The following is a 57,671-nucleotide window of genomic DNA, read 5'->3' as shown; positions in this document are numbered from 1 at the left end:
TACACGTGAGGCTGGTGTAAGAGGTCTTAGAAGACAATTGGCAACTATTGCTAGAGTTTCTACTGAGAAAATAGTTTCAAATAAAGTTGAAGTTCCATACAATATTTCTTCAGATATGTTAGAGGATATGTTGGGAAGAAAAATTTCTAGACATGATATGACACAAGAAAGTAATCCACCAGGGGTAGTTACTGGTTTAGCTTGGACACCTGTAGGAGGAGAAATATTATTTGTAGAAGGAACTTTTATGACTGGAAGTGGTCAGTTATTGCTAACTGGTAAATTGGGTGAAGTTATGAAAGAATCCGCTAGAATTTCTTTGAGTTTGATTAAATCAAGATTAGCTTTAAATGCAGCTATGTTTAATTTTAAAGAAAAAGACCTACACATTCATGTACCTTCTGGGGCAGTACCGAAAGATGGACCTTCAGCGGGAATAACTTTACTAACTGCTATAGCTTCATTAGTTACTGGTATAAAAGTAGATCCTAAACTTGCAATGACAGGTGAGGTAACCTTAAGAGGTGCAGTATTACCTATTGGAGGATTGAAAGAGAAACTTTTAGCTGCTCATAGAGCCGGAGTTAAGAAAGTTCTTATACCAAAAGATAATGTAGAAGATTTAAAAGATTTACCTGATGAAGTAAAAAATGACTTAACTATTATTCCAGTGGAATTTATTGAAGAGGTATTTAACGAAGCTTTAGGAGTTAAATTACCAAAATCTGAGTTGGTTCTGGGAGACAATAAATTTTTCCTCAATGAAGGAAATCCTCAACTTTAATAATGTAATAGACTTTAAATAAAGAATAAAACAAAAAAACTAGAAAAATTTTTCTGGTTTTTTTGTTTTTAAAGAAGTGAATGGTATAATAATTAGTATAAAGCATAAATTAAGAATATCGATTTTAATACATTACACAAGGAGATTATTTCATGAGAAATGCACCAAACAAGGAGTGTCAATTGAGTGATGATTTAAAAGAATACAATGAATGTGTTGCACATATTATTAATAGTGTTCAAGTACAAAAGATGCGTGATTTTAAACATCATAGCGTTATTAGTTGTTATGAGCATAGTATAAATGTATCTATGAAAAGCTATAAAATATGCAAATTACTAGGATTTAATTATAAATCAGCGGCTATAGGTGGATTATTGCATGATTTGTTTTTATACGATTGGCATACCACAAAACTTGATGATGGAATGCATGGATTTTTACACCCTAAAATAGCTTTAGGAAATGCAGCTAAATTGCTGGAATTAAATAAAATTGAAAAAGATATAATAGTTAAACATATGTTTCCATTAACAATGGTTCCACCCTTTTACAGAGAATCAATAGTAGTTTGCTTAGTAGATAAATATTGCGCAATTACAGAAACATTAAGTATTTATTTTAAACTCAAAAATAGAATTTTATCTTGAATTTAGTATGTTAAATAAAATTTACTATTAAAAAGCTATTAAATAATATATAATTATACAGCCTTGTTGTTTTAATAAGAGAAAATTCAGTTATTTTTTAATGGAGGTATGATGGAGTATATTATTGAGGATATGAAATATAATCACTGGGAAAGTGTTTCAAAAATATATTTGGATGGTATAAAAACAGGAATTTCAACTTTTCAAAGTGAATTGCCTAATTGGGAAGAATGGGATTCTGCCAATTTAAAGAGTTGTAGGCTAGTTGCTGTTTACAATGATCAGGTTATAGGCTGGGTAGCATTGAGATCAACTTCTAATAGAATAGTATATAGTGGTGTAGCGGAAATAAGTATATATGTATGTAGTAAATATAGAGGTTTGGGAGTTGGAAAGAAATTATTGGAAAGTGTTATTAAAGCTTCTGAGCAAGTAGGAATTTGGACTCTTCAATCAACTATTATTAAAGAAAATATAGGAAGCTTATCTTTGCATAGAAGTGTGGGTTTTAGAGAAGTTGGTTATAGAGAAAAATTAGGTAGAATGAAAGATGGAAGATGGCATGATGTATATTTGATGGAAAAAAGAAGTGAAAAAATAATTTAAAACCCAGCTTAGCTGGGTTTTAAATTTTATGAATTAACTTTATTAATAAATGTTTTATGCAGTTCATCTTCTAGCGGTATGTTATTTTTTATAAAGATTGTATTTAAAGCTTTAAATACAAGATAAAGCTTATCTTCCCTACAATTTTCACCCATGTGACCAATTCTAAAAACTTTATCTTTTAAAAAATCCAATCCCCCTGCTATCATTATGCTATGATCGGTAATCATTTCATTAAAAAGTGTATCATAAGTGATACCTTCTGGAATATTAACTGTGGTAACAGTATTTGAAAACCCATTTAATGCATAAAGTTCAAGGCCGCAATGATGAAAGCTTTCTCTAACCGCTTTACCCAGTGATTCATGTCTTGTTAGTAAAATATCATCTTTTAAAGCTAATTCCACCGCTTTATTTAAGGCGTAAATATCACTTATTGGTTGGGTATAGGGGAACCATTTTTCTTTGTACCAATTTTTCCAAATAGATAAATTAGCATAAAAAGAAAGAATAGGACTGTTTCTATTAAGAATTTTATGCCAAGCAAGTTGACTAATACTTAAAAAAGTAAGACCGGGAGGGGCAGAAAGACATTTTTGAGTACCACCAATTACAATGTCCATTTCCCAGTTATCCACTTCAATATTTTCTCCAGCAATTGCGGAAACTGAATCTACTATACTTATAATGCCATATTTTTTTAGAAGAGGACAAATAAGATTTACTGGATTAGTGATTCCGGATGGAGTTTCACAATGAACTATAGTTGCTATTTTAAAGTCATGGTTGGTTTTAAGAAATTCCTCTAATTTTTCAACGTCAATAGATTTTCGGTAATCTCCTTTGTAATAAGTAACATCACCATTATATATTTTTGCAAAATCACCAAAGCCTTTGCCAAAAATACCATTATCTATGCATAATACTTTGTCCCTTGGTTCGATTAAAGAAGCACAGGCAGCTTCTAGTCCAAGAATAGCTTCTCCTGATAGAATAAGAACGTCTTCCTTTGTTTTCATCAATTCTTTTAATTTTCCACAGGTATCTTTGTAGAATTCGTAAAAATTCATGTCTAAATCAGGATTTGTTATTGGTTGTGCCATAGCTAATCTAACTTCCTCATTTACGTAGGTAGGTCCCGGTGTCATTATTAATGTTTTGTTCAATATATTCAACTCCTATTTATATAAAATTTTTAATTTTAATTTTTATTAAAGCGGAAGATAAAGGCAATCCAAATATAATACCGAAAACACTTTGAATTATATTACCTGGTACAGAAGTTAATGGAGCTACCCAGTTTCCGTATAAAAGACCTTCTGTAATATAGTATCCTGGAATCATAAATAACCCTGCTAAAAGCATACTTACTATATTCCAAAATAAACTGTTTCCATTTCTATTTTTATCATTAGCTAAGTGGCCAATAATATAGCCCATAGTACCTCTAATTATAAAAGTAAAGGGTGCCCAAGGTCCCCACCCAGAAAACACATCAAACATTGCCATACCAAAAGCTCCTGAAATAGCTCCTCTTTTCTTACCAAATACAATTGCAATGGTAAATAACATAGTATTTCCTAAATGAATTAAACCTCCGTTAACTGAAATAGGTAGCCTTATATTAATAAAAGTAGTAGCTACAAAAACTAAAGCAATGGATAAAGCTGATATTGTTAACTCTTTTACTTTGCTGTTATGTTTTATATTTATTGAATTTTGTTCCAAGATTAACGCCCCCTTGTTTGTATTAATGATTATAATAATACCTTTCTATTCTAAATGCAAATGTATCGATACAAAATAGAATTTATTAGTATCCATAAAAAATAAAAAATATAACCAATATACATTTTGTATACTGGTTATATATTAAAAGTTAAGTTTAGTACTTGATATAGCTATCCCTATAATAATAAATCAAAAGCTAAAATTCAGGGAGATTTTCTAATCTATCCTCACGAGCACTTCTAAATGTTGAGTCTAATACTTCCACTCCATTACGGTTCTTTGTAACAGTAACACAACAAATTTCTCCAGCTTTAGCCAAAGCAACTGCTTTGGTTAAAGGTAAAACTTCACCTTGCTCATTCATAACATTAGTTATATCACCGTCATTATTTTTTCTGATTTTAACAATTTTCAATTTTAGTTCTCCTTTCATATTTGAGATAAACAAATTTATTTTTATATTATTCCCATTTTAACAAGGGATATTTAAATTTATGGGAAAAAAATTATAATATTGATTATTAAAACCATTTATTGCTAATACTTATTAATATAGGGTATAATAAATTGTTAGAATTGTTTCACAATTTAAAAACTAAATTTAAGAAAGAAGGGATAATAATGAAAGAAAGAACTTTGGTATTGATTAAGCCAGATGGAGTAAAAAGAAGATTAATTGGAAAGATACTATCTATGTATGAAGAAAAAGATTTAGAAATTATTCAGCTAAAGATAGTAGACCCGGATTTAAATTTAATAGATTTTCATTATAAAGAACATATTACAAAACCTTACTTTAAAGATTTAGAAAGATATTTCCTGGAAGGACCTATTTGTTCCATTATCATAGAGGGGGAAGATGCAATTCAGCAAGTTAGAAATATAAATGGGAAAACAGACCCTAAAGAAGCGGCAATGGGAACTATAAGATATATGTACGGAGAAAGTAAAACAAGAAATCTAGTTCATGCTTCTGATTGTAAAGAAAGTGCGGAAAGAGAAATAAAAATTTGGTTTTAAATGCAAAAAAACGGTAACTCTTCTTTTATGAGGATATACCGTTTTTGTTAAATTATCTTTTAGGTTTTGGCCCTTCATACTGATAATAGTAGCATCTTAACCTACCATTATATAACTTTCTATTTTTTGATGATCTTCTTCCAAATTTGATTTGGAAATCTTCATAAGAAGTAATTATATTATATGACCAAGTATCTAATTTCTTAAAAATACTACCCATTTCACTATATAATTCTTCAACTTCAAATTCATCATTTAATCTTTCGCCATAAGGTGGATTAGTAACAATTGTGCCGTATTTGCTTTGGGTGCTTAACTCACACACAGGTCTTTGTTGAAAGTGAATTGTATCATCAACACCAGCTTTTTCAGCATTTTCTCTTGCGATTTTAATACTTCTTTCATCTATATCATAACCCATTATATCGAAGTCTTTATCATAGTAAATTTTATCATAAGCATCTTTTCTAACCTTTTTCCAAATTTCTGGCGAAGTAATATGTTCCCACTTTTCACAAATGAATCGTCTGTTAATTCCAGGAGCTATGTTTCTTGCTATAAGAGCTGCTTCAATAGGAATAGTTCCAGAACCGCATAAAGGGTCGATAAAAGTGGAAGAATATCGCCAATTACTTAAAATTACTAAAGCAGCAGCTAGAGTTTCTTTTAAAGGAGCTTCATTACCTTTTTCTCTATAGCCACGTTTATGTAAACCAACTCCAGAAGTATCTAATAAAACTAGAACTTTATCTTGTAAAATTGAAATAAGAATAGGATAAGTGTCCCCGGATTCATCAAAAATTTCTTTATCATATTTCAATTTTAATTTTTCAATAATTGCTTTTTTAGATATTGATTGAATATCAGACAAAGAAAATAATTGAGATTTAACTGATTTTGCATTTACAATTATACTACTATCTTCTTTTAGAATTTTATTCCATTCTATTTTTTTTACTCCTTGGAATAATTCTTCAAATGATAAAGCTTCAAATTCAGCAAGTTTAATAAAAACTCTATCGGCACATCTTAACCAAAGATTTGAATTGCAAATTCCTTCTGCATCTGATTTATATGTTATTCTTCCATTTTCAACAAGCATATCTTTAAAACCAAGTCGTTTTAATTCTTTGGAAACCAAAGCTTCAAGTCCGAAAGCAGCGGTTGCTACTAATTCATAATTCAACATAATAATTCTCCTTTATATAAATTTCCAATAATACTATAACACTTGTTTGTTTATAATACAATAAAAGCTTTTTAATTGAGAAAGCTTTTATATATTGTGGAATTTAATTTTAAAATTTTGAATTATGTATTATAATGTGTTTAGCAAAACAAATAAAGGAGAAAAAAATGATTGATAGATTACAAAAATACATGGCTCATTGTGGGGTTTCGTCTAGGCGTAGTGCAGAAGGAATTATTTTAGAAGGAAGAGTTAAGGTTAATTCTGAAGTGATAAAAGAATTAGGTTATAAGGTAGATACTGAGGTGGATCAGGTTTATGTGGATGATAAGCTTATAAAAGTTGAAGATAGAAAAGTTTATGTTGCTTTAAATAAACCAGTAGGGTACGTTTGCACTGTTAAAGATGAAAAGAATAGAAAAACTATTTTAGATTTAGTAAATGTTGAAGAAAGAATATATCCTATTGGAAGATTGGATTATAATTCATCGGGATTAATACTTCTTACAAATGATGGAGATATTTATAATAAAATAATTCACCCTAGAAAAAAGATTGAAAAAACATATATTGCTGTAATAAAAGGCACTCCTGATATGAAAAAAATTAATCAATTTATGAATGGAGTAGATATAGGAGGATATGTGACTCAAAAATCTCAGTTTAAGATTATAAAGGTATTATCAAATGGAAATTGTAGAGTTAAAATTGTTATTACAGAAGGCAAAAACAGACAAATAAGAAAGATGTGTGAAATTATAGGCCATCCAGTGTTAGAACTTCAAAGAATTTCAGTAGGGGATATACATTTACACAATTTAGAACTTGGTAAATGGCGTAATTTAACTTTAGATGAATTAAGCTATATTAATAGCATTTAAAAATTTTAACGAAATTATAATTTTTGAATCTTGCATTTGAATATAAAAAAAACCATAAAAACAACCAAATTTTAAGGATTTTTGAAAATAAAAAAGATAAATATGAAATATTAGGTTGAATAATTATTCATTAAATGATAAAATGAAATAAAAATTTCATGTATTTTTACTAACGGAAGGAATAAATCTATGAGTGAAGATAAAGATTTAATGCTTAATATTCAAATGCGATTTCCCAAACTAAGTAAGGGACAAAAATTAATTGCAGAATATATTCTAAAACATTACGATAAAGCGGCTTTTATGACTGCTGCTAAGCTAGGTACCACAGTAGGGGTCAGTGAATCAACAGTAGTAAGATTTGCTATTGAACTTGATTTCAGTGGATATCCAAAACTTCAGAAGGCTTTGCAAGAATTAATAAAGACAAAATTGACTACTGTTCAAAGAATTGAATTATCAGATAATTTGATAAATCAAGAAAATGCTTTAAAAGGGGTTCTTAAAGCAGATATGGATAATATTCGTGCTACCCTTGAGAAGATTAATCATAAAACTTTTGAAAGTGTTATTAATAGAATTTTTTCTTCTAGGAAGATTTATATTATTGGACTTAGAAGTTCTACTGCACTAGCTGATTTCTTGGGTTTTTATTTAAATCTTATTTTAGATAACGTCCAAGTAGTTCAATTAGGTATCAGTGATATATTTGAGCAAATGATAAATATAACAGATGAAGATTTAGTTATTGGCATAGGCTTTCCAAGATATGCAGTAAGAACAATTGAGGCTTTATCTTATGCCAAAACAAAAGGAACTAAAATTGTTGCAATAACGGATAGCCTTTTATCACCACTTGCTGCAAAAGCTGATTATACATTAATTGCGCAAAGTAATATGGCTTCATTTGTAGATTCATTAGTTGCACCGCTTAGTATTATAAATGCACTAATAGTAGCTGTTGGATTAAGAGAAAAAGAGAAAATTTCAAATACATTTAAAGAACTTGAAAATATTTGGGAAGAATATCACGTATATGCTTATAAAAAAGAAGATTAGTAAATAATAAGTAAGGAGCTAAAGTTTCTTACTTATTATTTACGTTCAAACTAAATCGAGGTGTTTATATGAATAAAATAATAATTATTGGTGGTGGCCCTTCTGGTATGATGGCGGCTATTAAAGCAAGTGAAAATAAAAACAATAGCGTTACAATAATAGAAAGTAACGAAAAACTTGGTAAAAAACTATTTATTACGGGTAAAGGAAGATGTAATTTAACTAATGACAAAGATATAAGCGAATTTTTTGAGTTTATTCCAGGAAATCCTTACTTTTTGTACAGTAGTTTATATTCCTTTACGAATAAAGATTTAATGGACTTTTTTGTTTCAAAAGGAATTCCTTTGAAAGTTGAAAGAGGGGGAAGAGTTTTCCCGGAAAGTGATAAATCTTCGGATATTCTTAAGATTTTACAAAAAGAAATTAAAAATAATGATATAAATGTTATGTTGAATTCAAAAGTAGATAAGTTAATTGTTAAAAATAATAGAGTTCATAAAGTTCTTTTAACCAATGGAAATGAAGTTAAAGGGGATAAGTTTCTAATAGCAACAGGTGGAAGATCTTATTCTCAAACAGGCTCTACTGGAGATGGTTATAAATGGGCAAAACAATGCGGGCATAATCTTGAAAATATAGTTCCATCATTAATTCCTATAGAATTAGAAGATCAGTGGGTTAAAAATTTACAAGGATTGTCACTTAAAAATGTTGATTTTACCGTTGTTGATAAAAAAACAAATAAAAAAGTTTTCGCTGAGTTTGGAGAAATGCTTTTTACTCACTATGGTGTATCAGGCCCTATTGTTTTAAAGGCAAGTCGATTTATTAATGATAAATCTTCATATAAGTGCATAATAAACTTAAAACCCTATTATACTGAAAAAGAGTTAGATAATAAATTAGTTGATATATTTAGTCAATATTTAAATAAAGACTTTAAAAATTCATTAAATGATTTGTTGCCTAGCAAAATTATTAATACAATAATTGAACTTTCAAGAATTGATGCAACAAAAAAAGTTAACTCTATTACAAAAGAAGAAAGAGCAAATTTAGTGAATATTCTTCAGAATTTAGAAATGAATGTAAAAAAACTTAGACCTATTGATGAAGCTATAATTACTCGTGGAGGGGTATCAACAAAAGAAATTGACCCTTCTACTATGCAGTCAAAATTGGTGGAAAATTTATATTTTGCAGGTGAGATAATTGATGTAGATGCTTTTACAGGAGGATTTAATTTGCAAATTGCTTTCTCAACAGGTTATATAGCTGGAACAAACTTAGATTAAGTAAAATTTTATCTGTAAATTTAAAGGATTTTTGTGATTCATATAGAATAGTGTATAATTAGAGACTTATGAAAAGGACGGATTAAAAGTGAGAATAACTGTAGCAATTGATGGACCTGCTGGAGCGGGTAAAAGTACTATAGCAAAGCTTGTAGCAAAAGAATTTGATTTAATATATATAAATACAGGTTCAATGTATAGAGCGATAACTCTTTTAGCATTAACAAAAAATATTGAGCCTTTTGAAGTAGAAAAATTGCAGAAACTACTTGATGACACTGATATGTATTTTAAAAAGGATAGACTTATATTAAACGGTGAAGATGTAAATGACGAATTAACATTACCGACAATAAGCAATAACGTGTCAAATTATGCTGCTATTAAAGAAGTAAGGGATAAATTAGTTTTTCTTCAACAAAAGATGGCTCAAAAATTTAATGTAATAATGGATGGAAGAGATATTGGGACTGTTGTTTTAAAAGATTCTAATTTTAAATTCTATTTAAATGCTACCGCTGATGAAAGAGCAAAGCGTAGATATGATGAGTTGATTGAAAAAGGGATTGAAGTGGATTATCGGGAGTTATTAGAAACTATTATTAAAAGAGATTACATTGATTCTAATAGAGAGATTAATCCTCTTACAAAAGCTGCAGATGCTATTGAAATAGATTCTACAAATATGAATATTGAAGAAGTTGTTGAATTTATTGTAAAACATATAAAGAATAATATAAATTATAGAATGTAAGGTGAAGAATTATGAAAAACTTAACCTTAGCAAAAAATGCAGGATTTTGTTTTGGAGTGAAAAGAGCAGTAGATAAAGTATTGGACTTACAAAAAACATATAATAAAAGAATATATACTTTAGGCCCACTTATACATAATAACGATGTAGTGGAGTATTTAAAAGAAAATAATATTTTCCCTATAAAGATTGAAGATATAAATGAACTAAATAATAATGATGTAGTGGTGATACGTTCTCATGGAGTGTCTCCCATGGTAATAAATACTTTAAGCAAAAACAACTTAATAATAGAAGATGCAACTTGCCCTCATGTATCTAAGATTCATAAAAAAGTAAAAGAATTTAAAGATTTAGGATACACTATAATCATTGTTGGTGATAAATCTCACCCGGAAGTAGTTGGAATTAACGGATGGTCAAATGAAGAAGCTATTGTTACCAAGTGTGGTGAGGATTTAGATGAATTTAATCTTAAAGGTAAAGTATGTTTAGTATCTCAAACCACTGAAAAAAAAGAAAACTGGACTAAAGTTGTAAATAAACTTGAATCCATGAAAATAGAATTTACTTCATTTAATACAATATGCAATGCAACTTCTGTTAGGCAAGAGTCTGCAAATGAAGTGTCTGAAAGTGCAGATTTAATGGTTGTTATAGGAGGATATGATAGTTCAAATACCACTAAGTTATATGAAATATGTAAAGCGAATTGTGAAAACACTATTCATGTAGAAAATGCAGGTGAAATACCTGATGATATTTCAAATTCAAATTATATAACTAATATAGGAGTTACAGCAGGTGCTTCAACTCCTGATTGGATAATAAAGGAGGCAATTATAAAAATGAGCGAAAATAAGGTAGTGGAACAAAATGAACAATTAGCTTATATGAATGAAAATGATGTTGATTTCTCTATTGGAGATGTAGTTTCAGGTGAAATTATATCAATGAGCAATAACGAAGCATTCATAAACATAGGGTATAAAAAAGATGGGAAACTTCCTCTTAGTGAAGTTACAAAAGAAATTGGGCTAACTATGATGGATTTCTTTAAAATTAATGATGAAATAACTGCTAAGGTTATTAGATTAAGCGACTCAGATGGATATGTGGTTTTATCTAGAATTGAAATTGCTAGAGATAAAGCTTATGAAGAATTAGAAAAAGCTTATGAGGGAAAAGAAACTATTGAAATTGAATTAGTAGAAGCTGTAAAAGGTGGTATTATCGCTAGATTTAAAGGAGTTCGAGTTTTCCTTCCTGCATCACATGTAGAATTATTTCATGTAGATGATTTAAAAGAGTATATAGGAAAAGTAGTACCTGTAAAAATAATTGAATTTAAGGCTGAAAGAAAAGGCACTAAAATTGTTGCTTCAAGAAGAAGTTTACTTCAAACAGAAAAAATTAAAAATGAAGAAAAAGCTTGGGAAACACTAGAAACGGGTTTAGTAGTAGAAGGGTCAGTAAAAAGATTAACTAACTTCGGTGCTTTTGTTGAAGTTAATGGAATAGATGGACTATTACATGTTTCTGAATTATCTTGGGGTAGGATTGATAAAGCTTCTGATATTTTAAAAGTTGGAGATAAAATCAATGTATATGTTATAGAAGCTAATAAAGAAACTAAGAAATTGTCTTTGAGTATAAAAAAACTTACTTCAAATCCATGGAATAATATTGTTGAAAAATATCCTGTGGGAAATATAGTTTTAGGTAAAGTTGTAAGATTCTCTAACTTTGGTGCTTTTATAGAGCTTGAACCTGGGGTAGATGGCTTGGTTCATATTTCAGAAATAAGTCACAAAAGAATAGAAAAATCATCTGATGTTTTGACATTAAATGAGACTATAAAAGCTAAAATATTAAGCGTTGCTGAAGAAAGTAAAAAAATTGGATTAAGCATCAAGGAAGCGGAAGAAATATAAATTATTTAAAAGCTAAGAAGAGTAGATAAAATTCTACTCTTTTTTAGTGAAATGAACTTTATTAAAAGTGAATACAGTAATAATTGTCTTTTGTTTGTTATATAATTTATTAGTAAGGAAATTTTAGGAGGCAATAGAGTGGCCTTTAATGAACAATTAAACTTTAATAATAGTATTTCAGCAGAAGAAGAAAAAATATTAAGATCAATTTTAAGTAGGTATCCCTATAAAATAATTAGCATTAGTAAAGCTAGAAGTGCTTATAAAGTCGCCACGGATAAAGGCAATATTTGTTTAAAAAAATTCCAACATGGTAAGCAAAAAGCTATGAACGGGTTTATTCTAGTAAACGAATTAAAGAAGGTTGGTTTTCATAATACAGCAGAATATCTTAAAACTAAAAAAGGTTATGTATTAGTAAGATATAAAAATTATTTTTTTTATGCTACTGAATGGATTAATGGACAAGAAGTAGATATTTCTACATTAGAAGAAACCACTAATACAGTTAAGCTTCTAGCTGAGTTTCATATTTCTGTTAGTAAAATTAATTCTTCTGGTTTGAAAATAAAAGATAATATAGACAATTGGCTAGATTTGTATAATAATAAATTAAATGATTTTTTAATGTATAAACAAGCTATTGATAAAAAATTAATTAAAAGTTCCTTCGATATTGACTATTACAACTCCATAGACATTTATTACAATCGTGGAGTCAAAACACTAGCTTTATTAAGAGAATCAAATTATTTTTTATTAATTAACTCAGTCAATAGAGAAACTTCTATATGCCATAATAGTTTTTATTATCAGAACATAATAAAAAAAGACACTGATTATTATTTGATCGATTTAGATAGTATTATTATTGATCTACAAATAACAGATTTGTGTAAATATATTACTCGACTTATGAATAGGGATGAATATTTTTGGGATTTTGATAAAGCAAAAGAAATAATTGAAACTTATAGTAATATTAAACCAATATCAAAAGAAGAATTAAAGATCATGCTTTATGTTATGATGTTTCCACATAAGTTTTGGAAATTAGGAAGAAAAAGATATATTAAACATAAGAATTGGAATGAAAGAAAATTTAACAAGAAACTTATCAAATTAAACTCAAGAATAACAAAAGAAAATGAATTTATGGAAAAATTCGAAAATTATATTAACCAATAACTTTTTAAGAGGTATGATTATGTATAAAGCGGAGAGATTAAAAGAAAAAACTTTAAATAAATTTAAAGAATTATATGCATTATTGCCTAATCATAAGTATAATTTCTTTTCATATTATGAAGGTGAATCTATTTACAGAAGATTTTTAATGAAACGTTGGGTATATCTACTTACAAATGATAAAGAATATGTGGGCTATATTTGGGTGAATGAAATGAATGGAGTTTATGCTGTGTTAGAACTCTTTATTAAAGAAGAACATGATAATCAGGAAGCTTATTTTGCTTTGTTAAAAAACTTAAAGTATTACGATAAAATTAAAATCAAAATTTCCGAAAAAGGGTATAAGCTAGATATAATTGAACAACTTGGATTTGAGGTAACTTCCCTTGTATATGAAATGGAATTAATAATTCCAGAAGAGATAAATTTAAGTCCCTTGTCACATGAAAGGTTAAAGATATCTAATCTTATTAAAGGTAAGGATGAACAAATAAGATGTGATCTTCAAAATAAAATTTTCAATAAAAAAAATAGAGTACCTTTGGTAGTTAAGGATATTTTTTATGATGAAATGCAGAGTTATTATTACGATGATGGAGTATTTATAGTATATGAAGAGACTAAACCTATTGGTATAGGACAAATTATTTATGAGAATTTTGGTGCTGTTTTAGTGAATTTTGGCATTATTCAAGAGTACAGATGGAAAGGTTATGGAGAATATTTTCTCAAGTATGTTATAAAATTCATGAGTGAAAAAGGCGAAAAGAAAATTAATTTAAGGGTTCATCATGATAATCAAGCAGCTATAAGCCTTTACAAAAAAAAATGGATTTGAAAAAATTAATTATATATATACATTTAAAAGACAGGAAATATAATCCTGCCTTTTTTATTGAAAAATATTTTCGTTTGGAATATGACTACTTTTAGTGCTACTTATAAGCTCAGAATTTACAGCTGAGTAAAATGATCTATCATATATATATTTATTCTTACTTCTTGAATCATCTAAATTATCTTTATTAGATTTTTTTTCTAAGGAATTCATCTGATTCTTGATTTTAGCATCATACATAATATCCCCTCCATATAAATATTCTTTCTAAGAATTAAGGAAAATATGCAAAATCATGAAAGAAAAAAATAAACTTATTTGAAAATTAGCTAGAATTATATATAATATAAGGATAAGTTAAATTTAAAACGAAGGAGAAACACAATGGAAACAAGAATGATGAAATATTATATTGAAACTTGGGGTTGTCAAATGAATGAAGAGGACTCTGAAAAAATTTCAGGAATACTTAAAATAAATAACTATGAGCCTACTGATAATGAAAAAGATGCTGATGTAATTATCTATAATACATGTTGTGTAAGAGAAAACGCGGAACAAAAGGTTTATGGTCACTTAGGTCGATTAAAAAATCAAAAAAAAGAAAATCCTGATTTGATTATAGCTGTAACAGGCTGTATGACTCAACAAAAGGATGCAGCAGAAAAAATGATTAAAAAGTTTAGACATGTAGATATTATTACAGGAAGTTTTAATTCATATAAATTACCAGAGTATATTTCTCGGGTTAAACATTCTGGAGAAACTGTTGTTGAAGTTTGGGATAAGGAAAAGGGAATAGTAGAGGGATTGCCTGTAGATAGAAAAAATGATATGAAAGCTTTTGTAACTATTATGTATGGCTGTGATAATTTTTGTTCTTATTGCATAGTTCCCTATGTAAGAGGAAGAGAAAGAAGTAGAGAACCAGAGGATATTGTAAAAGAAATTGAAAGTTTGATAGCACAAGGGTATAAAGAAGTTACTTTATTAGGGCAGAACGTTAATTCATATGGAATAGGATTAGAAAGAAAAATGAATTTTTCAGATTTATTAAAAATAGTTAACAGTATTGAAGGAATAGAAAGAGTTAGATTTATGACATCTCATCCTAAAGATATTACTGAGGAATTAATTCAAACTATGAATGAATGCGATAAAGTATGTGAGCATATTCATATGGCACTTCAATCAGGATCAAATAGAATGTTAGATAAAATGAATAGAAAATATACAAGAGAGCATTATATAAATCTTACTAAAAGAATTAAAGAGGTTATGCCACAAGTTGCTATTAGTACAGATATAATTGTAGGATATCCAGGTGAAACAGAAGAAGATTTCAATGAAACTTTAGCCTTGGCTGAAGAAGTAAAGTTTGATGCAGCTTTTACTTTTCTTTATTCTCCAAGAGAAGGTACTCCAGCTGCTAAGTTAGAGACGGATTTTATAGATGAAGAAACTAAACATAGAAGATTTAGTAAATTACTAAACTCCATCAATCAAATCGTAGAAACGAAAAATAAAGAGTATGAAGGAAAAATAGTAGATGTACTAGTAGAAAGTGCTAGCAAAAATGATGATAGCAAAATATCAGGAAGAACAAGAACTTTTAAATTAGTGACCTTTGAAGGGTCTAAAGATTTAATCGGCCAAATAGTTAATGTTAAAATAGTAGAGGCAAAACCTTACTCACTTGTAGGTGAACTAGTATAGAAACACAAAAACAAATAATTTTATAAAGAATAGGAGTGGTTTTGTGGCATTAACTCCAATGATGCAACAATATTTACAAATTAAAGAGAACTATAAGGATTGCATTCTATTTTTTAGACTTGGTGATTTTTATGAAATGTTTTTTGAAGATGCAGAGATTGTTTCAAGAGAATTAGAATTAGTTTTAACTGGCAAGAGTTGTGGATTAGAGGAAAGAGCTCCTATGTGTGGTATTCCATATCATGCTTCTAACTCTTACTTAATTAGACTTGTGAATAAAGGGTATAAAATTGCGGTTTGTGAACAATTAGAAGATGCTTCTGCTACTAAAGGCATAGTTAAAAGAGATGTGGTAAAAGTTGTTACACCAGGAACATATACTGATTCTAGCTTTCTTGATGAGAAAAAGAATAATTTTATAATGAGTATATACTTAAAGGAAAGTAAAGGTGCTCTTTGTTTTGCAGATCTTTCAACAGGTGAGTTTTATGGTACATCAATTTTTAATGATGAGGCTGTTATATTAGATGAAATCTCGAAATTTTTGCCTAGTGAAATATTGATATATGAGGAAATAGATAAAACTTTGATATCCTCCATCAAAGAAAGATTTAATACATCTTTTACTTCAGTAAAAAGTGAAAATCTTTTGAATACTTCTTCTTTGAAAATAAAAGAACAGTTTAAGAATTATGATGAAAATAACTTTGACGAACATCTTGTGATATCTTCAAATGTTCTATTATCATACATTAATGAAACCCAAAAAAGTGTTCTTGGCCATGTAGATTATTTTACTTATTACCAAGTAGAAGATTTTTTAGGCATTGATATTAATTCAAGAAGGAATTTAGAACTTACAGAATCATTGAGAGATAAAAGAAAGAAAGGGTCGTTGTTATGGGTTCTTGATAAAACAAAAACTGCAATGGGTGCTAGAATGCTCAGGAAGTGGGTAGAACAGCCTTTAATTGTAGAAGGTAGTATCAATAACAGATTGAATGCGATAGAAGAATTAACAATGAATATGCCTCTTTTAGATGAGCTTAGAGATGAATTAAACAAAATATATGATATAGAAAGATTGATTGGTAAAATTTCAGGTAAAAATGTAAATGCTAAAGAATTGGTTTCGCTGCAGAATTCATTACTGAATTTACCATATATTAAAAAGCTTCTTTCAAATACTGAAAGCGATTTATTGAATAATACTTATAAAGAAATAGATACACTTGAAGATATACATTCATTTTTATTTTCATCTTTATTAGAAAATCCAGCTATTTCTGTGAAAGAAGGGGGAATTATTAAAGATGGTTATAACGAAGAAGTGGATGAACTTAGGAAAGCAAAAGCCCACGGCAAAGAATGGATAGCGGCTTTAGAAAGCAGAGAAAAAGATTTAACTGGAATTAAATCATTAAAAATTAGATATAATAAAGTTTTTGGTTATTATATTGAGGTTACAAAATTAAATATGGAGTTTGTTCCTAAAGATAGATATACAAGAAAACAAACTCTAGCTAATGCAGAAAGATATGTAACTGATGAATTAAAAGAAATGGAAGAGAAAATACTAGGAGCAGAGGAAAAACTCACTACCCTAGAATACGAAATATTTGTTCAAATAAGAGATGTTATAGAGTCACATATTGATAGAATGAAAAAAACTTCTAATTTTTTATCTTCTCTAGATTGTTTATGTTCTTTAGCTATGTGTGCTATAGAAAACAATTATGTTAAACCTATTATTACAAAAGATAATAAAATATCTATTAAAGAGGGAAGACATCCAGTAGTTGAAAAAGTGATTCAACGTGAAGGATTTATATCCAATGACACAATAATAGATGATAAAGACAATAATCTTTTATTAATAACTGGTCCTAATATGGCGGGTAAATCAACTTATATGAGACAGGTGGCACTTATAACTGTAATGGCTCAAATAGGAAGTTTTGTACCAGCTAAAGAAGCAAGTATATCCATTTGTGATAAAGTATTTACTAGAATTGGTGCTTCTGATGATTTAGCTGGTGGTAAAAGTACTTTTATGGTAGAAATGTGGGAAGTAGCTAATATTCTTAAAAATTCAACTAAAGAAAGCTTGATTCTTTTAGATGAAGTAGGAAGAGGAACTAGCACTTACGATGGATTAAGTATTGCTTGGGCTGTAATTGAGTTTATTTGCGAGAATAAAAGCTCTAAAGCAAAAACCTTGTTTGCAACCCATTATCATGAATTAACTTCCTTAGAAGGCAAAATAAGCGGTGTACAAAACTATTCCATAGCTGTGAAGAAACTAAAAGATGATATTGTATTCCTTAGAAAAATAATAAAGGGAAGTGCGGATGATTCCTATGGTATTGAAGTTGCTAAATTAGCAGGTATTCCTGAACAAGTAACAAATAGAGCAAAAGAAATACTGGTTATATTAGAAAAAGGTGGAGTCAATACTTCGGAAGTTAGTTATACAATAGTTGATTCAATTAATGCTAAAGAAGAAGTATCTAGCATAGAAGTAGTTAAAGAGAAAAGCAAGAAAAATATAAAGGAAGTTAGGCAAACGGAACAAATGCAATTGGGTTTCGCTGATCTAGAAAAAGAAAAGCTCATTGCTGAAATTTCGAATATTGATATAATTAATCTTACTCCTATGGATAGTCTTAATAAGCTTTATGATATAATAAAAAAAGCTAAAACTATTATATAAAAACACAATGTAAATTAGGTGATATTATGTTAAAAAGAATAAATGTACTAAATTTTGAAACAACAAACAAAATTGCTGCGGGAGAAGTGGTTGAGCGTCCTTCTTCTGTAGTTAAAGAATTAATAGAAAATAGTATAGATGCTGGTGCTAATAATATAACTATCGAGATTCTTGAAGGTGGAATGGAAAAAATCAAAATAGTTGATGACGGTGCAGGTATACATTCTGAGGATATGAAAAAAGCTTTTTTACCTCATGCAACAAGTAAAATTTCTTCTATTGATGATGTATATGCATTAAACACTTTTGGGTTTAGGGGGGAAGCGCTTGCTAGTATAGCTTCGGTTTCTATAATTAATCTTAAATCTAAAACAGTGGATCTGGAATTTGGTAAAGAATTAAAAAATATAGCTGGTAGTATAGAAAATATTGAAGAGGTAGGCTGTAATAATGGTACGTCCATCGAAGTGAATGATTTATTTTTTAATATACCTGCAAGAAAAAAGTTTTTAAAATCTCCTAGTAGAGAAGGTTCTTTGATATCAACGTTAATTAGTAAGCTAGCTCTTGCTAATCACAAAGTTTCCTTTAAATACTATAATAACAATAAAAAATCTTTAGTTACCTTTGCTTCAGAAGATGTTAAAGAAACTATTAAATATGTGTATGGAAAAACTATTTATGATAACTTAATAAAGTTCGAAAATCACACTGATATAATTTCAGTTCATGGATATGTGGGAACGCCTGAAATAAGTAGAGGAAGTAGAAATAATCAAAGTATTTTTGTGAATAAAAGATTAATTAAAAGCCCTTTAATTACTACTGCTGTAGAAAATGCTTTTAAATCTTTTACAACGGTACATAAATACCCTTTCTTTGTTTTATTTTTAGATATTTTTCCTGAATATATAGATGTTAATGTTCATCCAACAAAAGCGGAAATAAAATTTAATAATGATAAAGAAATTTTTTCGGCAGTTTTTAATACTGTTCACAAGGCTATAAGAGCTAGTTATGAAGATAATTTTGAAATAAAGGCTGAGCCTAAAACCATTGAGTTATTAAAAGAAAATAATGATTATATAAATTCAAGTCATTTTGTAGAGTATAAAGAAGGCATTGCTAATGAAGAAGAAAAACTAAAAAATCTTGTTAAGGAGAATATACAGATACCATTAGATTTAAAAAGTTTAAAAGATGAGGAAAATACTTTTAAGTCTCCTTTGATTGATATAACTAATGTAGGAAATGAGGATTTGGATTCTCTAAAAGAAGATAAGCAGGTTAATAATGAAAGTAGAGTTTATAATTACAATGACCATATGGAACAAAATGATTATGTTGATGAAGGGAAACAAGAGATAAACGAAATAAAGCAAGATATATTGGAAAGTGAACAGGAAATTAAACAAGATAGAGTCGAAGATAAAGTGGACGATATTATAAAATCTCAAGTAATGAAACCTAAATTCCCTAAGATTAGAATAATTGGTCAATTTAATAAAACCTATATTTTAGGGGAAGCAGATAATGAATTTTATATGATAGATCAACATGCAGCTCATGAAAAAATCTTATTTGAAAAGTTTTCTAAAGATATTGAAAATAGAACTATATTATCTCAAACAATTATGATTCCTGTAATAATAGAATTAAGCCCAGAGGATTTTTATTATTATACGGAAAATTCCTTTATTTTTCAAAATGCAGGATTTAATATCGAACCTTTTGGAGATAATACCTTAAGTGTAAGGGAAGTTCCTATAATTTTGGGTAAAACTGAGGTGGTTGAATTATTCTATGGTATTTTAGATAATATAAAAAACTATGGAAAAGGTAATATCACAGCGGTTAAAGCTTATATAATAAATCAATTGGCATGTAAAACGGCTATTAAAGCCAATCATAATCTTTCTACGCTAGAAATGGATAGTTTGATTGAAAATTTGAGATTTATAGATGAACCTTTTCATTGTCCTCATGGTAGGCCTATCATAATTAAAATGTCACTATATGAATTAGAAAAGAAATTTAAAAGAATTGTATAATAAGGTGGAAAAAATGAAAAAATTATTTGTATTAACAGGACCCACAGCCGTTGGGAAAACAGATATCTCCATTCAATTAGCAAAGAAATTAGGGGGAGAGATTATATCAGCTGACTCTATGCAGATATATAATTATATGGATATTGGTTCTGCTAAGGTTTCAAATGAAGAAATGGACGGAGTTCCACATCATCTTATAGATTTTCTTAGCCCGGATAAAGAATTTAGCGTTGCTGAATTTAAAGAAAAAGCAAAAAGTGCTATAGAAAGTATATACGCTAAAGATAAGCTTCCTATGGTGGTTGGTGGTACAGGGTTTTATATAAACTCCCTTGTATTTAATTATGACTTTGCAAATGCTATAAAAGACGAAAGATATAGAAAAACTTTAGAAACTATTGCAGCTACTGAGGGTAATGAATATCTTCATTTAATGCTGAAAGAAGTAGATTTAGAGTCCTATTCAAAGTTACATTATAACGATGTTAAAAGAGTGATAAGAGCGTTGGAGGTATATAAAGTCACCGGGAAGTCTATGAGTCATTTTAAGGCAGAACAAGATATATATAATATTTCTTATGACGTATCATATTTTGTGCTTGATATGAATAGAGAAAAACTTTATAATCGAATTAATATGAGAGTAGATCTTATGATGGAAAAAGGGTTACTTGAAGAGGTTATAAAATTAAAGGAAATGGGTTATAATTCTAAGATGCAAGCGATGCAAGGAATAGGGTATAAAGAGCTTCTTTATTACTTAGATAATGAGATATCCTATGAGGAAGCTATTGAAATGATTAAACAAGGAAGTAGGAATTATGCTAAACGTCAATTAACATGGTTTAGAAAAGATAAAAGAGCTATATGGATAAATAAAGATTTATACAAAAATGATGATGAAATAGTTGAAGAAATTTTGGAAAAATATTATAATCAAATAAATGGAACCAGAATTTGAGCATAATAACTTTCTATAAAAGGAGTGATTAAATGAATACCACAAATGCAAAACAAACAACAAACCTTCAAGACATGTTTTTAAATAATGCAAGAAAAAGTAATATAGGAGTAACTGTTATTTTAACAAATGGGTTTCAGTTAAAAGGCTTTGTAAAAGGCTTTGATAATTTTATAATCATGCTTGTTTCAGACGAGAAAGAAATGATGATTTATAAACATGCAGTATCAACAATTGTGCCTTTAACACCAATTTTATATGCTAAATAATAGAATTATTTAAAAATAGGCATGAATAGTGCCTATTTTTATTGGAATTAATCATAGGATAAAAAGGAGAAGTTTATGTTAGATATTACAATAAATTTTCTAAAAGAAAAGTATAGTATTAATGATAAAGTAATTGAATTATATAAAGCAACAATGAAGGATATTGAAAAAGAATTCGATAAAATTGACAAAGTGAGAGAATTTAATCAGTTGAAAGTATTAAATGCTTTCCAAGAAGAAAGAATAAGTGATGCTCATTTTACAAATTCAACTGGTTATGGGTATGATGATATAGGAAGAGATTCTTTAGATAAGGTGTATGCTAGAATATTTAATACTGAGAGTGCTATAGTTAGGCCTCATTTTGTAAATGGTACTCATGCGCTAGGAGCTGCTTTATTTGGAAATTTAAGGCCAGGAGACACAATGGCGTCTGTTTGTGGTGAACCCTATGACACTTTACATAACGTAATAGGATTAAAATCTGGAGAAGATACTGGGTCATTAAAAGATTTTGGGATAAAGTATACTCAAGTTGATTTATTAGAAAGCGGAAAACCAGATTTAATAAAAATAAAGTCAACAATTAAAGAGAATGAATCTATTAAATTAGTTCATATTCAAAGATCCACTGGTTATTCATGGAGAAATGCTTTAGATTTAAATGACATAAAAGAAATTGTAGATACTGTGAAAAGCATAAGAAACAATATTATATGTTTTGTTGATAATTGTTACGGAGAATTTATGGAAACAGAAGAACCAAGTGATTATGGAGTTGATTTATTGGCGGGTTCATTAATCAAGAATATTGGTGGAGGACTAGCTCCAGCAGGTGGTTATATTGCAGGAAAGAAAAAATATGTAGATAATGCTTCTTATAGGTTAACAGTTCCTGGAATAGGAGGGGAGTGTGGTGCAACTTTTGGGTTGATGCGATCAATGTTTCAAGGTTTATTTTTGGCACCACATATTTCATCAGAAGCTTTAAAGGGAGCTATATTTTGTTCTAGAATAATGGAACTTGCAGGTTTCGAAGTTATGCCGAAATATAATGCAAAAAGAAGTGACATAATTCAATCAATAAAGTTTAATAATGAAGAAATGGTGGTAAAATTCTGCAAAGGAATTCAAGCAGGTTCTCCTATCGATTCTTTTGTATCTTGCGAGCCTTGGGATATGCCTGGATATTCAGATAAAATAATAATGGCTGCAGGAGCTTTTATACAGGGGTCATCTATTGAACTTTCAGCAGATGCGCCTATAAGAGAGCCTTACATAGCTTATATGCAAGGTGGATTAACCTTTGACCATGCTAAAATAGGAGTTCTTATAGCTTTATCTAAAATAGTATAAAATTTTGCAAATAAAAAAGCTACCACTTTTAAAAAAAGGGTAGCTTTTTTATTTGTTAGTATTTTCTATATAACCCTACTATTTTACCTAATATAGAACAATTTTGTACGATTATAGGATCCATAGTATCATTTTCAGGTTGTAATCTTATGTGATCTTTTTCTTTGAAAAATCTTTTTATTGTTGCTTCATTTTCGATTAATGCAACAACTATATCACCATTTTCTGCACTATTGACTTTTTCGATAATTGCTAAATCTCCATCATTTATACCTGCTTTGATCATACTTTCGCCTTTAATGTTTAATATAAATAAATCATTAGATGTTTTTACATAATTTAAAGGTATTGAAAAAGTATCTTCTATATTTTCTACTGCTAATATAGGTTCACCTGCAGTTACTTTACCTATTATAGGAATATCGATCATTTCTAATTTAGATCTATGCTCATTTAAAAGTTCTATAGCTCTTGGTTTAGAAGGATCTCGTCGTATAAAGCCTTTTTTCTCTAATCTTGCCAAATGTCCATGAACAGTTGAAGTGGATCTTAAACCTACCTGGGCACAAATTTCTCTAACTGTGGGTGGGTACCCTTTGTCATTTAATTGACTTTTGATAAATTGATAGATTTCTTCTTGTTTATTTTGTTTATCCATTTTAAATACCCCCTTCTATTAAGTAGATTATAACATAAAAATTTCACAATATCAAACCTACGTTCTTATTTATATTTTGTACATTTATAGGAAATTTATACATTATTTTTAGAAAATTTTATAAAAAAACTAAAACTTTTAAAATTCATGGTTTAAAAATAAATGCTATTTGAAGTTTGTAGGCTTATTTGGTATAATACCTATATTCGCTGTAGATTTTAAAGAAAGAGGGTATTAAATTGGAAGATAACAACAAAAATATTGAAAGTGAAATTTTTCAAGAAGATGATAAAATTCTTATAGATATCGAGGAAAAGATAAAGGGTGGGGAATATTCAACCAAGTCGATTTTGATAGATAGCATAATAGAAGATGAAGAGTTAGTGGAGGATATAGAAGAATTAAACTCTGAAGATGACTACATTTCGGTTTTTGAAGAAGAATTAGACTTTGAAAACGGAGTAATAGACGGTTTTGATATGAAAAAATTCAACGAAGAATTCAACCAAGGAAAAAGTGATGAAAATATTCGATTTATTGAAGAAGTTGAAGGATTAAGTTCTATAATAGAAAATATCGATGAATATGAAGATAAGGTAGAAGAATTCTCTCCAGGTTTATTTGTATTTAAAACAAAGAAAGATGAAACTAAGAACTAAGTAATTTTAGATGAAATGCGACTTTATAGTCGCATTAATCACTTAATGGGTTGGAATTAACTGCTTTTCGTAAAGTTTCATCATCTACATGAGTATAAATTTGGGTGGTTGAAATGTTTTCATGACCAAGAATTTTTTGAAGACTTCTGATATCAACTTGCCCATATTTATACATTAAAGTGGCAGCGGTATGTCTCAGCTTATGAGGTGTATATTTTTCAGGATCCAGTCCTGCTTTTTTTATGTATTTTTTTACCATGATTTCTACAGTTCTTTTATTTATTCTTGTAAATCTATTGCTGATAAATAGTGCGTTTTTATCGATTATTCTGTGTTGCTCCTTGTTTCTCACTGGTAAATAGCTTTCTATTGATCTTATGCAAGCATTATTTAAATAAACGGTTCTTTCTTTATTTCCTTTACCTATTATGGTAAGGGTATCTGTTTTGATATTGGGTATATCTATACTACATAATTCTGACAAACGAAGTCCGCAATTAAGAAATAAAGTTATGATACAAAAATCTCTTTGAGAATCAGATTCTTTTGTTGCAGCAAGAAGGGATTTGCTTTCATTCAAAGTTAAATAAACTGGATTTCTTTTATCTAATTTTGGAGTTTCCAGCTCGATAGCTGGATTATCACTAATTATCTTTGCTTTTCCGTGTAAAAATTTAAAAAAGGATTTTAAAGCCGATACTTTTCTCGCTTTTGCATAGTTACCATTGCTGCGAAAATTCTCTGCAAAAGATATAAAGGCATATAAATCCATAAGTTTTATTTTCTTGATAAATTGTGAATCAATATCATTTATTATAATTTCATCAAAATTTGTGCTTTTAGGTACCAAACCTTTATATAATTTCATAAATTTGAAAAACATAGTTAAATCCCATTTGTAAGCATTTATGGTATTTATAGATTTTCCTTTGATAGTATTTAAATAAGTTAAGAATCCATTCAAATCTTCTGGTAATTGATCATCTGAAAGATCATATAAATCAAAATCCACGGTGTTTCCCCCTTAATTTAGGTGTAATTTCGCTAAATATACATTTAGCGAAATTATTATAAACTAATTATACAGTATTTTACTCAATTTTACTAGTATGTTCCAAGTTTTTTTACTGTATTTTCATTTGAAATCGTTAAAAACCTTTTATGGATTGATCTTTTTATGCCTAATAAATATTTAACAAATATATTAAATATTAACAATGGATTTATATGAAATTTAAAGTTTTAAAATTTATTATATCTATATATTCTACAATTGATATATTTTAAAATCTATTTTTTCAGCAGAAACGCAGTGTGATTTGTTGGGTTATATTACAAATTAACCCTTGTAACAATTTAGAATATTATTGAAAATATTTCCTAGGAAATAAATTGTATAAAATACAATTTATTGATTAGTATATTTATTGTATTTTTTATAAATTTTAACATGGAAATTTACATCAAAAAGAGGGAGCAATAAAAAGTAGGAAAATTATAAGTTGAAATGTGGAAAGTTTAAAAGGAGATTTAAAGGCGAAAAAATAGAGAATCCTGAACTGGATTCTCTGAAAAAATATTTATTAAATTTTTATTTTACGTAGTATATTGCTGCGTGTCCGATTTGGCGATTAGCTGAAAGTATTATTTCCCCTTCCTCTGTGTAACAAACTGCTGTGTTACTTGGGCCAACACCTTCATCTACAACTTCAGAAATGAATTCTTTTTTTGCTTCGTCATATGTTATAACAAACAATTGCATTCTGTTTCTTCTTGCTCCCCCTATAAATGCTGGTTTTCCTTTTAATGTGCAAGAAACTACAGTATGATAGAAATCTTGATATATTGGGTAGCTATAAACTTCTTTGTATTCTCCATCAATTTCTTTGTAGATCTTATATTCACTTCCGTGGAAAGGGGAAATTGTTGCAATTTCTTGTTTTCCATCATTATCAATATCAAGAACAGCCATATCACTTATTGGCGTATCCATAATTTGTTTAACAACCCACTCCCCGCCTTTTGCTTCAGGTGGAATAACAACAAACATTCCTTCTCTAGCGCCTATAAAACCCGCTTCTTTTCCTTCGTAAATTCCTTTGCAATATCCGTGATTAATAGTAAGTCCGTTCTTTAATTCCTCAAGTTGCAATTCTATTTTACTATCATAATCATTAGGAAACTCAGCTACAAAAAGTTTGCCTGGGTGTGACCAATCTTCTTTATTTTCTTTATGATTAGCAATAGTTGCTCCTAAGAAATATTTAGTGCCGTCTTTTCCTGTTACTAAATCAAATCTATGAAGATATGGAAGATCAACTATTTTTTCATAAGAAAATTCGCCATCTTTGTATCTGACTATAACAACATGAGATTCTTTAGCATCAACCATAGAAACAAAACCTTTTGAAGCTAAAAAGTAACCATCTTTTTCACTCAAAGGTGAAATAGACATAGTTCCGCCGCTGCCTTCCCAGATTGTTGTTTTTTCTTCGAAATCCTTACCTCTATAAACGTGCATACTTGCATCTGCACCTTCACCTGCAAAAATCAAACAAGGCTCTCCATCAATCTTAGTACTAGAAACTGCGTAACATTTAAAGATGTCATCTAAATATCTTTTTTCAAACTTCATATTAGTTACCTCACTTTATTTAAATTTTAGTATAATATTATTGTTGTTGTTGTGAATTATTATTTGTGCTATACCATAATAATGGCTAGCAATTATTTTATATGTATATATTATCACATTTGTGAAGTTTTTTGTTAAAAATTATATTTTTTGCACATATTCTCATTGATTAATCATCGATTTTTATTTAACATATTCTAGGCAACATGGATTCTTCTAATATATGAAGTAATCTCTTCCCTCCTATTCTTGTTTCTAAGCAAACATAAGGGGATGAACTATTTTCAATTATCCCAATGATTTGAGAGTTTTTACAATTATGAAGCTTTCTTAATTCATTTACAACTGCATTGCCATATCCTTTTTCAACAATGAGTATCATTCTACCTTCGCAGGCTAAGTAATAAGGATCTAACCCTAATAATTCTGTTATTCCTTTTACTTCATTTTTAATAGGAATTTTGTTTTCATGAATTGTAACTCCAACTACCATATCATTTGCAATTTCATTTAATATTGTTGCAATTCCCCCTCTAGTTGGATCTTTCATTAATTTGATTTTAGGTAAAAATTCATGAAGTTCATATAATATATTATTTAAAGCAGCACAATCACTTTTAAGATTCATATCTACACCAAAATCAAACCTTTCTATACCTATTACAGTTCCATGATCACCGATTGAGCCTGTTACTATAATTTCATCTCCAATACTAATTTGTCTAGGTTTAAAACCTTTTTTCACAAACCCAACACCAGAAGTGTTTATGAAAATTTGGTCTAAACTATTTTTCTCTACAACCTTAGTATCACCAGTAACTATTCTTACATTATTATTTTTGCATATATCACCCATAGTACTAGCAATAAGATTAAGCTTTTCAATTTCAAATCCTTCTTCTATAATAAATCCAACACTTAAAAAGTATGGGGTAGCACCTGCAGCAGTCAAATCATTTATAGTACCACAAACCGCTAGTGATCCAATATTTCCTCCAGGGAAAAAAATAGGCTTAACCACATAACTATCTGTAGTGTAAGCTAACTTATGATTATTTATTTTTGATAAATCAATAAGTGCAGAATCCCTTCCTTTCAATAGAATTTCATTATTAAAATTTCTATAAAATATATCTTTAATTAACTTATTAGTATGTAGTCCACCATCTCCATGCTTTAATTCAATTTTCTTATTCATATAACACCACCCTTATAAGCTATACGGCACACGCCCTCTCTAGATACCATGCATGGGCCTACTGGATTTTCGTAGTTACATCTTGTAGAGAATAATTCGCACTCTTTTGGAGACTTATATCCCATCATGATTTTTCCACAAATACATTTTTTATTTTCTATAACGGATTTTTCACTTTCTTTAAAAATCATATGTTCTATATTAAATACTTTCCTTGCATCCATAGATTTAAAATTATTATTTATCACTAAAGCAGAACTAGGCACTAGTCCTATATCTCTCCAGGTAACATCTTCAAGGGTATAAACTTCATTCATTAATTCCTTTGCCTTAACATTTCCACTTTTCTTAACCCAACGTTTATAAAGGTTGTATGTATCAATAGGAATGCTTTTATTAATCTGCTGAATAATTGTATAAATTCCGCTTAAAATATCTAGTTCACTAAAGCCACAAATGGCATTTGGCATGTTGAACTCATCCGGGATAAAAGAAAAATATTTAGAACCTTGTATAACAGCCACATGGCCTGGAAGTATTAACCCATTAATTTTCGACTCGCTCTGCCCTAATATTTTTTTGAGAATTGGTTCCATAATCTTTAAAGAGGTTAAAAAGAAGAGATTATTTATATTATTTGCCTTAGTTGTTTTAATGACACTTGCTATTATAGGTGAAGTGGTTTCAAACCCTACCGAAAGAAACACCACTTTTTTATCTTTATTTTCTTTTGCTATATTTATGCAGCTTTGAGGTGAATAAATTATTCTGATATCTGCCCCTTTTGACTTTGCTTCTTGTAATGTATGTTTACTCCCTCTTACTTTCATTAAATCTCCAAATGTACAGATGATTATATCTTCAATTTTAGATAGAAAAATAGCTTCATCTATGAAACTTTCATCACTTACACAAACCGGACAACCAGGACCAGATATAAGATTTACTTTATCTGATATCAAACTTTTAATTCCATACTTTACAATACATTCAGTATGAGTTCCACAAACCTCCATTATATAAATAGGTGTCGTAACCTTTTTATTAATTTCCTTTATGATCTTTTTTATTAAATTTTCTTCATTAAGAGCATTTTTCATTTATTCTTCCTCCAACATTATCTTAATGGTATCTTCTAAATAACAGAAATACTCTTCATCAATTTTCTCAATAGCAAAGCCTGCATGCACTAATACATATTCCCCTATTTGGGGGGATTCTATCAATCCAGTATGAATTTTTTCTTTTACCCCTAGAATATTTACTGTTGCTATGTTTCTATTTATATCAATTATTTTTCCTGGTATTGCTAAACAGATTTTAAACACCCCCCTTTCTCGGTTTACAATTTGCAGTTAACGCCACTGCAGCTTGGCCAATAGATATTCCGCTATCGTTTGTAGGTACAAGTTCATTGATATACACTGTAAAATCTTCATTTATCAACTTTTTGTATAAACCTCCTAACAAATATGAATTTTGAAATACTCCTCCACTTAACACAACTTCCTTTAAGCCATATTTGTGACTAATTATTTTTACAGCTTCATATGTAAATTGAATAACAGTGTTATGGAATTTTAATGAAATTATTGATGTTGGTACCGCTTCATTTATATCATGTATAATAGCTTTAAGGATTTTAGCATACATTATTATGAGTTTGTGATTTTCTTCATTGAAATTGTAGGGATAATATATTCCAGCCAATTCACTTATCTCCTTATCTTCTATCAGATTTTCTAATTGAATGGCTGCTTGTGCGTCATAAGATATATGAGTACAAATCCCTAGTAATGCAGATACACAGTCAAAAAATCTTCCCATACTTGTTGTTGTAAAACAATTAAATTTCTTTTGTAGTACTTGTATTAATATTTCAATTTTCTTCTTATTTATATTAGTGTAGCTATGGTAATTAATATATTCTAAAGGATTCAACCCTATTTCCATAACATATGCTACGGCACAACGCCAAGGTTCTTTTATTGAAATATCTTTCCCCTGCAAAGTTACCTCTTGCAAATGAGCTACCCTTTCAAAAGAGTTTCTATCTCCAACAAATATCTCCCCGCCCCATATTGTATTGTTCAAGCCAATACCTGTACCATCATAGATAACCCCAATAACTTGATTATTTAATTCATGTTCCACCATACAACTTACCATATGAGCATGATGATGTTGAACTGAATAAACTTTTTTTTCTTTTAAATTTGTTATCATTGAATAAAAATAATTAGGATACATATCCATGGCAATTATTTCTGGACTTGCTTTGTATATACCTAGAAGATTATTTATAGAATTCTTATATTTTTTAGTATATTCATACTCATTAATATCTCCTTGATACTCACTAAGGGTCACATAACCATTTTTCAATAAAGCATAGGTAGATTTTTGCATTGCCCCCAAAGCTAGTATTTCAGTTTCAATAATGTTTTTCTTTTGTATTGAAAATACCTGCGGAGAATAACCTCTTCCAGGACGAATTAAAATTTCCTTTGCCATCATTACTTTTACAACTGCATCGTCAATTGGTACTTGTATCTCTCTGTTATGAAAAAGAAAATAATCAGCTACTGTGCTTAAATTTTCAAGTGCCTCAGTATTATTATATTGCAAAGGCTGTCCACATAAATTACCACTGGTCATAACTAAATAAGGTATACAATTTTCAAATAATAACAGATGCATTGGTGTATAAGGTAACATGATTCCAATTCTATTTTGTTGAGGGGCTAATTCCTCAGGTAGAGGATATCCCTTTTTCTTTTTAATAATTACTATAGGGCTTGCTCGACCCATTAATATTTCTTCTTCTTTTTTTGATATATCCCCAATTTTTTTAGCATATTCAATATCTTTAGCCATAATAGCCAAGGGCTTGTGAGATCTATTTTTCATTTTTCTCAACTTGTTCACAGCTTCTATATTAGTAGCATCACAACATAAATGAAATCCGCTAAGTCCTTTTATGGCTACTATTTTACCTTGTTTTAATAATTCTTGTGTTTTAATAATTGGATTTCCTTCAATTACTTCCTTAGTAATATTATATAAATGGTATTTGGGACCACACTGGCTACAGCAATTAGGTTGAGCATGAAATCTTCTAGTAATAGGATTTTCATATTCTTCCGTACATGAAGCACACATTTGGAAATCATTCATAGTAGTGCTTTTTCTATCATAGGGCAATTCTTTTATTATAGAATACCTTGGCCCACAATTAGTACAATTTATAAAAGGGTATAAATATTTTTTAGAGCTAGAATCAAATAATTCTTTTTCACACTGACTACATATAGCTAAATCTGGAGATAAAAATTTGTTTCCTTCGTCAGACTTACCACTAGAAATTATTTTAAAATCTATTATATTTTTTAAAGAGACTTCTTTTATTTCTATTTTTTCTACAACCGCCGCTGGTGGGGAATCTTCTTTTATTTTATTCACCAATTTATTAGTATCTTCATCATTACCTTCAAGATAAATCTTAACAATTGAGCCTAAATTTTTAATCCATCCTTTTAAATGTAATTGTTGTGCCTCCCGATAAATAAATGGTCTAAATCCAACTCCTTGTACAATACCTGAAATCTTTATTTCATAAGCTTTTTTCATTATCGTCCTTCTATACTATTGATATAAGCTGTAAGCTCTTGAATATTTTTTATGTGAACTTTAAGTTTCAAATCTTTACCAATAAAATCTGCCATACTATTTTTAAGTTCCTCCATTAAGCTTTCTTGGGTCACATGACTATCTGGATTCACTGTAATTTCTACTTTTGTTAGTATACCAATCTCTTTATCCCTACAAAATTGTTCTAGACTTTCTGATATTTTCTTTAATAAAAAAGTATCATGCATATTAATATCCCCTCTCTATTAGTTCATTTTTAATATTTTCTTTTATATTACTAAACTTCATTTCAAGCTCTGGGCTAAGATTAATTCCCATATCAACATAAGCTACTTCAATACCTATAAAATAACCTTTAACAATTTTATTTTCTAATGCTAATAATTTTATAAAACTTAAATCATGCATGGAATTACTCACTTTATAATCTTTTGCTATATGCTTCATATCTTTTAAAGGAAAAATAGAAACAGTTCCAGGTTCCTTTCCTAGATAGGTTGAGTCTATTAATATAAGAGAGTCGCCATCCTTAACAAAATCTAGGCAACTATAGGTGTCTGTCTCACCAATAAAAACCTCAAAACCATTGGTTTCTAATTCAGGTTTCAGTTCTTCAACAATTCTTATGGCTATTCCATCATCCGTCATTAGCCTATTTCCCAAGGCCATTACTTTTGTTCTCATATTCAACACACTCTTACTTCAATTGAATTATATTGTCCAACTGTATGAGTTGCACAGGATACACAAGGATCAAAGGACCTAATTGCTCTTCCAATTTCAACTGGATTTTTTATATCTTCAACTTCTATACCTATCAATGCTTTTTCAACAGGACCTTTAATTCCTTTAAAGTCCATAGGAGATAAATTCCATGCTGAAGGGGTTATAATTGAATAGTTATTTATTTTCTTTTCATTTATTGACAGCCAATGACCTAGTGCTCCCCTTGTTGTATCTGTCAATCCTGAGCCTTTTGCTATTTCTGGTATGGTGAATTCTGTACTGTTTGATTTTCCTAATTTTATTTCTTCTAAAAGCTCCTCCATAATTTTAGTTATTTCTATAGCTTCTAATACTCTAGCTATGGTTCTATCCATTGTGGAGATTCCATGGGTATACTTATTGGAAAGTATCATTCTTGCAAGAGGACCAACTTCCATTGCATATCCTTTATATCTTGGAGCTTTAATCCATGAATATGCATATTTCTTACTTCTATCTGGTCTATAATCTTCATTTTCAGGAGTATATTCAACACTACCCCCTGTATACCAAGAATACTCTATACTTTCTTCTATCTTATTTTGATTCAAAGCTTCAATATTTCCATTAATACTAACCTTACTGTCAACATAGCTAGCACCCATATCAGAATAATTATTAAAACAACCAAAAGTCATTAAATTTCCATAGCCTTTACCGTATTTAAAGGTTTCAGGGTAATATAAAGCAATATAGTTTATATCTTCTAACATTATGGTTTCAATAAAACTCTTTATTTCTCCTAACAAAAACTTCAATTTCGTATATTTATCAATTTCTATTTCAGCGGTGGTTCCCCCAACAAAAACACCATGATTATGAGGGGCCTTACCTCCAAGTTCGGCTAACATTTCATGAGCCATTCTACTGTATTTAAAGGAATCTACGTAATGGTTAGTGATCCTTTTATTAATATCTTCTGGAAGTTTACAATCTCTCTCCATTAAATCGTAGGTTGGATTGATATCTTTTCCATAACAATAATCTGGCATTGTGTATTGATACGTATGCCTAATATGATTCTGAAGAAATTCGCAGCCATGAATAAAATCTCTCACTTTTTTATCATTATTTGAGGGCACAACTCTAAAAGCATTTTCTAAAGCTAATGTGGATACTATACTATGAGCAGTTGAACAAATACCACATATTCTTTCGGTGAAATAAATTGCATCTAGGGGACTTCTTCCTTTTAGCATCTTCTCAAAACCTCTAAAAAGCATTCCGCTACTCTTTGCATCTGCAATTATATTGTTCTCTATAAGAACTTCTACTTGAAGAAATCCACTTATTCTTGTTACTGGATTTATAATTATTTTTTTAGCCATATTTTCTCCTTAATTTTTCTTTATATCTGATAATCTAATAAAAGGCTCAATTCCTTTAGCGAATCCTTTTTGTGCACAACCAATACAAGGGGTATTATTTCCCACAGGCCAATTATCAGTGTCATTCCATCTTCTGATAGGGCAATCAACCTTTGTTATTGGACCTTTACATCCAAGCTTAAACATACATTCTTTGTCATCTAACTTTTCTGCAAAAATACCTTTATCAAAATAAGAACGCCTTTCGCAATTATCATGTATTGTAGTGCCATAAAATACTATAGGTCGGCCCTCATCATCAAGTTCAGGAACTCCAAATTCTATCAAATTTGCTATAGTGCCAATAATCCAATCCGGATTACCTGGACACCCTGGTAATATTATTACTTGTTTACCTATACCACTTTCTTGTAAAAATTGCTTTAAACTTCTACATTCAGCTTCATTGGGACTAGCGGCAGATATCCCCCCATAAGAAGCACAGGTTCCAACTGCAATAATATACTTAGCTTTTTCAGCTGTCATTTTCACTGCCTCCATGCCAGTTATAATCTTTCCTTTATAATTAGCCACCACATTATAAAGCCCATTATCTTTTATTGAGATAGCTCCATCTACAATAAGAATAAATTCTGTATTTAAAGTATCTAATAATTTTTGAAAAGCTTTTTCCCCTTGCTCTGGGGATATACTATTTTGATATTCTAGACTTACCATGTTATTCAAAAAAAATGCCACATCAGGATCGGTAGCATTTAAAAGAGATATTATATTTCCAGAACATCCACAGGTCTCAAGCCATATTAAATTAATCGTCCCACTACTGTCAATTCCTTTAATATTTCATCCCCTCCATGACAATTTTCATAATCAAGTGTTACATCATTTCCTGCCTTAATACCGAAATGCTGTCCTTGATTCCACTTTTTATTTTTGGTAACATCATATACTACATTATTTACTGCAACATAAGCTGGATTACCATTTATACCATTAAATCTTTTTAATTCTTCAAGGGTAAATTCCCTTATATCTCTATTCATTTCATTAGTTCTAGAATTTTTTAGATTAAAAATCAAATAATACAATTTCTGAAGTTGGAAATTTACTAAGTTAAGGTAATATTGCTTTTGCATTAAATTACTTGCAAGATAAAATTGGGTCCACAAAAAATTCACTGCACATTGAGTTTCAATTATTCGTTTTTTTATATTTTCTGAATTCTGAATAGTTTTTATACCACCATATAAATTACTTGACTTTAAATGTATATTCTATAAAAGAGTTATATATTCTTTATAAATGAGACTGGCATAATATTGAAATGAAATATGTAAAAGACTTATATTTCAAGATAAGAGAGGCTATTTTTGCATAATCAAAATTTACAATGTTTTTAATATTAAGTATAATTTAGGAAAAGGTTTTAATTTTTATGATTTGATTGTAGAAAATTATGGCTAGAGTATTTATATACCCTCTCTTTATTGGGCAGAAAAAGAGAGGTATCATTATATAAAACAGAGTATTTTATTCTTAGGAGATGAAAATATGGTACACTTAGTATATTGTGATAACAAAGAATTGGCATAAAAAATGTATGTGTTTGATAGAATTTGAGAATATGCGTGAAATCCCCCCCTTGACTTTGAACATCAGGGCAATATGGATGATTGGCTTATTATTGAAAAAATCGAAGATGTAGTTGTTGGAACAAGTATTCCCTATAACTATAACAAATCAAAATTTTAGGTGGTGTTGTTATGGCAATAAAGAAACATGACAGCTGTATGTCATGTTTCTAATAGTTTTTATACAATTTAAGCTAATTAAACGTTAATTTCAACACTTGAATCAAGTAAATCAGCATTCTCTTCTAAAACAGGCTTTATATATTCATCAATAAACTCTACAACCTGTTCAGGAGATCTTCCTATAAAGTTTTTAGCATCCATTATTGATAAAATTTCTTCTTCAGTGAATTTGAAAGTGTCATCAGCTAAAATTCTATCTATTAAATCATTAGCTTTTCCTTGTTCTTTAACTCCTCTTGCTGCTTCCATAGAGTGAACTCTAATGCTTTCGTGTAATTCTTGTCTGTCTCCGCCTCTTTTTACAGCTTCCATTAAGATATTCTCTGTTGCCATAAAAGGTAACTCACTTTGAACATGAGCTGCAATTACGTTTTTGTAAACTACCATGCTTTCAGTAACATTGATATAAAGATTTAGTACTCCATCTAAGGCTAAGAAACCTTCTGCTACTGCCAATCTTTTATTAGCTGAGTCATCCAAAGTTCTTTCAAACCATTGACTAGCAGCGGTAATAGCTGGATTTAAAGCATCAACAATTACATATCTGCTTAATGATCCTATTCTTTCACTTCTCATAGGATTTCTTTTGTAAGCCATAGCTGAAGAGCCAACTTGATTTTTTCCAAAAGGTTCTTCCATTTCTTTCATGTTTTGAAGGATTCTTAAATCATTACTGAACTTGTAAGCACTTTGGGCTATTTCTGATAAAGTATTTAAAACTATTGAATCAACTTTTCTAGAATAAGTTTGGCCTGTTACACCGTAAGTTTTTGCAAAACCCATTTTAGTAGAAACATATTTATCTAATTTTTTAACTTTTTCGTGGTCTCCATCAAATAAACTTAAGAAGCTAGCTTGAGTACCAGTAGTACCTTTAACACCTCTCATTTTCAATTTATCTATAACAAAATCTAAATTTTCTAAATCTAATTGTAACTCTTGTAACCAAAGAGTAGCTCTTTTACCTATAGTAGTTAATTGTGCAGGTTGAAGATGAGTAAATCCTAAAGTAGGAACATCTTTATATTCTAAAGCAAATTTTGCTAAATTATTCATCACATTAATTAATTTTTTCTTTACTAATAATAAGGCTTCTCTCATTATTATAAGGTCAGTGTTATCCCCTACATAACAACTAGTAGCTCCTAGGTGAATTATTCCTTTTGCGGAAGGACACTGAACTCCATAAGCATAAACATGACTCATTACATCATGTCTAATTTCTTTTTCTTTTTCTTCAGCAACTTCATAGTTTATATCATCAATGAAATTTTTTAATTCATTAATTTGACTTTCTTCAATATTTATTCCTAATTCTCTTTCACCTTCAGCTAATGCTACCCATAATTTTCTCCATGTAACAAACTTCATATCTGAAGAAAAAAGATATGACATTTCCTTTGAAGCGTATCTACTATTTAAAGGTGTTTCATATGTTGTTCTATCCATAATACTAAATAACCTCCGAATACAAATAAATTTTAGTTTTTCAAACTCAACATTCACATTATAACATATATTTTTAAGTAAATCAGCATTTTTATTCGCTTTTTTGGTTTTTTGTGTGGGGTTTATTAACTTTATTATTTAAAAAACTTCCAAAATTCCTTGCGATTAATCTATTAAAAATATTAATTTTACAATCAAAATAATATATAGAGTTATTCCAATTTTTCATCTTCCAATACTCACTATCTAAATCAATCAACTTATAAGCAAGAACCTTTTGTACTTGAAAGTTTATAAGAGACTGTAATGAAGGTTCATATTTATCTTTCCCCATTGTAAGATGCTTTATGAAACTGGCACACTCATCTTCAGTAACTACATTATTCATAGTTCTAATGTTTCTGCTGATTTTACCAGCATTGAAACCACCCCATTGAATTACTACCCTTTCCAAATAATTAAGAGTAGATTTAAGTCCAGAGCCCATGGTTGTGGACATAAGAAGAACTGGTTTTCCGTAAAGCTCTGGACGATGGAACCAACTACAGGTTCTATCAATAAAAGTTTTTAACTTGCCTGATACATTTTCTAAGTAAACAGGAGTTGTTAATATTATTCCATCACTAGACTTCATTTTCTCCATTATCTCAAAAGCATTATCTTTCAATATACATCCACCTTTAGTAATGCAATGTTCACACCCAATACAATTTTTTATGTCATAATCGAAAAGATTTATTATTTCTACCTCAATATTATTATTTTTAAATATTTCTTTTGCTTGAGCAATAAGGTTATAAGTATTCTTTTTTCTATTGCTTGAATTTACAGCTACTACTTTTAACATATTAATTTCCATCCCCTTCTAGTTACTACTAACATAATAACATAAATAGAAAATCTTTTGATATGTAAAATTAAATTTCTAGTGAGTATTTTAGCTTTAAAATTCCAATTATGATATAATTATCATAAAGTAGTTAAAGTATTTCTAACTTAAAATTGAAGAAGAATGGAGTAAATAGAATGTTACTTACGATTATATTTATAATTTTAGGAATTTTAAGCCTTTTGTATTATGCATTTATATGGTGGATGAGTTTTTCTAAGTTTTGGATAGTGCTTGGAATTGCTTTATTTCTTTTATCATATTATACATATCCAAAAACTAAAATTTCAATTAATGTTCCTATAAGCAAAACAATTAAATGTATCTTTTGGTCAATAAGCTTATTTGTATTTTCAACATTCTTGATTTTTGAAACAGTGATTATAACAAATAATTTTAATAAAACTTTTGAGAAAAGTGATTATTTAATAGTTTTAGGAGCAGGATTAAGAGGAAGTACTATGTCAACTATTCTAGTATATAGGATGGAAAAATCTTTAGATTATCTAGAGGCTTACCCAAATACAAAAGTAATTGTATCTGGAGGGCAAGGATCCGATGAGGATATTTCTGAAGCACAAGCTATGAAGGACTTTCTTGTTAAAAAAGGAATACCAGATGAAAATATTATTATGGAAGATAAATCTACAAGTACTCTAGAAAATTTAATTTATTCGAAAAGAATAATTGAAAAAGATCAAGAATCTGAGAATAAAAAAATATCCTTAATTACAAATGGATTTCACGTTTTTAGAGCAGAGTTTTTAGCTAAAAGAGTTGGTTTGAAGGCAGAAGGGATACCAGCAAAAACTTATTTTTACACAATACCAAATTTTTATGTTAGAGAGTATTTTGCATTTATAAAGTCTTTTATATTCGATAGGATTTGAATCTTTGCTTAATTATCAGCTATAAGCATTTAAAATTCAAACAATTAAATTCTAGAATAAAAAATCACCTGAATCAGGTGATTTTTTATTCTAATTTTTTTATCTATTTGTTAATGCATAAATCAATGGTGAGTTCCAATAAATTGTAATCTCATTACATGAATAACTTTGTGAATTATCAACATAGCATTTTGCTGGTGGCTCATTAGCTAGTACAGATTTTGCATATGGATCTTGAAGATTACTATTAGGTCCGCCAACTAGCATGCCAGGCATTGTTGAATTAATACTTTGTGATGGACGGTGGTGTGTAGAAACTGGCGAAATAGTACCATATCCTGTTACATAACTTGTTGACATTGGATTAACCCCAAATAAATAATTTATATTATTTCTTGCAGCTTCAATGTACTCTGAATTTTCAGCTATTTTATTTGCCATTTGTAATAGCATTGCTTTATTAGCAACTGTCATATTACTACCCCAAGGATATTCCTCACCCATTGAAATGAAATATCCATCATTTTTTGATAGTTTAAGAGCTTCGTCTGCAGCTGATATTAGATCATTTTTCATCTTATTAAATAACTCTGAATCAACCTTATCATTGTCAATATTCAAATAATCATATAAAGCATAAATTCCCACGTCAGCCCAACCTAATCCAAGACTTTTATTTGAATAATTTTCTTTGATTTCAGTATGATATTTCTTATCATACGTTACTTTATAAAGCTCAACACTAGCCCATAAATATTCATCAGAAATAGTTGAATCACCATATTCTCCTGTAACTATACCTGATGGATTTTTAAATCCTTGGAATGTTGATTTTTTGTTTAAATAGTCCCAAGCTTTCTTAGAAGAGTTCAAACATTTCTCAGCAAAATCTTTATCTATACTTTTAAAGGTATCATAACTCATTGCCATTACAGCAGCAAAATCCCCTGTTGCAGCATCTGAAATTGGACTAACTATCAGTTCACTTGTTTCATCCTGCGGCATTACAGTTCCTGGGAAATTAGCACCTGTTACTTTATGATAAACTCCTCCACTTTCAGAATCCTGCATTTTTAACATCCATTCTAACTCAAATCGTGCTTCATCTAATATGTCAGCAATACCATTTGAACTTTCTGGGATACCTAAGTTATCGCCAAAATTATCAGGCTTAGATTGATAAGCAAGAAATAAATCAGCTACAGTTTTAGCACCAGGTACAACATATCTTCCATAATCCCCTGCATCGTGCCATCCACCTGATACATCAATTTTAGTGGTTGTTCCATAGATGGTTGCTTCATCATTATGGCAAATAGGATGTGCATAGTCACCAGCTAATTCCGATGTTAATTCTACTCCACAACGCTGTAGATACAACATTTTAAGTATATCATAATCTACTCTTTCATATATATCATTTGAAATTTCAAACTCGTAAGAGTTCCCTAAAGTTTCAGTTTTGATAATATATTTTCCTTTTTCTCTTACATTGCTAAAATCACCATAATAGTTTGTCTCGCCTGATGTTTTATTTATAAATTCTTTTTCTATATCACCAGTATAAACAACTTTATTTGTTTCTATATTTACAACATCAAAAGTTTTATCAACATCCTCACCTCTGAAAACTGCAATTTTTTTATAATCTAAGGGATATCCTAATTGATTAATATTTATTTGTTTCATTTTATTTTCAATTGATGATTCAACTTTATTAGAATCATCTAATAAAACAAGTGAAAAGTTATCAAAATACACTTTATGAGCTTCTAAAGTTTCCAAATCTTTTGGGGTTCCTAAGTTCAAAGCTAATCTTGGTGCTGGATCAGTTGGTTCTTTCATTTCAAATTCTAAAGTATATGTTTGTACTTCAGAAGTTAAATCATAATTGTTAGACGAATATGCATGATAATCTCCACCATTTATTTGAAATCTAACTCCAAATGAACGATCGATAGTTGACATAGCGTCAAATCTTAATTCGTACTTACATCCTTGGGCTAATAAAAATCCATCTTGGTAAATTTGAACTGAATAATCTTCTTTACCGGAATCGTTTACTTTAACTTCCAGTTCTTCTTCTACAACGCTAAACTCTCCTGAACCATTTTGTTCAAAATAACCCCAACCTTCTGTGTTTCCACTTGAAAAATCATAATTAATAAGCAAATTTTCTTGACTTTCATCTACAACAGCATTACCTGTAATTGAAGAATTGTTACTATTTGATACGTTATTAGAACATGCAACTAAAAAAACAAATGATACCACCACTACAAGTTTAAAAAAATTCTCCATATTATACACCTACTTAAAATTATTTAGGTATACTCTAGAACTTATTATTAACAGCTAGTCTACTTAACCGGTTAAGAAAAATTCCTAAAAAAAATATACATATCATAATATTTTAAAGTATAACCTCAATTATATTTTAACACTAATACACAAAAATAAAACCATGTATTCTAATCATAAAGTATAGAAAATTAAAGAATATAAAAGAGTCTAGTATTGCTTTTGCAAATTTACTAGACTCTTTTGGAATTATTCTATAATTGAGAACCAACCAGGTGTATTAATAATAGCATTCCATAGTGGTTCTGGTATATTTAAATTGCTCTTATCTTTTTTATTTAAAGATGTCAATAAATCTTTTAAAATTCTCGACAATTTCTTTTGATTGTCCTTCTATGTATTTTTCAGGAATGTCAAAACTAGATAATTTTATGTTTTCCCTATCTAGTAAATTTAGTATTTCTTCCATAAAAACACCCTTTTTCCCTAGAGAATCACAAGTTGGACTCTCTTCTATTCCTAATATTCCAAGTATTCTATAATCATATTTTAAATACTCTTTCATTTGATTTATAGTTTTTTCGGCTAACTCACTACAAAGCTTTCTATAATCAGAAGTATTGTATTCTTCCTTTGTTTTAGGAGGTCTAGATTCACCTAAAAAAATAAACTCTGGACAAGGAAGTTGAACTATGGAAATATTATTATCTAATATTACTCTCACAATATCATTAAAAGCTCCTTCAGCTCTTTCCCACTCTCTTATAACTGAATTTTGGTTCAATACACAGTGAGCAGTATAAATAATTTGCTTTTTCCTATACATTTTTCTTTGTGCTTTCTGAAATTAAATTTTCAGGTATTTTCTTTATAACCAAGGCTACTAACAAACAACTAACTACCTTATCTATAAGATTACCTGTAATTCTAGGGATAAAAGCAGCAGTGAAAATTCCTTTACCACTAGCTAAAAGCCATGCAAAAATAATATCTATGCCTCCACCAGCTAAGCCACCATAAACAAATACAGCAATAGGAGTCCCTATAAGAGGAGCTACTACAGCTAAAATAAGTCCTGTGATAACTGCAGTTTTAATATCAAATTTATGTTTTTTAGCAATAAACCCTACAATAATACCTATAACGATATTTACAAGAGCAAAAGGAATATCTTTAGGATTAGTAACCATTCCTTGAATAATATTTGTCAAACCCCCTGTTAATGCTCCTGCAAAAGGACCCAACAGTACTGATACAAGAATTGTACCAATAGTATCTAAAAATAATAATGGTATTTGAAATGTTTGTACTACAGTACCAAAAACAATATTGATAACTATACCAAGCGAAGCTAAAATCATTCCTTTTGTTGATGTAAATGGTGAATTTTTCATATAATTCCTCCTATAAAATTAATATCAATGCTTATTAAGTATATCAATTTAAGGACAAACTATAAAATAGAAATAATTAATACATATTAAGATTTATATAGAAAATATTAATAATAATTTTAATTAATCTTCAAACTTAATTTCAATTTTTTTAAAACCCATCTCAGAAACTAAAGTATCTAAGATTAACTTTGTATGGTCGTTTGCTTGTTCTAAAAATCCATTTTTGATTAATTCTTTTTCAGTTTTTTCTTTTTCTGCCACTATACTATCTAAATAATCACTAGTTTTTATTTTATTGAAAACACTGGATTTTTCATCAAATACCTCTACAGATTCTTCATCAACTATATTATCTAAAATAGCTGCATGCTTTACTTTAATAATTACACTTTCATCATCCTTATTTATAGATACATCAACTGAAGTTAAATCAATACCCGCTTTTATATAACCATTATAAGTAAAAATCAATGATTTATCAGTAAAAGGTATCTTGAAATTATCTGAAAATTCTTTAGAAGTCTTCAAAGTAACCACATTTTTATATGTATATTTTAAGGTTGCTAATTCAGAAATATTAGCTATTTTTTCTTCAATCAACCCTGCAGTTAGGGTGTTTTTCTCTTTTATTTCAAAGTTATCAAAAACACTTATTACTAAAACAAAAATAATACCTATGATAATTAAATATACTAATATCTTTATTATTAGTTTTGATAAAAAGGTTCTAACTGAAAATTTAGTTGTTTTTGCTAAACCAGCTTGAAACATAAGTAGTTCCACCTTTCTTATTTAATTGGATAAAATATAAATACTACTGAATCTAAACTTGATAGCTAAAGTTATTAATATATAGTATGCTTAAATACAATAAATTAGAATTTTTTATTAAAACTTTACCAACAATAAAAGAGCACAAGAAAATTAGTATCCTTGTGCTCTTTTATAGGGTTTTTACCCTAGATCTTAATTTATACATTGTTTCTAAGCTAGACAAATCAACGATATATTTTATGAATAAATTAATTTTTATATTGAAAACCCTATAGATTATACAATGCCAATTATTAAGTAATCCTTAAATTAAATGATAAATATTGGAAATTAATTTTTCAATATAAAAATAAGCCCACACTAGTAGCAAAAACGACTAATATCGGCTTAATGAACATGTATATTATTTAGACTGTGGTAAATTTAAACAAATTAATTATAATCATAATAGTTCCAGAAAAAATATAGAAATCACCAAAATTATAATAGACTCTTTTTTTTGTTTTAAAAGCTATATAATCTACTACTTTTCCCTTTCGAAATCTATCAAGTACATTACTAAAAGCACCTGATAGGATAAGGCTCAACCCCAATCTAGTAAAATTATTTCCGTTATTTATTGTTTCATCTATAAATATATAAATAGCTAAGAGTAAAGCAATTACATTTAGAGCATATAACAATTTTTTCCTGTTTTTAAGAAAACCTAAAATAGCCCCTTCATTATAAACTCTTGATAGTGTAATATTTCCATTTAATAATGCTATGGACTTTTGTGACCAATCCTTTTCTGATTTATATTTGAAGCACTGATCAATAATTAATAAAAAAGGTATTATAGCTAGTTCTATCATGAATTTGAAGTCTCCTTATCAATTTTTAATTGTAACAATTTTATTTTATTGTACCATCAAAAATTTTGTATGTAAGCCAAGCACTAAATAAACCTAATAAAATACCAACAATTATATCAGAAGGATAATGAACAAACAAATATAATCTAGAAAAAGCAATTAATCCTGCTATGCTAAAAAATAGAATATTATATTTTTTAAACTCTTTAGACAGCACAGCGGCTGCAGCGAAAGCTGTAGCAGTGTGTCCAGAGGGAAATGAATACATTGTTTGCTTTCCAATGATAAGCTTAAAACTAGGATAAGTGGCAAAGGGTCTAAGTCTTTGTACAATATGTTTTATTATTCCCTCTCCTAATATTGTTGATAAAACTAAAGCAATCATAACCATTATTCCAGTTTTTCTATGATTTTTGTTGATAAGCAAAAATATAGATATTAAAATCCAAATGGCACCTTTATCCCCTAAGGTTGTAATGTAAATCATCAGTTTATCCATTAATGGATAATTCAAAAATTGCTGAATAAATTCTAATATCCATAAATCCGTATTTTGTATTATACCAAACATAAAAGGTCCATCCTTTCTTCATGGCTGCTATAAGTCTTTAGTTATTTATTGACATACCCAGATATATCTATTAAAACTCTTTGTTTCTTTTTTACTCACTTTACAATAATCAATTATTTTAAGATTTTCCTTTACAATTTCATTAGTAATGTTTTCAGAAGAAACTAAGACTAATTTTTTGGATATCCTTTTGGCATTTCTAATTATCTTCATTTCGTTATCTTCAGTAGTGTTACTAAAATTTCCATAGGGGAGATCTACAATTGAAGCATCGAATGTTTCATCTATATCTTTAATATCACCAGTGGTAACCTTTGGTGGATAGTTAAAGTAAAGTAAATTTCCACGAGCATTATCTGCAACTTTGCTTTTCAGCTCCCATCCTATAATATCATAACCTGCAAAAAATCCTTCTAAAAGAACTGTTCCAACACCACAACAAGGATCTATTATTTTTTTTGAAAAGTCACCATTTCCAGCAATATTTAAAAGTACTTTTGCTATATTAATTCCTAGTGAACTGGAATAAGAGTAAGGTTTTGAGTTATGCTCTTTCCACTTAGAATTATTGGAAACTAATGTTCCAAAATACCAGATACCTTTATAAAAAGTTACTCCAAAAATAGTTTTAGGATTAGAAAAACAAGGAAAACCGGTAATCCTAAGTCCTATTTTTTTAGAAATTTCTTTTCCTTTTTTAGCATTGTTATCTCCAGTAAATAATTCTAGGTATTTAACCATAAAATCCTGTGCTGTTATTTTTTCATTTTCAACAAATTCAAGTATATCTAAAAAACAAGAAGTTTTATAAATTATTTTTAATCTGTTTTTTAAAAATGGACTAATATAAGGGTTTACTTCTTTATTTGAAAAAAACACTTTATCTTGGATAGAACAGTTAAAAAGTGATTTTATTTCAAGAACACAAAGGTCTTTTTCATAAACTTGATAATTAACATTATAAATATACTCATTATATTCAGTATAGCTCATGCATAAGACCTCCTAAATTAAATTTTATCTTCAAAAAACTTCAACTTAATAGCTACTAATTTCTAATATCTAAAAGTTTGTTTTTTAATTGTTGTTCAATATTGTATAATTCTATTTCAGCCTCTTTACGTTTTTGACGACCTTCTGTTTGTATACGAAGTACTTCATCAAGAGTTGAAATTAATGATTCATTTGTATATTTAAGAGTTTCAATATCAATAACTCCACGTTCAGATTCTTTAGCAGTTTCTATAGTTGACATTTTTAATGTTTCTGCATTTTTACGCAAAAGTTCATTTGTCATATTTGTAACTTCATTTTGAGCTTTAGCTGCATCTTTAGAATGAGCAACCCCAAGAGCTAAAACAATTTGACTTTTCCAAAGTGGGATAGTATTTACAAGTGTAGATTGTATTTTTTCTGACATTAAAGAATCATTATTTTGAATTAAACGAATTTGAGGAGCCATTTGAAGGGAAATCATTCTAGTTAACTCTAAATCATGAATTTTTTTCTCGAAGCGATTGCAAAGAGATTTAAAATCATTTATTTCCTGTGCATCTTCTGGAAGTGAACTAGTTTGAGCTTTTGCCAATAAGATTGGAAGTTCTTCTTTTTCTAATTTTGAAAGTTTCTTTTTCCCCGCCAAAATATACATAGAAAGTTCCTTGAAATAAACCTTATTTATTTCATACATTTTATCAAGCATAGCAACATCTTTTAAAAGTTGTATCTGATGTTTTTCAAGCATAGTACAAATTTCATTTATATTGCCTTCTACTTTCTCATATTTTCTTTTCATATGAGAAACTTTTTCTTTACTTTTATTAAAGAATCCTAAAAAACCTTTTTTTTCATTTTCATCTGCAATATCAAAATTCTTTAACTCTCCTACTACATTGGAAAGCATTTCGCCTACTTCCCCTAAATTTTTAGTTCTTACATTATTTAAAGCTTTTTCAGAAAAATCTGAAATTTTCTTTTGAGTTCCAACTCCATATTCTAGAATTGAATTAGAATTGGTTATTTCAATTTTATCTACAAATTGATCAACTATCTTTTTTTCTTCTTCTGTTAAATTGATATCGTCAATTATTTCTTCTTGTTTTTCTTCTTTTACTTTTGTAATAGACACCGCTTCTTGAACTGGTTCAAATATTAAGTTTGGAATTACATCAATATTTTCTTTAAAGTCATCTTTCAATTTAAAATTCACTCCTTTTTAGTTATTTTTGAAAATCATTTTTAGTTAATCCTTCTTGTTTAAACAATGTTTTAAGTACAGATATATCCGTAGAAACATCTAAAGCTAACTCTTCAAATAAATCATCTAATAACTTTTCAAAAGCAATATTTATAATATCAATACTTTTTTCAATTTCAATTTTTGTATTCTTTATATTATCTCCCTCAACTGGTTGATCATTTAGATCTTTATAGCCATTAACTAACTTTAAAGTTATTGGAAGATAATGTGTAGTAAATTTTCTAACCTCTAGTAGCTTTTTAGGGTTTTTCTCCACGAAATTAATTATTTCACTCACAATATTCTGTAATATTTGTAGTTTTATTGATATTTCTTCATTAGGTATAGCATTATTTACATTTTTTATTTGTTCAATATAGTTATTAACCATTTCAATAGTACGTATTAATTCTTCTTTTTCAGGATCATTTATATTTTTATTTGATTTCTCTTTTTTTAGTTTCTCTTCATTACGTTTTTTAAAATTTTTCTGTGATATTAAATAATTTTCATAAACTTCATTACTTAACATAAAGTATGTTTCTTCTTCATTAATGTATGCCTCTTTAAACATACCTAAGTCAATCATTTTTGTTAAATCTTTAATAACAAATTTTTGCTTTTTTCTAACAACAGCAGCTAATTGTTCAATTGAAGAATAATTATCACCATCAAGTGCTCTTACATACTGATTAAAACGTTTTACTCTTTTTCTGGAATTTTTACCTTTTAAAGTTAAAGCTATATTTAACCCTAAAAAAGTAAGTAAAACTGCTAACACTTTAAAATTTTCTAAAAGTCCAAATAATAAAAATATAAATAAAAGAATACTTAATAATCCGATACCCATAGTTCCAAATATTGTGTAAACTATTCCTGAAACTCTTCCAACTGGTATTTTAGAAATATACATTGAATCCTTAACTATATTTTTTCTGCTTTTATTAGATATATTTCTATATTTATTTTGTATTTCATTATCCATTTTTTCACTAAATTGCTGTGATTTATTCTTTAAATTCATTTTTACAGAATCGAAAGTACTTTCAGTTTTATCATTAATATTTTTTTTTAATGTAACAAAGTCTATAGCATCGAATGCATTTTTTACTGAATCTTTAATTTGATTTTCTAAATCCGAAAAATCATTTTTATACATATAATTCCTCCAAACCATTTTCTTATACTTATATATAAATATAATAATATTCTCACTATATTATATCTTATTGCTATATAAATTACAATTTATAGTAATAGTAATCCATAAATATAGTTCTTTATTCTTATTGCTAAGACAAATAGGTATTGAATTAATTTCATGTCTTTTATTGCCATCCACAAATCCGTATACTGGGTCTATAAGAGTTGCACCTTAACTAATGGCTAGTTGTTAACATTTACCATACTGGAATTTAACCTGCTATATAGCAGAAAAGAATCTCACCATTCGAATGTTATTCTTCTCTATTTACACCCTTACATTGGTATACCCTGAGGTGTTAGCGAAAACCTTAAGGTTGAGCTTACTAGTAAAGAAAATTTTCATTTATCAGTCGCATAGTATATATATTTCTATAAGGCTCTTCAGCTTCTTCATCAACTAGTTCATCAACCATTTCAAAGCCCATTTTTTTATAAAGAGCAATACCTCTTTCATTGAATGGGAATACTTCCAACTCAACTGATTCAAGCTCCAATTCTTCAAAAGCAAATTTTAACACTTCTTTTGTAGCCTTGAAACCAATCCCCTTTGAGAAGTTTTCTTTTTTGTATATACAAATTCTATAATGACAAGTATTCCTCTCAATATTGCTTAAAACTACCTCTCCAACAATTTTACTTTCACAGAATATAATAAAATCATAACGCATTTTATTTTCTACTATACCCTGAACATATGAAACAATCTGTTCTTTTGTAAAACTGCCTATTGTACCAGTATAGTAGTTTGCTTCATCATCTGATTCTTTAAAAACATATTTGAAGTACTGATCAGTGTCACTGACTTTTATCAATCGCATTAAATAATTGTCAAACTCAATATAATTCTCTTTCATAACTACCTCAACTACCTTTCTAACATAATCCATTAACCGCTGCAATTCCTCTTCCAATTAAAGTTTTCTTGGAACGGTGATCTTTAAGGGTACGTGGTGTCCCAGTTGCTTTTCACTTCTTTACATCTTGGAGTAGCATCTTTTTTTATTTCTTCTGAATTAAGATTAATATATTTTTTATTGTCTCCTAGTTACTTTATAAAGCCTACTTACTGTGATAGTTTTTTTAAGATGGCACTTTCTAAGCAGTTTGATTGCAGCATAGCTTATGGAACATTTGGTTCCAATTCGTTATATTAGTTTACTTTCTGAATAACATCATTCTTTTCATCTATACCAATTATCTCATTTTCAACAAAGCCTCTATTTCTAGCTTCAAAATACCAAATTTCTCCATACTTTGTTTCAATTATCTGTGCATCATCATACTTATTTTCATTCTTTGCTTTGTTTCTAATTTTCACTTGTTTTATTCTCTTATCTGATATTGTGCCAAAGGAAACCCCTATAAAGTAAGTTTGGTTTTCATCAATAAGGGCACTTATACTGTGATACATATATGTTATGGGATAGGATTTATCAAAATCCGCAGCACCAGTTCCACCATTCCATTTATACCCTCAAAAATCTTTTTTCACAAACCCTACATTTATCATACCTGGTGCATCTAACGTTTCATAAAAAACCAAAACACCTTCTTCTATATTATGTATTTCAAATATTTCTGAAAATACTATATTTGTTTTTTCCATTGCGGTCTGTACTTTTCCAGTATAACTTAGTTTATATATTATTAGCATAACTACAATTACTATTACAATCACCATAGTAATAAATTTAAGTTTGGCACTACTTCTATTTTTCAACATCATTTTACCCCTTCCTACTAAATGAATAAATCTTTTTCTTTTTCTGATCATGTGAAGACACACGAGCGTAAACAGCAAGAACTTTCTCTTCAACTACAGTATCTTTTTTTAAATTCATCAACCTATTTATTTCAGATTCAGGAACCATTCGTCTATTAGTTGAACTGGGATACCGCTAATGTGTATTTCTAAAATGTCTGTTGCTAGTTTGGGTATGTATAGTTTCTCTTTCATACAAAAAACATACCATATATTCGGCATGCTTTCAAATACTTATTATTGTATATATTACTCTAAGCTGGATTTTTTTAACCACTTCATGCAATTCTTTGTTTTTCATTTTTTTCAAATAGGAGCTACCCTAGTGAGGACTGTCTAATATCTTTTTCGCAACCTCTGCTAGCTTTGGCTCGGTAGTACTTCCTATCCAATCTTTTAAAACCATCCTATCTTTATCCGTTAAGTTCGCAAAGAATAATGCGATGGCCTTTATTCTTTCAATAAACTCTTCTGCATCTATTTTCTGATCTAACAAAAATATTGCAGAGGTTATATTTTTATTTCTAATCAAATCTTCTTTAGTATATTTATTATTTACATCAAAAATACTATATTCAAAATCTATTATGCTATTTCCAAATAATTCGTTGCCATTTACAATATCCCTAAATCTTTGTGGAACATCCCATACTTTCTTTCCGTTATAAAGAACTATTGGAATTACTGCAGGTATAGTTATGTTTTTATCATATGATTTTTGATTATCATTTTTTGCGTATTCCCTCAATATTTCACTTCTATAGAAAAATAATCTTAATGGAATTTTATAATCAATAGTAGATTAAAATTCTAATAGTACATAAAATATAACTTCTTTATCGCCTATTGTGGCCTTATACACTATATCGGATTCTGTTTCTTCATAATCTGATGAAATATAAGATCTATTTATAAGTATCAAATTATCTACAGTAAGCGCACTTGCCCATGGAGCTTTCAGCATTTCTTTAACTAAATCTATAAAAACTTCTTTATTAGAATATAAATCTTTATAACTTTTATCATGAATATTATTTATATCTTTTTTCATTAAATATTGATCATTAAATTTTTAACATTATCATAATTTATTTTAAAAAGTTTAAATCCTTTTCTTCTATCTATTTTTTATATCCCAATAACACACTCCACGTGTGTTTGGACAAAATCATGATACTGTTACGCGTTGGGAATGGGATTGAGCGAAAAAACGACCCCCCTTGGCTTAGGGGGGGTCGTGGGATTGTATAAGTTTATACTTTTACGCAATTAATATAATATGCTATCTGTATTTTGATGAAATTATGATACTAATTTGGAGAAATATTAGGTTTTAGCCCCTTCTATTCTTATTTTTTTTAGTGGATGTAATTTATACTAGTTTTTAATTCCAAATTTATACTATTTAATCACTAAACAAGAATCCATTATAATGTGAAATTTAACATAAAGTTTTCTTACCCTGAGCACCTCGCTGCACTCATTGTATAAAACATTTTATGCTATAAAATACTACGCGAAAAGACTCATTCAAGATAATATATAATTTTTTACCATTACGATCATTATCCACTAGGCTAATGATCTAGCCACATTAAAAGTAGCACTATAATATTTCCCAAGGAGAAAGCAAAAGGTACTATAGAAATTAACATCAACCATTTTTTCTTAGTTATTACTCCAACAATAAGTATTAGGATTCCAATAATAAGCATTGCTATCATTTGCAAAAATGACATATATATATCTACCTCTTTCAAACGTTATGTACCTGTACATAACTCATAATTTTATTTATCATCCATTCTATTTTAAATGCTACCATAAATAGGTATATGTATCAAGTTTTTATTACACTAGAATAAATTTTCACTCTTAATAGGTTTCTGTTTTTTATCCACTAACTTAATCACAATAAAATATAAACATGTATTAAATTAATATATAACTCATATTCCGCTGACTGCATAAAAATTCAAGATATTTAATATTTTTATGCGATTTTTGACTTTAAAGGGCATTGAATTGTGTATATTAAAAACCTTTTTACAATAGAATTTTTGATACGTTACGAATATTTACTGCAAAAATTTAAATATAGTAAATCTGAAAATCATTGTGCGGAATATGAGATATAATTTATTCTTTTACTTAATATCATTAAGGAACCTTAGTTAGATAACTTGCTTGTTTTTCTGGAGTTACTGCCGTTCCGCTATGATGATCTCGTCCCCAAAATGAAACCTTTGTCACGTCCCAATAAGTATCACTTCCATAAACGCGATAACCATACCATTCATAAATATATTCAACTACTCCATCACATCTCATTGAAGTTATCTCATTTGTATTTACCCAACTCCCTGAAGTACTTGTATTGTAATACACCTCATAAGCAGCGTTGTAAGAAATCTGGTCATCTGCTAATTTTCTTCCCATCGCAACAAACAAATCTCTATCAGCTGAAGATGGTGTTGATTTAGGTCTGTACGTCCCTTTAAAACTATTCCCATCTATGAATTTGGTCCAAGAGTCTCTCTGAACATATCCCTTTCCTGAATGATGTACTACTGCATCAACACTCGTGCTATATGGATTATTCATAATAGCAGCATGCCAAAACAAGCCACCAAATGCTCCATCTCTATACACAGCATACCCTTGATTTCCTGAAACAGCATCAACATTCTTATTAATAAAAACAGTTAATAAAACTCCTAACAATACAATTACATAATATTTTTTATTTTTTTTCATGCTTTTTCACCTCAATTATTCATTATTTTAATCTAGCCATTTTAAATTTCCTTTGCTCCCATTCAACTTCATAATTTTAAGTTCATCATTACATCTTTTTAGTAATTCACTATTGCTAATATATTTTTTCGCTTTTTCCAATGATTCAACCAGATCTTTAATAGGCATAATTTCCATAGCTTCTATGACAGTTTCAATATCAGTTTCAGTAGGATTATTTAATAAAATCTCATTTAATGTCATAAAATTTTGATCTATTGCAAACATTTTTAACTCTTCGTCAACTGACTCGTTATTAATAATTTCAATTACCGCTTCTTTATCCATTAAATCCGAAAGAGCAAAAATCGAAGAATCTTTTAATACGCTATCATCCGTTGTATTGTAAATTTCTACACAGCTACTTATAAATTTATTTTTTATGTCCTTATTTGTTGATTTTTTATCTTTTAAATATTGAACAGTAGCTTTTTGTGCTGCAGATACTTTATACTTTGATTGAGATTTATAATTTGCAAGAATTTTTTCTGAAACTTCATAGGACTCTTTTACATCAGTTTTACTTAACTTCTTCAAACTATGAAAAGCTAAAATTCCATCATCTTCTTCAATTAAATTCTTTAATACAAGAACGTCATTTTTTGTAAATTCTGAATCAATAACTATTTTACTTTTAACTTCATTTCTAATATTTTCTTCAAGAAGCTTTTTGAGATTGTTTTTACTCGATTTATTTTCATTTTTTACACAATATAAATCAACCATCAATTCTTGAGTTGGTATAGAATTTGTATCATCTTTAATAATTTCAATAATCTCTGAATCTTCAAATTCATTTTTTCTTTCAAAGACCACGCTTGCAAAAGGAATAAGTACATCAATAGAATTAGTTGTTCCTACCGTGGCTGCAATAGAATTGAATTCGTTTATAAGTTCTTTTTTGTTCAATTGTTTTAAATCATGATTAATCTCTTTTTCATCTTTATTTAAATATTTTGCTACTATGGAATTCTTAATTACTTTATTAGGACTTATTATTTCAGCTTTTACTGCGACTGATACCAATGATAAACATATCATTACTGATAAGGCTACTTTTGACTTTCTTAACATTTTATATCCTCCCTAAATTACTATTAAGTTAATTGATTAACAATTATTTCAATCTTAGTACTTTTACAGTTTTAAATAGTTTTAAATAGTTTTAAATATGCACAGTACAATTAAACTCTTCTGTTTGTTATTAATGCCATCTTTAAATTATCATTTGTATTATCTTTTTAAAACTCTTCTTCTTTAAAATTTCTCATCTCCTCTCAGTAGTCAAATAACTTGTCCTATGTTTTTTATATGCAAATTAAGTTGTACCCCCCCCAATATTGCATTTCTTCCTTATATTACTATTATATATATATATATATATATCAACCTTTTTCGTTCGTCAGCATCCTACAATTCACAGTGAAAAATGTCGAATAGCCAGTCAAAGAAATTCACGCATCTCTTTAACTGGCTTTAATAATTCCACATTCAATCTCAGTTCCATCAAGCAAAGTTACAATAACCTTCTTACCATCAAACACTGTCATTTTCTCTATAATCTTAAAAAATAAATCAACATCAAATTCTTTTATCTCTTTAGCCTTCTCCATAATTCTTATAAACTGTTTAGCTTTATATCTAACTAAAACATTATCAGTCTCAAGTACTGCTTTCCACTTCTCCATAAAATAATCCTTATTTTCAACCATGGCATTAAAAGCACTTACAAAAGCTTGATACAAAACCTTATCTTCTGTATGTTTACTCTCACAGCCCTTTTTTCCTTTAACAGCATACTTTTTACTACATACCCACACCTTTTTTCTAAATCTGTCATCAGTTGAATTCCAAACCTTTCTGCCTAAAACACTTCCACAACTCCCGCAAATAACTCTGCCAGCAAAAGGATTAGTGATTGTAGCATAATCTATTTTGCTAATTCCGTACCTTTCAGTGAAAGCTTTTCTTCTCTCCATTTCAAGCTGTACTGCCTCCCACATATCTTTATCTATAATTGCTGGATGGCTTTCTTCTACATAATACTTAGGGACTTCTCCATTATTTTTAGTTCTTTTTTTAGTAAGGAAATCTACTGTATATGTTTTTTGAAGAATAGCATCTCCTTTATATTTTTCATTAAGCAGCATTTTTCTTATGCTGCCTTCATACCAATTAGTATTACCATCCCACTTTGGAATACCTTCTGCTTCAAATTCTTTTGCTATTCTATTTGTACCTTTTCCATCAAGGTAATCTTTAAAAATTCTTCTTACTATCTTTGCTTGTTTTTCATTTATTATAAGGTTACCCTCTTCATCTTTATCATAGCCTAGAAACTTTTTATGGTTTATATGCAGTTTGCCTTGTTCAAATCTTCTACGTATTCCCCAGGTAGAGTTTTCTGAAATGGATCGACTTTCATCTTGAGCCAATGAACTTAGTATGGTAAGTAAAACTTCTCCTTTTGCATCTAAAGTATTAATATTTTCTTTTTCAAAAATGATGCCAACTCCAAGTTCTTTTAGCTGCCTTACAAAATTTAAACAATCCAATGTGTTTCTTGCAAACCTTGATATGGACTTAGTTATTATCATATCTATCTTTCCAATTTTACACTCTTCAATCATTTTATTAAACTGTTCTCTCTTTTTTGTGTTTGTACCTGAAATGCCTTCATCTGCAAAGATTCCAGCAAACTCATATTCTTCACTACTATTTATATAGTTAGTGTAATAATTAACTTGAGCCTCATAACTTGATAACTGTTCTAATTGGTCTGTTGAAACTCTACAATATGCTGCCATTTTCTTTTTTTGTGGTTCTATGGTATGTGCTAGATTAGTTCCACTAGTTCTTGCTGGTATAACTGTAATACTTCTTGCCATCCCTCAATTCCTCCTTTATGATTGTTGGTCCATTTATATTAACTTTCTCAAGATCTCTTTCATCTATCTTAGTTCCTGTACAAGTACGTGTTTTTATATAAACATAATTACTGCATTGCCATACATATTTTTTAAAGGGTGTTTTACTATTCCAAACTCTTCTCCTAAGCGGTGCTCCACATTTGCTACAAAACAACAATCCCTTATATGGGTATTTTTCATTGTATTTAGGGTCATTGGTTATTCCTCTAGAGTATTTATTTTCAAGCATTTTCTCTTGAACCGCCTCCCACATTTCTTCTGTTACAATGGGTGGATGGTCTTCTTTTAAATAATACTGGTCCACTTCACCTTTATTCTCAACAGCTTTTTTTCTTATATGGTTTGGCACGTAGGTTTTTTGAAGGAGCGCATCCCCTTTATATTTTTCATTCTTCAGCATATTGTAAATAGTTCCATCATTCCATTTATCAAGGCCTGTTACTGTTTTTATTCCTTTACTTGTTAACTTTCTTGCAATTTCAGTGCAGCTCATTCCACTTACATAGCATTCAAACATATTCTTGACTATTTCAGCTTCTTCTTGATTTATAATAAGGGTCCCAAATTCATCTTTATCATATCCTAGAAATTTGTTGGTGTTTAAATGATAGATTCCTCTTTCAAATTCTTTTTTAATTCTCCATTTAATATTGTCACTTACATTCTTACTTTCCTCCTGAGCAAAAGAAGAAAGGACAGAAAGCATAAGCTCACCGTCCCCTGATAATGTATTTATATTTTCTTTTTCAAATCTTACTTCAATCCCTATATTTTTCAATTCCCTTACAGTTTCTAATACTATAGTAGTGTTTCTTGCCAGTCTTGATATGGATTTTGTTATGATTAAATCTATTTTTCCTTTCCTACAAAGTTTAAGCATTCTTTGAAACTCTGGTCTATCTTCAGTAGTTCCTGTTATTCCTTTATCAGCAAATACTCCTACAAACTCATATGCTGGATTGTTTTTAATCAAGCTTTCATAATATTGTATTTGGTTTTCTAAAGACTCGCCCTGCTTTTCTGTGCCAGTAGATACTCTGGCATAAGCACAAACTTTTTTCTTTGATTTTTGAACCTTTTGTGTTGGTTTTATAATCCTAACTTGGCGCAGGTAATACATCCATAAAGCTATACAATACTGTTTCATTTTCTGTCAATACTATACTAATTTGATACTAGAAATATTAGAAGTCTTTACATAAGCGAATAATGTGTAAGTTTATTATTTGCTGATAAAAATCTCTACTTAATTCATTACTCTTATTCATAATTAATGATTGCTCTTTGTAGTTTTGATTGGTTACTTAATTTATTATTTTTGAAACCTTCATTATTATATTTGTAATACTGATCATTTCCTGCATCATCCCTAATAGAGATAGTGTTTCCATGTAAGAATAAGTCATTGTATAGCAATCATAATTCTCAACTTTTTCTAAGTTGTTATTTACATCATATATATAAGTAAAGAAGAGCCAATATGTCTCTTCTTTACTTTACTCTTATATTCAACTTACTAGTTTTACTGGTTAGTTAAATTTTCATATCAAACTCAATTTTTTAACCATAACTCTTATACTACACAAAAAGTCTATCCATAACATCGTTAATTTGAACCCCATTCATGATTGCCTCTTCTTTCTTTAAAGTTGTAGTTTAATGGGAATGTCATTTAAAAATATACCCTTTTTATATCTTGCTTGAATATTAAATATTTCGTCATCCCATATTTCTGCAGACAATTCTTGTCTTTAGCTTATCGAAGTCTTGTAATACCTTGTGCTACCATAAATAAATCAAAACCTATTTTAATAATTATTGTGATTGTAGTAAAAAAGCTTATTATTATTTTCTTTTCAATTCTATTATTTTCTACCCATTGCTTAATAGTATCTTTATAACGA

General features: G+C 28.8%; 56 protein-coding genes and 1 pseudogene (2 of these 57 cut by a window edge). 19 read left to right on the top strand and 38 right to left on the bottom strand.

Translation table 11 applies throughout. The annotated features are described in order from the left end of the window. From lon to BUB83_RS11895, 3 genes are all read left to right on the top strand, one after another. Nucleotides 1–784: the 3' end of an endopeptidase La gene (gene lon / locus BUB83_RS11905; RefSeq protein WP_073338689.1), read on the top strand. It extends 1,601 nt beyond the left edge of the window; only the last 784 of its 2,385 coding nucleotides appear in the window; its start codon lies off the left edge, out of view; the stop codon is at nt 782–784. 152 nt (nt 785–936) lie between these two features. Next, the gene (locus BUB83_RS11900) at nt 937–1,434 is read left to right on the top strand and encodes an HD domain-containing protein (RefSeq protein ID WP_073338688.1); all 498 of its coding nucleotides are present in this window, start codon (nt 937–939) and stop codon (nt 1,432–1,434) included. 111 nt (nt 1,435–1,545) lie between these two features. Next, the gene (locus BUB83_RS11895; RefSeq protein ID WP_073338687.1) at nt 1,546–2,040 is read left to right on the top strand and encodes a GNAT family N-acetyltransferase; all 495 of its coding nucleotides are present in this window, start codon (nt 1,546–1,548) and stop codon (nt 2,038–2,040) included. A gap of 26 nt (nt 2,041–2,066) precedes the next feature. Here the strand turns inward: BUB83_RS11895 and BUB83_RS11890 are convergent, their stop codons facing one another. The 3 genes from BUB83_RS11890 to BUB83_RS11880 all read right to left on the bottom strand — a co-directional run bounded on the left by BUB83_RS11890 (nt 2,067) and on the right by BUB83_RS11880 (nt 4,186). Further along, a complete protein-coding gene (locus BUB83_RS11890; protein WP_073338686.1) occupies nt 2,067–3,206 on the bottom strand; it encodes a pyridoxal-phosphate-dependent aminotransferase family protein in 1,140 nt (379 codons plus the stop codon). Nucleotides 3,207–3,222: 16 nt separating this feature from the next. Beyond that, on the bottom strand, nt 3,223–3,768 hold the full coding sequence (locus BUB83_RS11885; protein ID WP_242950670.1) for an ECF transporter S component: 546 nt from the start codon (nt 3,766–3,768) through the stop codon (nt 3,223–3,225). A gap of 199 nt (nt 3,769–3,967) precedes the next feature. Beyond that, the gene (locus BUB83_RS11880; RefSeq protein WP_084133538.1) at nt 3,968–4,186 is read right to left on the bottom strand and encodes a DUF3892 domain-containing protein; all 219 of its coding nucleotides are present in this window, start codon (nt 4,184–4,186) and stop codon (nt 3,968–3,970) included. A 206-nt stretch (nt 4,187–4,392) separates the two neighbouring features. Here BUB83_RS11880 and ndk point away from each other — a divergent pair, with 206 nt between their 5' ends. Next, nucleotides 4,393–4,791, top strand: a complete 399-nt coding sequence (gene ndk, locus BUB83_RS11875; protein WP_073338713.1) for a nucleoside-diphosphate kinase — start codon at nt 4,393–4,395, stop codon at nt 4,789–4,791. Nucleotides 4,792–4,843: 52 nt separating this feature from the next. Here the strand turns inward: ndk and BUB83_RS11870 are convergent, their stop codons facing one another. Beyond that, nucleotides 4,844–5,980: a THUMP domain-containing class I SAM-dependent RNA methyltransferase gene (locus tag BUB83_RS11870; protein WP_073338684.1), complete on the bottom strand. Its 1,137-nt coding sequence runs from the start codon at nt 5,978–5,980 to the stop codon at nt 4,844–4,846. 167 nt (nt 5,981–6,147) lie between these two features. Between BUB83_RS11870 and BUB83_RS11865 the strand changes: the two genes are divergently transcribed. The 7 genes from BUB83_RS11865 to BUB83_RS11835 all read left to right on the top strand — a co-directional run bounded on the left by BUB83_RS11865 (nt 6,148) and on the right by BUB83_RS11835 (nt 13,935). Beyond that, nucleotides 6,148–6,861: a pseudouridine synthase gene (locus BUB83_RS11865; protein WP_073338683.1), complete on the top strand. Its 714-nt coding sequence runs from the start codon at nt 6,148–6,150 to the stop codon at nt 6,859–6,861. A 189-nt stretch (nt 6,862–7,050) separates the two neighbouring features. Further along, the gene (locus tag BUB83_RS11860; protein WP_073338682.1) at nt 7,051–7,920 is read left to right on the top strand and encodes a MurR/RpiR family transcriptional regulator; all 870 of its coding nucleotides are present in this window, start codon (nt 7,051–7,053) and stop codon (nt 7,918–7,920) included. A 68-nt stretch (nt 7,921–7,988) separates the two neighbouring features. Then, nucleotides 7,989–9,218, top strand: a complete 1,230-nt coding sequence (locus tag BUB83_RS11855) for a BaiN/RdsA family NAD(P)/FAD-dependent oxidoreductase (protein ID WP_073338681.1) — start codon at nt 7,989–7,991, stop codon at nt 9,216–9,218. Nucleotides 9,219–9,306: 88 nt separating this feature from the next. Next, on the top strand, nt 9,307–9,972 hold the full coding sequence (gene cmk / locus BUB83_RS11850) for a (d)CMP kinase (protein ID WP_073338680.1): 666 nt from the start codon (nt 9,307–9,309) through the stop codon (nt 9,970–9,972). Between the two features lie 11 nt (nt 9,973–9,983). Next, the gene (locus BUB83_RS11845; protein ID WP_073338679.1) at nt 9,984–11,906 is read left to right on the top strand and encodes a bifunctional 4-hydroxy-3-methylbut-2-enyl diphosphate reductase/30S ribosomal protein S1; all 1,923 of its coding nucleotides are present in this window, start codon (nt 9,984–9,986) and stop codon (nt 11,904–11,906) included. Nucleotides 11,907–12,044: 138 nt separating this feature from the next. Then, nucleotides 12,045–13,094 (top strand): CotS family spore coat protein, encoded by a 1,050-nt coding sequence (locus BUB83_RS11840; RefSeq protein ID WP_073338678.1) that lies wholly within the window; start codon nt 12,045–12,047, stop codon nt 13,092–13,094. Between the two features lie 19 nt (nt 13,095–13,113). Then, nucleotides 13,114–13,935: a GNAT family N-acetyltransferase gene (locus tag BUB83_RS11835; RefSeq protein WP_073338677.1), complete on the top strand. Its 822-nt coding sequence runs from the start codon at nt 13,114–13,116 to the stop codon at nt 13,933–13,935. Nucleotides 13,936–13,989: 54 nt separating this feature from the next. Here the strand turns inward: BUB83_RS11835 and BUB83_RS11830 are convergent, their stop codons facing one another. After that, entirely contained in the window at nt 13,990–14,175 is a 186-nt protein-coding gene (locus tag BUB83_RS11830) for a hypothetical protein (protein ID WP_073338676.1), read from the bottom strand. 144 nt (nt 14,176–14,319) lie between these two features. On the opposite strand from BUB83_RS11830, the gene miaB reads away from it, so the two are divergent. The 6 genes from miaB (at nt 14,320) to BUB83_RS11800 (ending at nt 23,001) form a co-directional block, all read left to right on the top strand. Continuing rightward, entirely contained in the window at nt 14,320–15,651 is a 1,332-nt protein-coding gene (gene miaB / locus BUB83_RS11825) for a tRNA (N6-isopentenyl adenosine(37)-C2)-methylthiotransferase MiaB (protein ID WP_073338675.1), read from the top strand. A 43-nt stretch (nt 15,652–15,694) separates the two neighbouring features. Continuing rightward, nucleotides 15,695–18,364 carry a DNA mismatch repair protein MutS gene (gene mutS, locus BUB83_RS11820; RefSeq protein WP_073338674.1) on the top strand — a complete coding sequence of 890 codons (2,670 nt, stop codon included), beginning with the start codon at nt 15,695–15,697 and terminating at the stop codon, nt 18,362–18,364. Nucleotides 18,365–18,390: 26 nt separating this feature from the next. Then, complete coding sequence (gene mutL, locus BUB83_RS11815) at nt 18,391–20,415, top strand: DNA mismatch repair endonuclease MutL (RefSeq protein ID WP_073338673.1); 2,025 nt, start codon at nt 18,391–18,393, stop codon at nt 20,413–20,415. A gap of 13 nt (nt 20,416–20,428) precedes the next feature. Next, a complete protein-coding gene (gene miaA / locus BUB83_RS11810) occupies nt 20,429–21,376 on the top strand; it encodes a tRNA (adenosine(37)-N6)-dimethylallyltransferase MiaA (RefSeq protein ID WP_073338672.1) in 948 nt (315 codons plus the stop codon). A 32-nt stretch (nt 21,377–21,408) separates the two neighbouring features. Beyond that, a complete protein-coding gene (hfq, locus tag BUB83_RS11805; RefSeq protein ID WP_073338671.1) occupies nt 21,409–21,645 on the top strand; it encodes an RNA chaperone Hfq in 237 nt (78 codons plus the stop codon). 75 nt (nt 21,646–21,720) lie between these two features. Beyond that, nucleotides 21,721–23,001 carry a methionine gamma-lyase family protein gene (locus BUB83_RS11800; protein WP_073338670.1) on the top strand — a complete coding sequence of 427 codons (1,281 nt, stop codon included), beginning with the start codon at nt 21,721–21,723 and terminating at the stop codon, nt 22,999–23,001. A gap of 55 nt (nt 23,002–23,056) precedes the next feature. On the opposite strand, the gene lexA is transcribed toward BUB83_RS11800, so the two are convergent. Next, nucleotides 23,057–23,659, bottom strand: coding sequence for a transcriptional repressor LexA (lexA, locus tag BUB83_RS11795; protein ID WP_073338669.1), 603 nt, complete (start codon nt 23,657–23,659; stop codon nt 23,057–23,059). A 239-nt stretch (nt 23,660–23,898) separates the two neighbouring features. Here lexA and BUB83_RS11790 point away from each other — a divergent pair, with 239 nt between their 5' ends. Next, nucleotides 23,899–24,318: a hypothetical protein gene (locus tag BUB83_RS11790; RefSeq protein WP_073338668.1), complete on the top strand. Its 420-nt coding sequence runs from the start codon at nt 23,899–23,901 to the stop codon at nt 24,316–24,318. A gap of 34 nt (nt 24,319–24,352) precedes the next feature. On the opposite strand, the gene BUB83_RS11785 is transcribed toward BUB83_RS11790, so the two are convergent. From BUB83_RS11785 to BUB83_RS11730, 13 genes are all read right to left on the bottom strand, one after another. Then, entirely contained in the window at nt 24,353–25,330 is a 978-nt protein-coding gene (locus BUB83_RS11785) for a tyrosine recombinase XerC (protein WP_073338667.1), read from the bottom strand. A gap of 579 nt (nt 25,331–25,909) precedes the next feature. Then, nucleotides 25,910–26,953 (bottom strand): hypothetical protein, encoded by a 1,044-nt coding sequence (locus tag BUB83_RS11780; protein ID WP_073338666.1) that lies wholly within the window; start codon nt 26,951–26,953, stop codon nt 25,910–25,912. Nucleotides 26,954–27,140: 187 nt separating this feature from the next. Beyond that, complete coding sequence (hypE, locus tag BUB83_RS11775; protein ID WP_073338665.1) at nt 27,141–28,151, bottom strand: hydrogenase expression/formation protein HypE; 1,011 nt, start codon at nt 28,149–28,151, stop codon at nt 27,141–27,143. After that, nucleotides 28,148–29,251 carry a hydrogenase formation protein HypD gene (gene hypD, locus BUB83_RS11770; RefSeq protein ID WP_073338664.1) on the bottom strand — a complete coding sequence of 368 codons (1,104 nt, stop codon included), beginning with the start codon at nt 29,249–29,251 and terminating at the stop codon, nt 28,148–28,150. Before hypD ends, hypE begins: the two co-directional genes overlap by 4 nt. Then, nucleotides 29,252–29,479: a HypC/HybG/HupF family hydrogenase formation chaperone gene (locus BUB83_RS11765; RefSeq protein WP_341465350.1), complete on the bottom strand. Its 228-nt coding sequence runs from the start codon at nt 29,477–29,479 to the stop codon at nt 29,252–29,254. Then, nucleotides 29,472–31,781: a carbamoyltransferase HypF gene (gene hypF / locus BUB83_RS11760; protein ID WP_073338663.1), complete on the bottom strand. Its 2,310-nt coding sequence runs from the start codon at nt 31,779–31,781 to the stop codon at nt 29,472–29,474. The genes BUB83_RS11765 and hypF overlap by 8 nt, the downstream gene beginning before the upstream one ends. Next, a complete protein-coding gene (locus BUB83_RS11755) occupies nt 31,781–32,029 on the bottom strand; it encodes a hypothetical protein (RefSeq protein WP_073338662.1) in 249 nt (82 codons plus the stop codon). The genes hypF and BUB83_RS11755 overlap by 1 nt, the downstream gene beginning before the upstream one ends. A 1-nt stretch (nt 32,030) precedes the next feature. Further along, the gene (locus BUB83_RS11750; protein ID WP_073338661.1) at nt 32,031–32,486 is read right to left on the bottom strand and encodes a hydrogenase maturation protease; all 456 of its coding nucleotides are present in this window, start codon (nt 32,484–32,486) and stop codon (nt 32,031–32,033) included. Nucleotides 32,487–32,488: 2 nt separating this feature from the next. Further along, nucleotides 32,489–33,895, bottom strand: coding sequence for a nickel-dependent hydrogenase large subunit (locus BUB83_RS11745; protein ID WP_073338660.1), 1,407 nt, complete (start codon nt 33,893–33,895; stop codon nt 32,489–32,491). Between the two features lie 9 nt (nt 33,896–33,904). Then, nucleotides 33,905–34,699 (bottom strand): hydrogenase small subunit, encoded by a 795-nt coding sequence (locus BUB83_RS11740; protein ID WP_479723234.1) that lies wholly within the window; start codon nt 34,697–34,699, stop codon nt 33,905–33,907. Next, nucleotides 34,699–35,031 carry a cytochrome b5 domain-containing protein gene (locus BUB83_RS21295; RefSeq protein WP_084133535.1) on the bottom strand — a complete coding sequence of 111 codons (333 nt, stop codon included), beginning with the start codon at nt 35,029–35,031 and terminating at the stop codon, nt 34,699–34,701. Before BUB83_RS21295 ends, BUB83_RS11740 begins: the two co-directional genes overlap by 1 nt. Nucleotides 35,032–35,724: 693 nt before the next feature. Beyond that, entirely contained in the window at nt 35,725–37,158 is a 1,434-nt protein-coding gene (gene purB / locus BUB83_RS11735; protein ID WP_073338659.1) for an adenylosuccinate lyase, read from the bottom strand. A gap of 91 nt (nt 37,159–37,249) precedes the next feature. Beyond that, nucleotides 37,250–38,005 carry a flavodoxin family protein gene (locus BUB83_RS11730; RefSeq protein ID WP_073338658.1) on the bottom strand — a complete coding sequence of 252 codons (756 nt, stop codon included), beginning with the start codon at nt 38,003–38,005 and terminating at the stop codon, nt 37,250–37,252. 179 nt (nt 38,006–38,184) lie between these two features. On the opposite strand from BUB83_RS11730, the gene BUB83_RS11725 reads away from it, so the two are divergent. Then, a complete protein-coding gene (locus BUB83_RS11725; RefSeq protein ID WP_073338657.1) occupies nt 38,185–38,937 on the top strand; it encodes a YdcF family protein in 753 nt (250 codons plus the stop codon). 99 nt (nt 38,938–39,036) lie between these two features. Here the strand turns inward: BUB83_RS11725 and BUB83_RS11720 are convergent, their stop codons facing one another. The 19 genes and pseudogenes from BUB83_RS11720 to BUB83_RS11625 all read right to left on the bottom strand — a co-directional run. Further along, a complete protein-coding gene (locus BUB83_RS11720; protein ID WP_073338656.1) occupies nt 39,037–41,238 on the bottom strand; it encodes a glycoside hydrolase family 9 protein in 2,202 nt (733 codons plus the stop codon). Nucleotides 41,239–41,572: 334 nt separating this feature from the next. After that, nucleotides 41,573–42,064 carry a CD3072 family TudS-related putative desulfidase gene (locus BUB83_RS11715; RefSeq protein ID WP_073338655.1) on the bottom strand — a complete coding sequence of 164 codons (492 nt, stop codon included), beginning with the start codon at nt 42,062–42,064 and terminating at the stop codon, nt 41,573–41,575. After that, nucleotides 42,057–42,632 carry a CD3073 family putative ECF transporter S component gene (locus BUB83_RS11710; RefSeq protein ID WP_073338654.1) on the bottom strand — a complete coding sequence of 192 codons (576 nt, stop codon included), beginning with the start codon at nt 42,630–42,632 and terminating at the stop codon, nt 42,057–42,059. Before BUB83_RS11710 ends, BUB83_RS11715 begins: the two co-directional genes overlap by 8 nt. A 123-nt stretch (nt 42,633–42,755) precedes the next feature. Beyond that, a complete protein-coding gene (locus BUB83_RS11705; protein ID WP_073338653.1) occupies nt 42,756–43,406 on the bottom strand; it encodes a DUF4230 domain-containing protein in 651 nt (216 codons plus the stop codon). A gap of 410 nt (nt 43,407–43,816) precedes the next feature. After that, nucleotides 43,817–44,263: a signal peptidase II gene (lspA, locus tag BUB83_RS11700; protein ID WP_073338652.1), complete on the bottom strand. Its 447-nt coding sequence runs from the start codon at nt 44,261–44,263 to the stop codon at nt 43,817–43,819. A 40-nt stretch (nt 44,264–44,303) separates the two neighbouring features. Then, complete coding sequence (locus BUB83_RS11695) at nt 44,304–44,834, bottom strand: phosphatase PAP2 family protein (RefSeq protein WP_073338651.1); 531 nt, start codon at nt 44,832–44,834, stop codon at nt 44,304–44,306. A 45-nt stretch (nt 44,835–44,879) separates the two neighbouring features. Then, nucleotides 44,880–45,827, bottom strand: a complete 948-nt coding sequence (locus BUB83_RS11690) for a TRM11 family SAM-dependent methyltransferase (RefSeq protein ID WP_073338650.1) — start codon at nt 45,825–45,827, stop codon at nt 44,880–44,882. Between the two features lie 55 nt (nt 45,828–45,882). Beyond that, nucleotides 45,883–47,031 (bottom strand): toxic anion resistance protein, encoded by a 1,149-nt coding sequence (locus BUB83_RS11685; protein WP_073338649.1) that lies wholly within the window; start codon nt 47,029–47,031, stop codon nt 45,883–45,885. A gap of 22 nt (nt 47,032–47,053) precedes the next feature. Continuing rightward, on the bottom strand, nt 47,054–48,232 hold the full coding sequence (locus tag BUB83_RS11680) for a 5-bromo-4-chloroindolyl phosphate hydrolysis family protein (RefSeq protein WP_073338648.1): 1,179 nt from the start codon (nt 48,230–48,232) through the stop codon (nt 47,054–47,056). Nucleotides 48,233–48,602: 370 nt separating this feature from the next. Beyond that, the gene (locus tag BUB83_RS11675; RefSeq protein ID WP_073338647.1) at nt 48,603–49,166 is read right to left on the bottom strand and encodes a GNAT family N-acetyltransferase; all 564 of its coding nucleotides are present in this window, start codon (nt 49,164–49,166) and stop codon (nt 48,603–48,605) included. Between the two features lie 263 nt (nt 49,167–49,429). After that, nucleotides 49,430–49,597 (bottom strand): hypothetical protein, encoded by a 168-nt coding sequence (locus BUB83_RS22325; RefSeq protein ID WP_207649336.1) that lies wholly within the window; start codon nt 49,595–49,597, stop codon nt 49,430–49,432. Between the two features lie 156 nt (nt 49,598–49,753). After that, nucleotides 49,754–50,005 carry a hypothetical protein gene (locus tag BUB83_RS11660; RefSeq protein WP_143160535.1) on the bottom strand — a complete coding sequence of 84 codons (252 nt, stop codon included), beginning with the start codon at nt 50,003–50,005 and terminating at the stop codon, nt 49,754–49,756. Nucleotides 50,006–50,363: 358 nt separating this feature from the next. Further along, a pseudogene (locus BUB83_RS11655) lies at nt 50,364–51,092 on the bottom strand (Rpn family recombination-promoting nuclease/putative transposase). A gap of 526 nt (nt 51,093–51,618) precedes the next feature. After that, on the bottom strand, nt 51,619–51,780 hold the full coding sequence (locus BUB83_RS21970) for a hypothetical protein (RefSeq protein WP_159434084.1): 162 nt from the start codon (nt 51,778–51,780) through the stop codon (nt 51,619–51,621). 421 nt (nt 51,781–52,201) lie between these two features. After that, complete coding sequence (locus tag BUB83_RS11645) at nt 52,202–52,798, bottom strand: hypothetical protein (RefSeq protein WP_073338641.1); 597 nt, start codon at nt 52,796–52,798, stop codon at nt 52,202–52,204. A 27-nt stretch (nt 52,799–52,825) separates the two neighbouring features. Continuing rightward, complete coding sequence (locus BUB83_RS11640) at nt 52,826–53,911, bottom strand: hypothetical protein (protein ID WP_073338640.1); 1,086 nt, start codon at nt 53,909–53,911, stop codon at nt 52,826–52,828. A 392-nt stretch (nt 53,912–54,303) separates the two neighbouring features. Then, nucleotides 54,304–55,725, bottom strand: coding sequence for a recombinase family protein (locus tag BUB83_RS11635; protein WP_200801468.1), 1,422 nt, complete (start codon nt 55,723–55,725; stop codon nt 54,304–54,306). Continuing rightward, on the bottom strand, nt 55,688–56,914 hold the full coding sequence (locus BUB83_RS11630; protein WP_242950669.1) for a recombinase family protein: 1,227 nt from the start codon (nt 56,912–56,914) through the stop codon (nt 55,688–55,690). The genes BUB83_RS11635 and BUB83_RS11630 overlap by 38 nt, the downstream gene beginning before the upstream one ends. Before the next feature lie 609 nt (nt 56,915–57,523). Further along, nucleotides 57,524–57,671, bottom strand: the 3' portion of a protein-coding gene (locus tag BUB83_RS11625) for a CPBP family intramembrane glutamic endopeptidase (protein ID WP_073338639.1). Its footprint extends 827 nt past the window's final position; the window shows 148 of its 975 coding nt (coding positions 828–975); its start codon lies off the right edge, out of view; its stop codon occupies nt 57,524–57,526.

Origin of the sequence: Clostridium grantii DSM 8605 (assembly GCF_900129965.1) — a bacterium.
Taxonomy (GTDB): Bacteria; Bacillota; Clostridia; order Clostridiales; family Clostridiaceae; genus Clostridium_AF; species Clostridium_AF grantii.
This window is presented reverse-complemented; position numbering and strand designations above follow the sequence as displayed.

What these genes read in the sequence shown, in the direction of transcription:
- BUB83_RS11690 (WP_073338650.1), bottom strand. Translation starts at nt 45,827, where the DNA reads ATGAGCTATACTGAATATAATGAGTATATTTATAATGTTAATTATCAA.
- BUB83_RS11870 (WP_073338684.1), bottom strand. Translation starts at nt 5,980, where the DNA reads ATGTTGAATTATGAATTAGTAGCAACCGCTGCTTTCGGACTTGAAGCT.
- BUB83_RS11830 (WP_073338676.1), bottom strand. Translation starts at nt 14,175, where the DNA reads ATGTATGATGCTAAAATCAAGAATCAGATGAATTCCTTAGAAAAAAAA.
- BUB83_RS11645 (WP_073338641.1), bottom strand. Translation starts at nt 52,798, where the DNA reads ATGAAAAAAAATAAAAAATATTATGTAATTGTATTGTTAGGAGTTTTA.
- BUB83_RS11860 (WP_073338682.1), top strand. Translation starts at nt 7,051, where the DNA reads ATGAGTGAAGATAAAGATTTAATGCTTAATATTCAAATGCGATTTCCC.
- BUB83_RS11640 (WP_073338640.1), bottom strand. Translation starts at nt 53,911, where the DNA reads ATGTTAAGAAAGTCAAAAGTAGCCTTATCAGTAATGATATGTTTATCA.
- BUB83_RS11710 (WP_073338654.1), bottom strand. Translation starts at nt 42,632, where the DNA reads ATGAAAAATTCACCATTTACATCAACAAAAGGAATGATTTTAGCTTCG.
- BUB83_RS11750 (WP_073338661.1), bottom strand. Translation starts at nt 32,486, where the DNA reads ATGAGAACAAAAGTAATGGCCTTGGGAAATAGGCTAATGACGGATGAT.
- BUB83_RS11635 (WP_200801468.1), bottom strand. Translation starts at nt 55,725, where the DNA reads ATGGCAAGAAGTATTACAGTTATACCAGCAAGAACTAGTGGAACTAAT.
- BUB83_RS11845 (WP_073338679.1), top strand. Translation starts at nt 9,984, where the DNA reads ATGAAAAACTTAACCTTAGCAAAAAATGCAGGATTTTGTTTTGGAGTG.
- miaB (WP_073338675.1), top strand. Translation starts at nt 14,320, where the DNA reads ATGGAAACAAGAATGATGAAATATTATATTGAAACTTGGGGTTGTCAA.
- ndk (WP_073338713.1), top strand. Translation starts at nt 4,393, where the DNA reads ATGAAAGAAAGAACTTTGGTATTGATTAAGCCAGATGGAGTAAAAAGA.
- lexA (WP_073338669.1), bottom strand. Translation starts at nt 23,659, where the DNA reads ATGGATAAACAAAATAAACAAGAAGAAATCTATCAATTTATCAAAAGT.
- BUB83_RS11865 (WP_073338683.1), top strand. Translation starts at nt 6,148, where the DNA reads ATGATTGATAGATTACAAAAATACATGGCTCATTGTGGGGTTTCGTCT.
- BUB83_RS11745 (WP_073338660.1), bottom strand. Translation starts at nt 33,895, where the DNA reads ATGGCTAAAAAAATAATTATAAATCCAGTAACAAGAATAAGTGGATTT.
- lspA (WP_073338652.1), bottom strand. Translation starts at nt 44,263, where the DNA reads ATGATAGAACTAGCTATAATACCTTTTTTATTAATTATTGATCAGTGC.
- miaA (WP_073338672.1), top strand. Translation starts at nt 20,429, where the DNA reads ATGAAAAAATTATTTGTATTAACAGGACCCACAGCCGTTGGGAAAACA.
- BUB83_RS11720 (WP_073338656.1), bottom strand. Translation starts at nt 41,238, where the DNA reads ATGGAGAATTTTTTTAAACTTGTAGTGGTGGTATCATTTGTTTTTTTA.
- BUB83_RS11755 (WP_073338662.1), bottom strand. Translation starts at nt 32,029, where the DNA reads ATGCATGATACTTTTTTATTAAAGAAAATATCAGAAAGTCTAGAACAA.
- BUB83_RS11630 (WP_242950669.1), bottom strand. Translation starts at nt 56,914, where the DNA reads ATGAAACAGTATTGTATAGCTTTATGGATGTATTACCTGCGCCAAGTT.
- BUB83_RS11660 (WP_143160535.1), bottom strand. Translation starts at nt 50,005, where the DNA reads ATGATGTTGAAAAATAGAAGTAGTGCCAAACTTAAATTTATTACTATG.
- BUB83_RS21295 (WP_084133535.1), bottom strand. Translation starts at nt 35,031, where the DNA reads ATGCAAAAGCAATATTACCTTAACTTAGTAAATTTCCAACTTCAGAAA.
- BUB83_RS11680 (WP_073338648.1), bottom strand. Translation starts at nt 48,232, where the DNA reads ATGTATAAAAATGATTTTTCGGATTTAGAAAATCAAATTAAAGATTCA.
- BUB83_RS11835 (WP_073338677.1), top strand. Translation starts at nt 13,114, where the DNA reads ATGTATAAAGCGGAGAGATTAAAAGAAAAAACTTTAAATAAATTTAAA.
- BUB83_RS11715 (WP_073338655.1), bottom strand. Translation starts at nt 42,064, where the DNA reads ATGTATAGGAAAAAGCAAATTATTTATACTGCTCACTGTGTATTGAAC.
- BUB83_RS11705 (WP_073338653.1), bottom strand. Translation starts at nt 43,406, where the DNA reads ATGTTTCAAGCTGGTTTAGCAAAAACAACTAAATTTTCAGTTAGAACC.
- BUB83_RS11695 (WP_073338651.1), bottom strand. Translation starts at nt 44,834, where the DNA reads ATGTTTGGTATAATACAAAATACGGATTTATGGATATTAGAATTTATT.
- BUB83_RS11895 (WP_073338687.1), top strand. Translation starts at nt 1,546, where the DNA reads ATGGAGTATATTATTGAGGATATGAAATATAATCACTGGGAAAGTGTT.
- BUB83_RS11725 (WP_073338657.1), top strand. Translation starts at nt 38,185, where the DNA reads ATGTTACTTACGATTATATTTATAATTTTAGGAATTTTAAGCCTTTTG.
- BUB83_RS11730 (WP_073338658.1), bottom strand. Translation starts at nt 38,005, where the DNA reads ATGTTAAAAGTAGTAGCTGTAAATTCAAGCAATAGAAAAAAGAATACT.
- hfq (WP_073338671.1), top strand. Translation starts at nt 21,409, where the DNA reads ATGAATACCACAAATGCAAAACAAACAACAAACCTTCAAGACATGTTT.
- BUB83_RS11900 (WP_073338688.1), top strand. Translation starts at nt 937, where the DNA reads ATGAGAAATGCACCAAACAAGGAGTGTCAATTGAGTGATGATTTAAAA.
- BUB83_RS11675 (WP_073338647.1), bottom strand. Translation starts at nt 49,166, where the DNA reads ATGGATTATGTTAGAAAGGTAGTTGAGGTAGTTATGAAAGAGAATTAT.
- hypE (WP_073338665.1), bottom strand. Translation starts at nt 28,151, where the DNA reads ATGAATAAGAAAATTGAATTAAAGCATGGAGATGGTGGACTACATACT.
- hypF (WP_073338663.1), bottom strand. Translation starts at nt 31,781, where the DNA reads ATGAAAAAAGCTTATGAAATAAAGATTTCAGGTATTGTACAAGGAGTT.
- BUB83_RS11800 (WP_073338670.1), top strand. Translation starts at nt 21,721, where the DNA reads ATGTTAGATATTACAATAAATTTTCTAAAAGAAAAGTATAGTATTAAT.
- BUB83_RS21970 (WP_159434084.1), bottom strand. Translation starts at nt 51,780, where the DNA reads ATGTCATTTTTGCAAATGATAGCAATGCTTATTATTGGAATCCTAATA.
- mutL (WP_073338673.1), top strand. Translation starts at nt 18,391, where the DNA reads ATGTTAAAAAGAATAAATGTACTAAATTTTGAAACAACAAACAAAATT.
- hypD (WP_073338664.1), bottom strand. Translation starts at nt 29,251, where the DNA reads ATGAAAAATGCTCTTAATGAAGAAAATTTAATAAAAAAGATCATAAAG.
- BUB83_RS11780 (WP_073338666.1), bottom strand. Translation starts at nt 26,953, where the DNA reads ATGAAGTTTGAAAAAAGATATTTAGATGACATCTTTAAATGTTACGCA.
- purB (WP_073338659.1), bottom strand. Translation starts at nt 37,158, where the DNA reads ATGGATAGAACAACATATGAAACACCTTTAAATAGTAGATACGCTTCA.
- BUB83_RS11855 (WP_073338681.1), top strand. Translation starts at nt 7,989, where the DNA reads ATGAATAAAATAATAATTATTGGTGGTGGCCCTTCTGGTATGATGGCG.